At 37.8% G+C, this 57,045-nt stretch carries 63 protein-coding genes, 2 pseudogenes and 1 other annotated feature (2 of these 66 running past the window's edge); of the genes and pseudogenes, 38 read left to right on the top strand and 27 right to left on the bottom strand.

Annotation, left to right across the window (positions count from 1 at the left end):
- The 7 genes and pseudogenes from FAR12_RS00605 to FAR12_RS00575 form a co-directional block, all read left to right on the top strand.
- On the top strand, nt 1-437 hold the 3' portion of the coding sequence (locus FAR12_RS00605; RefSeq protein WP_126405298.1) for a helix-turn-helix domain-containing protein. It extends 436 nt beyond the left edge of the window; 437 of the gene's 873 nt are visible here — the last part of the coding sequence; its start codon lies beyond the left edge, outside the window; its stop codon occupies nt 435-437.
- Between the two features lie 408 nt (nt 438-845).
- Nucleotides 846-1,739: a hypothetical protein gene (locus tag FAR12_RS00600; RefSeq protein WP_126405297.1), complete on the top strand. Its 894-nt coding sequence runs from the start codon at nt 846-848 to the stop codon at nt 1,737-1,739.
- A 272-nt stretch (nt 1,740-2,011) separates the two neighbouring features.
- Nucleotides 2,012-2,524 (top strand): annotated as a pseudogene (locus tag FAR12_RS00595) (DUF72 domain-containing protein); the annotation flags it as partial.
- A gap of 217 nt (nt 2,525-2,741) precedes the next feature.
- A complete protein-coding gene (locus FAR12_RS00590) occupies nt 2,742-4,052 on the top strand; it encodes a hypothetical protein (protein WP_126405296.1) in 1,311 nt (436 codons plus the stop codon).
- Nucleotides 4,052-6,733 (top strand): hypothetical protein, encoded by a 2,682-nt coding sequence (locus FAR12_RS00585; protein WP_126405295.1) that lies wholly within the window; start codon nt 4,052-4,054, stop codon nt 6,731-6,733. Before FAR12_RS00590 ends, FAR12_RS00585 begins: the two co-directional genes overlap by 1 nt.
- A gap of 15 nt (nt 6,734-6,748) precedes the next feature.
- A complete protein-coding gene (locus FAR12_RS00580; protein WP_126405294.1) occupies nt 6,749-8,488 on the top strand; it encodes a tyrosine-type recombinase/integrase in 1,740 nt (579 codons plus the stop codon).
- Between the two features lies 1 nt (nt 8,489).
- Entirely contained in the window at nt 8,490-9,245 is a 756-nt protein-coding gene (locus tag FAR12_RS00575) for a hypothetical protein (protein WP_126405293.1), read from the top strand.
- 71 nt (nt 9,246-9,316) lie between these two features.
- On the opposite strand, the gene metG is transcribed toward FAR12_RS00575, so the two are convergent.
- Nucleotides 9,317-10,951, bottom strand: a complete 1,635-nt coding sequence (metG, locus tag FAR12_RS00570) for a methionine--tRNA ligase (protein ID WP_126405292.1) — start codon at nt 10,949-10,951, stop codon at nt 9,317-9,319.
- Between the two features lie 65 nt (nt 10,952-11,016).
- Nucleotides 11,017-11,292, bottom strand: a binding site (T-box leader).
- A 205-nt stretch (nt 11,293-11,497) separates the two neighbouring features.
- Here metG and FAR12_RS00565 point away from each other — a divergent pair.
- From FAR12_RS00565 to yunB, 3 genes are all read left to right on the top strand, one after another.
- Entirely contained in the window at nt 11,498-11,899 is a 402-nt protein-coding gene (locus tag FAR12_RS00565; protein ID WP_342772268.1) for a DUF72 domain-containing protein, read from the top strand.
- 92 nt (nt 11,900-11,991) lie between these two features.
- The gene (locus tag FAR12_RS00560; protein ID WP_126405291.1) at nt 11,992-12,294 is read left to right on the top strand and encodes a YunC family protein; all 303 of its coding nucleotides are present in this window, start codon (nt 11,992-11,994) and stop codon (nt 12,292-12,294) included.
- A 113-nt stretch (nt 12,295-12,407) separates the two neighbouring features.
- The gene (gene yunB / locus FAR12_RS00555; protein ID WP_126405290.1) at nt 12,408-13,151 is read left to right on the top strand and encodes a sporulation protein YunB; all 744 of its coding nucleotides are present in this window, start codon (nt 12,408-12,410) and stop codon (nt 13,149-13,151) included.
- 30 nt (nt 13,152-13,181) lie between these two features.
- On the opposite strand, the gene FAR12_RS00550 is transcribed toward yunB, so the two are convergent.
- From FAR12_RS00550 to FAR12_RS00525, 6 genes are all read right to left on the bottom strand, one after another.
- Nucleotides 13,182-13,889, bottom strand: a complete 708-nt coding sequence (locus FAR12_RS00550) for an ABC transporter ATP-binding protein (protein WP_126405289.1) — start codon at nt 13,887-13,889, stop codon at nt 13,182-13,184.
- Nucleotides 13,876-14,670, bottom strand: a complete 795-nt coding sequence (locus tag FAR12_RS00545; RefSeq protein WP_126405288.1) for an ABC transporter ATP-binding protein — start codon at nt 14,668-14,670, stop codon at nt 13,876-13,878. Before FAR12_RS00545 ends, FAR12_RS00550 begins: the two co-directional genes overlap by 14 nt.
- The gene (locus FAR12_RS00540; protein ID WP_126405287.1) at nt 14,660-15,610 is read right to left on the bottom strand and encodes a branched-chain amino acid ABC transporter permease; all 951 of its coding nucleotides are present in this window, start codon (nt 15,608-15,610) and stop codon (nt 14,660-14,662) included. Before FAR12_RS00540 ends, FAR12_RS00545 begins: the two co-directional genes overlap by 11 nt.
- A gap of 12 nt (nt 15,611-15,622) precedes the next feature.
- Nucleotides 15,623-16,498 (bottom strand): branched-chain amino acid ABC transporter permease, encoded by an 876-nt coding sequence (locus FAR12_RS00535; protein ID WP_126405286.1) that lies wholly within the window; start codon nt 16,496-16,498, stop codon nt 15,623-15,625.
- A 96-nt stretch (nt 16,499-16,594) separates the two neighbouring features.
- A complete protein-coding gene (locus FAR12_RS00530; protein WP_126405285.1) occupies nt 16,595-17,776 on the bottom strand; it encodes an ABC transporter substrate-binding protein in 1,182 nt (393 codons plus the stop codon).
- Nucleotides 17,777-18,039: 263 nt separating this feature from the next.
- A complete protein-coding gene (locus FAR12_RS00525; protein ID WP_425456125.1) occupies nt 18,040-19,002 on the bottom strand; it encodes a M23 family metallopeptidase in 963 nt (320 codons plus the stop codon).
- Between the two features lie 220 nt (nt 19,003-19,222).
- Here FAR12_RS00525 and lipA point away from each other — a divergent pair, with 220 nt between their 5' ends.
- Both lipA and FAR12_RS00515 read left to right on the top strand, forming a co-directional pair.
- Nucleotides 19,223-20,143 carry a lipoyl synthase gene (gene lipA / locus FAR12_RS00520; protein ID WP_126405284.1) on the top strand — a complete coding sequence of 307 codons (921 nt, stop codon included), beginning with the start codon at nt 19,223-19,225 and terminating at the stop codon, nt 20,141-20,143.
- A 103-nt stretch (nt 20,144-20,246) separates the two neighbouring features.
- Nucleotides 20,247-20,603 (top strand): hypothetical protein, encoded by a 357-nt coding sequence (locus tag FAR12_RS00515; protein WP_126405283.1) that lies wholly within the window; start codon nt 20,247-20,249, stop codon nt 20,601-20,603.
- Nucleotides 20,604-20,629: 26 nt separating this feature from the next.
- Here FAR12_RS00515 and FAR12_RS00510 read toward each other — a convergent pair whose 3' ends face one another.
- Nucleotides 20,630-21,196 (bottom strand): YhcN/YlaJ family sporulation lipoprotein, encoded by a 567-nt coding sequence (locus FAR12_RS00510; protein WP_126405282.1) that lies wholly within the window; start codon nt 21,194-21,196, stop codon nt 20,630-20,632.
- A gap of 126 nt (nt 21,197-21,322) precedes the next feature.
- On the opposite strand from FAR12_RS00510, the gene FAR12_RS00505 reads away from it, so the two are divergent.
- Nucleotides 21,323-21,580, top strand: a complete 258-nt coding sequence (locus FAR12_RS00505) for a YutD family protein (RefSeq protein ID WP_425456119.1) — start codon at nt 21,323-21,325, stop codon at nt 21,578-21,580.
- A gap of 26 nt (nt 21,581-21,606) precedes the next feature.
- On the opposite strand, the gene FAR12_RS00500 is transcribed toward FAR12_RS00505, so the two are convergent.
- The gene (locus tag FAR12_RS00500) at nt 21,607-21,825 is read right to left on the bottom strand and encodes a hypothetical protein (protein WP_246010264.1); all 219 of its coding nucleotides are present in this window, start codon (nt 21,823-21,825) and stop codon (nt 21,607-21,609) included.
- Nucleotides 21,826-21,888: 63 nt separating this feature from the next.
- On the bottom strand, nt 21,889-22,155 hold the full coding sequence (locus tag FAR12_RS00495; RefSeq protein ID WP_126405279.1) for a DUF3055 domain-containing protein: 267 nt from the start codon (nt 22,153-22,155) through the stop codon (nt 21,889-21,891).
- A gap of 156 nt (nt 22,156-22,311) precedes the next feature.
- Between FAR12_RS00495 and FAR12_RS00490 the strand changes: the two genes are divergently transcribed.
- On the top strand, nt 22,312-22,749 hold the full coding sequence (locus tag FAR12_RS00490) for a DUF86 domain-containing protein (RefSeq protein WP_126405278.1): 438 nt from the start codon (nt 22,312-22,314) through the stop codon (nt 22,747-22,749).
- A gap of 52 nt (nt 22,750-22,801) precedes the next feature.
- The gene (locus FAR12_RS00485) at nt 22,802-23,566 is read left to right on the top strand and encodes a TIGR01457 family HAD-type hydrolase (protein ID WP_126405277.1); all 765 of its coding nucleotides are present in this window, start codon (nt 22,802-22,804) and stop codon (nt 23,564-23,566) included.
- A gap of 62 nt (nt 23,567-23,628) precedes the next feature.
- On the opposite strand, the gene FAR12_RS00480 is transcribed toward FAR12_RS00485, so the two are convergent.
- Nucleotides 23,629-24,129 (bottom strand): phosphatidylglycerophosphatase A family protein, encoded by a 501-nt coding sequence (locus tag FAR12_RS00480; RefSeq protein ID WP_126405276.1) that lies wholly within the window; start codon nt 24,127-24,129, stop codon nt 23,629-23,631.
- Nucleotides 24,130-24,263: 134 nt separating this feature from the next.
- Between FAR12_RS00480 and yutH the strand changes: the two genes are divergently transcribed.
- The 5 genes from yutH (at nt 24,264) to thrB (ending at nt 29,859) form a co-directional block, all read left to right on the top strand.
- The gene (yutH, locus tag FAR12_RS00475; protein WP_126405275.1) at nt 24,264-25,271 is read left to right on the top strand and encodes a spore coat putative kinase YutH; all 1,008 of its coding nucleotides are present in this window, start codon (nt 24,264-24,266) and stop codon (nt 25,269-25,271) included.
- A gap of 63 nt (nt 25,272-25,334) precedes the next feature.
- Complete coding sequence (locus tag FAR12_RS00470; protein WP_126405274.1) at nt 25,335-26,300, top strand: 2-hydroxyacid dehydrogenase; 966 nt, start codon at nt 25,335-25,337, stop codon at nt 26,298-26,300.
- 291 nt (nt 26,301-26,591) lie between these two features.
- Nucleotides 26,592-27,890, top strand: coding sequence for a homoserine dehydrogenase (locus FAR12_RS00465; RefSeq protein ID WP_170972032.1), 1,299 nt, complete (start codon nt 26,592-26,594; stop codon nt 27,888-27,890).
- Nucleotides 27,887-28,951, top strand: coding sequence for a threonine synthase (thrC, locus tag FAR12_RS00460; RefSeq protein ID WP_126405272.1), 1,065 nt, complete (start codon nt 27,887-27,889; stop codon nt 28,949-28,951). Before FAR12_RS00465 ends, thrC begins: the two co-directional genes overlap by 4 nt.
- Nucleotides 28,948-29,859, top strand: coding sequence for a homoserine kinase (thrB, locus tag FAR12_RS00455; protein ID WP_126405271.1), 912 nt, complete (start codon nt 28,948-28,950; stop codon nt 29,857-29,859). The genes thrC and thrB overlap by 4 nt, the downstream gene beginning before the upstream one ends.
- Before the next feature lie 98 nt (nt 29,860-29,957).
- On the opposite strand, the gene FAR12_RS00450 is transcribed toward thrB, so the two are convergent.
- Entirely contained in the window at nt 29,958-30,233 is a 276-nt protein-coding gene (locus FAR12_RS00450; protein ID WP_246010263.1) for a NifU family protein, read from the bottom strand.
- Nucleotides 30,234-30,368: 135 nt separating this feature from the next.
- Here FAR12_RS00450 and FAR12_RS00445 point away from each other — a divergent pair, with 135 nt between their 5' ends.
- On the top strand, nt 30,369-30,695 hold the full coding sequence (locus FAR12_RS00445; RefSeq protein ID WP_126405269.1) for a YuzD family protein: 327 nt from the start codon (nt 30,369-30,371) through the stop codon (nt 30,693-30,695).
- 47 nt (nt 30,696-30,742) lie between these two features.
- On the opposite strand, the gene FAR12_RS00440 is transcribed toward FAR12_RS00445, so the two are convergent.
- Complete coding sequence (locus tag FAR12_RS00440) at nt 30,743-31,810, bottom strand: NAD(P)/FAD-dependent oxidoreductase (protein ID WP_126405268.1); 1,068 nt, start codon at nt 31,808-31,810, stop codon at nt 30,743-30,745.
- A gap of 223 nt (nt 31,811-32,033) precedes the next feature.
- Here FAR12_RS00440 and FAR12_RS00435 point away from each other — a divergent pair, with 223 nt between their 5' ends.
- Nucleotides 32,034-32,273, top strand: coding sequence for a YuzB family protein (locus tag FAR12_RS00435; RefSeq protein ID WP_126405267.1), 240 nt, complete (start codon nt 32,034-32,036; stop codon nt 32,271-32,273).
- A 30-nt stretch (nt 32,274-32,303) separates the two neighbouring features.
- On the opposite strand, the gene FAR12_RS00430 is transcribed toward FAR12_RS00435, so the two are convergent.
- On the bottom strand, nt 32,304-32,993 hold the full coding sequence (locus FAR12_RS00430; RefSeq protein WP_126405266.1) for a DUF2225 domain-containing protein: 690 nt from the start codon (nt 32,991-32,993) through the stop codon (nt 32,304-32,306).
- 194 nt (nt 32,994-33,187) lie between these two features.
- Between FAR12_RS00430 and FAR12_RS00425 the strand changes: the two genes are divergently transcribed.
- Nucleotides 33,188-33,547 carry a HesB/IscA family protein gene (locus tag FAR12_RS00425; RefSeq protein WP_126405265.1) on the top strand — a complete coding sequence of 120 codons (360 nt, stop codon included), beginning with the start codon at nt 33,188-33,190 and terminating at the stop codon, nt 33,545-33,547.
- Between the two features lie 232 nt (nt 33,548-33,779).
- On the opposite strand, the gene FAR12_RS00420 is transcribed toward FAR12_RS00425, so the two are convergent.
- Complete coding sequence (locus tag FAR12_RS00420; RefSeq protein ID WP_126405264.1) at nt 33,780-34,775, bottom strand: NAD(P)/FAD-dependent oxidoreductase; 996 nt, start codon at nt 34,773-34,775, stop codon at nt 33,780-33,782.
- Nucleotides 34,776-35,145: 370 nt separating this feature from the next.
- Here FAR12_RS00420 and FAR12_RS00415 point away from each other — a divergent pair, with 370 nt between their 5' ends.
- The 3 genes from FAR12_RS00415 (at nt 35,146) to FAR12_RS00405 (ending at nt 37,674) form a co-directional block, all read left to right on the top strand.
- Complete coding sequence (locus FAR12_RS00415; RefSeq protein ID WP_170972059.1) at nt 35,146-36,369, top strand: NAD(P)/FAD-dependent oxidoreductase; 1,224 nt, start codon at nt 35,146-35,148, stop codon at nt 36,367-36,369.
- 138 nt (nt 36,370-36,507) lie between these two features.
- The gene (locus tag FAR12_RS00410) at nt 36,508-36,831 is read left to right on the top strand and encodes a YuiB family protein (RefSeq protein WP_126405262.1); all 324 of its coding nucleotides are present in this window, start codon (nt 36,508-36,510) and stop codon (nt 36,829-36,831) included.
- A 147-nt stretch (nt 36,832-36,978) separates the two neighbouring features.
- A complete protein-coding gene (locus FAR12_RS00405) occupies nt 36,979-37,674 on the top strand; it encodes a 3D domain-containing protein (protein WP_126405261.1) in 696 nt (231 codons plus the stop codon).
- Between the two features lie 285 nt (nt 37,675-37,959).
- Here the strand turns inward: FAR12_RS00405 and FAR12_RS00400 are convergent, their stop codons facing one another.
- Nucleotides 37,960-38,439, bottom strand: coding sequence for a divergent PAP2 family protein (locus FAR12_RS00400; protein WP_126405260.1), 480 nt, complete (start codon nt 38,437-38,439; stop codon nt 37,960-37,962).
- A gap of 57 nt (nt 38,440-38,496) precedes the next feature.
- Here FAR12_RS00400 and FAR12_RS00395 point away from each other — a divergent pair.
- The 6 genes and pseudogenes from FAR12_RS00395 to FAR12_RS00370 all read left to right on the top strand — a co-directional run bounded on the left by FAR12_RS00395 (nt 38,497) and on the right by FAR12_RS00370 (nt 43,104).
- Nucleotides 38,497-38,876: pseudogene (locus tag FAR12_RS00395) on the top strand (DUF309 domain-containing protein).
- Between the two features lie 60 nt (nt 38,877-38,936).
- Entirely contained in the window at nt 38,937-40,442 is a 1,506-nt protein-coding gene (locus FAR12_RS00390; RefSeq protein ID WP_126405259.1) for a leucyl aminopeptidase, read from the top strand.
- Between the two features lie 120 nt (nt 40,443-40,562).
- Nucleotides 40,563-41,282: a hypothetical protein gene (locus FAR12_RS00385; protein ID WP_126405258.1), complete on the top strand. Its 720-nt coding sequence runs from the start codon at nt 40,563-40,565 to the stop codon at nt 41,280-41,282.
- Between the two features lie 92 nt (nt 41,283-41,374).
- The gene (locus tag FAR12_RS24120) at nt 41,375-41,728 is read left to right on the top strand and encodes a hypothetical protein (protein WP_425456118.1); all 354 of its coding nucleotides are present in this window, start codon (nt 41,375-41,377) and stop codon (nt 41,726-41,728) included.
- Between the two features lie 121 nt (nt 41,729-41,849).
- The gene (locus FAR12_RS00375; RefSeq protein WP_126405257.1) at nt 41,850-42,299 is read left to right on the top strand and encodes an HIT family protein; all 450 of its coding nucleotides are present in this window, start codon (nt 41,850-41,852) and stop codon (nt 42,297-42,299) included.
- Complete coding sequence (locus FAR12_RS00370; protein ID WP_126405256.1) at nt 42,292-43,104, top strand: PP2C family serine/threonine-protein phosphatase; 813 nt, start codon at nt 42,292-42,294, stop codon at nt 43,102-43,104. Before FAR12_RS00375 ends, FAR12_RS00370 begins: the two co-directional genes overlap by 8 nt.
- A gap of 39 nt (nt 43,105-43,143) precedes the next feature.
- On the opposite strand, the gene FAR12_RS00365 is transcribed toward FAR12_RS00370, so the two are convergent.
- The gene (locus FAR12_RS00365; RefSeq protein ID WP_126405255.1) at nt 43,144-43,515 is read right to left on the bottom strand and encodes a YuzC family spore coat inner layer protein; all 372 of its coding nucleotides are present in this window, start codon (nt 43,513-43,515) and stop codon (nt 43,144-43,146) included.
- A 58-nt stretch (nt 43,516-43,573) separates the two neighbouring features.
- Entirely contained in the window at nt 43,574-44,149 is a 576-nt protein-coding gene (locus FAR12_RS00360; RefSeq protein ID WP_126405254.1) for a hypothetical protein, read from the bottom strand.
- 91 nt (nt 44,150-44,240) lie between these two features.
- Here FAR12_RS00360 and FAR12_RS00355 point away from each other — a divergent pair, with 91 nt between their 5' ends.
- Both FAR12_RS00355 and FAR12_RS00350 read left to right on the top strand, forming a co-directional pair.
- Nucleotides 44,241-44,846, top strand: a complete 606-nt coding sequence (locus tag FAR12_RS00355; protein WP_126405253.1) for a DedA family protein — start codon at nt 44,241-44,243, stop codon at nt 44,844-44,846.
- A gap of 34 nt (nt 44,847-44,880) precedes the next feature.
- Nucleotides 44,881-45,264 (top strand): hotdog fold thioesterase, encoded by a 384-nt coding sequence (locus tag FAR12_RS00350; protein WP_126405252.1) that lies wholly within the window; start codon nt 44,881-44,883, stop codon nt 45,262-45,264.
- A 91-nt stretch (nt 45,265-45,355) separates the two neighbouring features.
- On the opposite strand, the gene mnhG is transcribed toward FAR12_RS00350, so the two are convergent.
- The 7 genes from mnhG to FAR12_RS00315 are packed head-to-tail and all read right to left on the bottom strand — an operon-like array spanning nt 45,356 to nt 51,101.
- Nucleotides 45,356-45,709 (bottom strand): monovalent cation/H(+) antiporter subunit G, encoded by a 354-nt coding sequence (gene mnhG / locus FAR12_RS00345; protein ID WP_126405251.1) that lies wholly within the window; start codon nt 45,707-45,709, stop codon nt 45,356-45,358.
- Entirely contained in the window at nt 45,693-45,977 is a 285-nt protein-coding gene (locus FAR12_RS00340; RefSeq protein ID WP_126405250.1) for a Na(+)/H(+) antiporter subunit F1, read from the bottom strand. The genes mnhG and FAR12_RS00340 overlap by 17 nt, the downstream gene beginning before the upstream one ends.
- Nucleotides 45,977-46,453 (bottom strand): Na+/H+ antiporter subunit E, encoded by a 477-nt coding sequence (locus FAR12_RS00335; protein WP_126405249.1) that lies wholly within the window; start codon nt 46,451-46,453, stop codon nt 45,977-45,979. The genes FAR12_RS00340 and FAR12_RS00335 overlap by 1 nt, the downstream gene beginning before the upstream one ends.
- Nucleotides 46,454-46,458: 5 nt before the next feature.
- Nucleotides 46,459-47,940 carry a Na+/H+ antiporter subunit D gene (locus tag FAR12_RS00330; protein WP_126405248.1) on the bottom strand — a complete coding sequence of 494 codons (1,482 nt, stop codon included), beginning with the start codon at nt 47,938-47,940 and terminating at the stop codon, nt 46,459-46,461.
- On the bottom strand, nt 47,933-48,271 hold the full coding sequence (locus FAR12_RS00325; protein WP_126405247.1) for a Na(+)/H(+) antiporter subunit C: 339 nt from the start codon (nt 48,269-48,271) through the stop codon (nt 47,933-47,935). The genes FAR12_RS00330 and FAR12_RS00325 overlap by 8 nt, the downstream gene beginning before the upstream one ends.
- The gene (locus FAR12_RS00320; RefSeq protein WP_126405246.1) at nt 48,271-48,696 is read right to left on the bottom strand and encodes a Na(+)/H(+) antiporter subunit B; all 426 of its coding nucleotides are present in this window, start codon (nt 48,694-48,696) and stop codon (nt 48,271-48,273) included. Before FAR12_RS00320 ends, FAR12_RS00325 begins: the two co-directional genes overlap by 1 nt.
- A complete protein-coding gene (locus FAR12_RS00315) occupies nt 48,693-51,101 on the bottom strand; it encodes a Na+/H+ antiporter subunit A (RefSeq protein WP_126405245.1) in 2,409 nt (802 codons plus the stop codon). The genes FAR12_RS00320 and FAR12_RS00315 overlap by 4 nt, the downstream gene beginning before the upstream one ends.
- 275 nt (nt 51,102-51,376) lie before the next feature.
- Here FAR12_RS00315 and FAR12_RS00310 point away from each other — a divergent pair, with 275 nt between their 5' ends.
- The 3 genes from FAR12_RS00310 (at nt 51,377) to FAR12_RS00300 (ending at nt 53,537) form a co-directional block, all read left to right on the top strand.
- Nucleotides 51,377-51,598, top strand: coding sequence for a hypothetical protein (locus tag FAR12_RS00310; RefSeq protein WP_126405244.1), 222 nt, complete (start codon nt 51,377-51,379; stop codon nt 51,596-51,598).
- Between the two features lie 92 nt (nt 51,599-51,690).
- Nucleotides 51,691-52,248 carry a DUF5366 family protein gene (locus tag FAR12_RS00305; RefSeq protein ID WP_126405243.1) on the top strand — a complete coding sequence of 186 codons (558 nt, stop codon included), beginning with the start codon at nt 51,691-51,693 and terminating at the stop codon, nt 52,246-52,248.
- 131 nt (nt 52,249-52,379) lie between these two features.
- Nucleotides 52,380-53,537, top strand: a complete 1,158-nt coding sequence (locus FAR12_RS00300; protein ID WP_126405242.1) for a TIGR04053 family radical SAM/SPASM domain-containing protein — start codon at nt 52,380-52,382, stop codon at nt 53,535-53,537.
- 429 nt (nt 53,538-53,966) lie between these two features.
- Here the strand turns inward: FAR12_RS00300 and FAR12_RS00295 are convergent, their stop codons facing one another.
- Nucleotides 53,967-55,829, bottom strand: coding sequence for a transglycosylase domain-containing protein (locus FAR12_RS00295; protein ID WP_170972031.1), 1,863 nt, complete (start codon nt 55,827-55,829; stop codon nt 53,967-53,969).
- A 269-nt stretch (nt 55,830-56,098) separates the two neighbouring features.
- Between FAR12_RS00295 and kapD the strand changes: the two genes are divergently transcribed.
- Nucleotides 56,099-56,722 (top strand): 3'-5' exonuclease KapD, encoded by a 624-nt coding sequence (gene kapD / locus FAR12_RS00290; protein ID WP_126405240.1) that lies wholly within the window; start codon nt 56,099-56,101, stop codon nt 56,720-56,722.
- Nucleotides 56,723-56,763: 41 nt separating this feature from the next.
- Here the strand turns inward: kapD and kapB are convergent, their stop codons facing one another.
- Nucleotides 56,764-57,045: the 3' portion of a kinase-associated lipoprotein KapB gene (gene kapB / locus FAR12_RS00285; RefSeq protein WP_126405239.1), read on the bottom strand. It continues 99 nt past the right edge of the window; only the last 282 of its 381 coding nucleotides appear in the window; the start codon falls outside the window, past its right edge — the gene reads right to left on this strand; its stop codon occupies nt 56,764-56,766.

Genomic DNA, 57,045 nt, shown 5'->3' with positions numbered 1-57,045 from the left:
CAGGTCATGAATTAAACAATAATTGGGAATGGCAACGGCAAATTCTGTTTCAACAAGTATTAAATGTTTTATCTGAACATGCTCAGCTGGAAAAAATGATGCCATCACTCGCGGTTGCGGAACAAGCAGCGGCTTACATTCGCAAGAATTACCGAAGCAAAATCACCTATGCCGAGCTTGGCGAGGCTTTAAGTTTTCACCCGAACCATATCGCGAGATGCATGATTTCTTCGTTTGGCTTCACCCCTATTGAGTATTTAAATCGGATTCGGATTGACCAGGCAAAGCTATTATTGGTTTCGAAGGATTGGAGTATTGAGAAGATTTCAGAGAACTGCGGTTTTTCACAATTGGCCTATTTTAGCCGGCTTTTTAAAAAGCAGGAAGGGATTTCTCCGAACGAATTTCGGAAAAAATATTTAGGAACTGCGAATTAGTAGATTGAATCGGAAAGTTTCGGTCTCTCCGAAGGAGAATAACTACTTATTACAGTTCATAAAATACTAGGTGATTATTTTGATTAGACAGTTCGGCAACTGATTAACGATATATTAAAATTTGCCACTTATCTTTATGGTGATATTGAAAGTAAAAACTTTATCCCACTAAATAGAGTGTTCATCCAAGAAGGATTATTGTTGTTTTTGTTGAAGATTCAAGTAAGACAAAATTGTTGGTTTCAATAGTTGGTTAATTAATATAATGGTTGCTTAACTTTCGATATTTTACAGAATCAAAAAAGGCTTGATTATTTAGAAAAAGAAATTAAAAGATTAAATGTCGAGGATAACATTCTTTAACTCGGGTGACTTTGCTCCTTCAAGAGTAAAGGGGGGGATATGTTGATGAATAGAAAGTTATATTTTGGTTTAATCGTTATAATCGGTGCGGTAATCTTAATTTTATTTATCATACATCAACTTGAGGCAAGTGATTTGGAACTGGTTCAAGTAGAACAACATAGTAATGCTCAAGGTTTATTACTTGAAGAACTTACTTTTGATAATATAGTAAATAAGTATTCAACTGATATAGTAGTGGGAACAGTAGAAGAAAAATCACCATTTACCAACACCAACAATCTTTTTAAAGTTATGGTCGAGGATACTTTAACAGGTGATATAGATAATGAGAAAATTGAAGTTTATGTTGCTGATGAGGAACTACTAGAGATAGGAGAAAAATACATCCTATTTTTATCAGAAAATAGTTCAACTTTATATTCTAAAGTTTTCTATGTTCAATTTGGACAATTTATATTAAAAGTTGAAAATAATGATGTATTAAGATTAGTGAACATTGAAAAAAAAGAATATGTAGAACCGTTTGTTGACGATAAATACAATAAAAAGGATTCATTAAGTCAGTATATTAAAGAGAAAACAAAAAATAAAGTTCCAGACGAGGCTTCTAAGGCAGTCGATAGAGCTTCAAGTATTAAAGAATTACATTCATTGTCCGACCATATTATTGAAATAAGAGCAATTCAAGTTGAACCAATAAAAAATAATTTAAGTATGGTAAAATTCGATCTTATTAAGTCGTATAAAGGTGGGGAGCTAAAGAATGTCCACGCTTTATTACTGCCTGATAATGCAGTTGAATCAGGTAAAAACTATTTGATTTTCTTAAGAAATAATGGTGAAAGTGTTACTCTTGCAACAAGAGAGGACAGTATTGTAGAGAAAAATGATTTGGAATTTGGAAAAATAATAGAATCGTTAACGGGTTTAAAATAAAGGTGTAACACCTGTTGGATGCTAAATCTTTAAAATATGTGATTCATTCGTCCAACTTTGATAAACCCTTAGTTATGTTTCTGAAGAAAATTGATGATTTTTCTAGTTGAAAAATTATCCTTAAGACAGGCCATCGTTTAGAATAAAATAAGCGATGGTCTGTTTTAATTTCATTTATTCTATTACCTGAATGTATTTAGCACTGCGCAGAATGCGAAGTAGTAGATTGAATCAAAAAGTTTTTTTATGATAAATAAGTGAGGTGATTAAAGGTGATATACATAGGGATGACTGGATGGGGAGATCATGATAGCTTATATCAAAGCCAAACTTCTCCAAGAGACAAATTAAAGGATTACGCAGGACATTTTCCAATTGTGGAAGTCGATTCCTCATTCTACGCTGTCCAACCACAGAAAAACGCACAAAAATGGGTAGCTGAGACTCCTGAAGGTTTCAAATTTGTTGTCAAAGCCTATCAAGGGATGACTGGTCACTTGAGAGGTGAAATTCCTTTTGATAATAAACAGACCATGTTTGATGCCTTTAAAGAATCCTTAATTCCTTATATAAAAGCCAATAAACTGGCGATGGTCTTATTTCAATTTCCACCTTGGTTCGATTGTAAAAAGGAAAACGTGCAATATTTGAGATGGTGTAAAAAAGAAATGGGAGACATTCCTTGTGCACTTGAATTTCGTCATCAGTCCTGGTTTCGACCACCGTTCTATGAACAGACGCTTCGGTTTATGAGGGATGAAAAATGGATTCATAGCATCTGTGACATGGATTAGTATGTTTGGGTTTATAAATAGGATAACTTGAATAATATAAAATAAACATTGATATATCAAACATTATGAGACGTACTATTTTACACAATAGTCGTTTTTTTTGTGTGGAAATATTTTTATAATTAAGTTATTATTTATATATAGAATGTATGTTCTATTCAATGTAGGGGGATGTAGTCCCGTAGCGGGTAGCGGAAGGAGGATTATAGTGAGCTATGAATTTGTAGTAAAACAAATGAAAATAAAGGAAATTAGGCAAGGTGATTTAGTTGAAGAGGATAAAATATTTCTTTGTATAGAGGATAAAGAAACAGGGATAGTTTTACCTCACCCGTTATCAAATTTCATAAAGAGTACATTTGATAGGAAATCATTAGCATTAAAAACACAGAAGAACTATGCAGAGGAAATAAAAAAGTTCCTGAATTATATCTTAGACTGTATATCCGATGAAGAAGAAATGTTTTTGGAATTGAGAAGTAATGGTATTAGGGGTTTGAAATTGAAACATGGTTCAAGTTATATTACCTCCTTAACGCAAAGAGTACGGGCAAATGAAATCATTGCACAGCAAGTAAGAGATGCTGACCGAATGCTTACAAAATTTTATTTTTGGTTAAGTGAGCAGGGTTTAATAACAGAAAACATTCAATATAGAGAAGATATTAGGAGCATTAAGGGCAAGAAAACAGTTATTATACTTAGCCCTTTTGATAATTTTGAATTAGGAACAGAGTACCCAAATATGAGGGATATGGGAAGAGGATCAGATAATCTCCACGACTTCGGAAATGGTAGATTAGACCTTGTAAATTTATTTATTAGAATTGCTGAATTGGAAGCTCCCGATATAGCATTGGGTATTGCTTTACAATGTTATGGAGGTTTGAGAAAAGGCGAAGTAGTGAACCTTTTGCGTAGTAGTGTAAAAGAGCCGTACAGAAACGGTTCAGGTGAGTTTACTTTAAATATCAAAGATAATTGGGATGTCCTATTCTCTCATAAGAAACTTACAGTAGCAGAACAGGTTAAGAAAACGAGGATACAAGCAGTTTTCAAAGCCCCTATTGTCTTAGAGATGTATGGTAAACATAAGAATTTACTTTCGAGATTAGAAAAGAAAGGTTTAATAAAAAATGAGCAGGCTCTATTCTGTTCAATACATACTGGACAGCCGATTTCAGGTATTTCTTATTGGGAACGTTTTACAAAGGTTAAAAATAAATTTTTAAGTATTCTTCTTGTGAATGATGAAGAGGCTTATCAAAGACTGACATCAAAAAGTTGGTCTACTCACGTTGGAAGAGGTATCTTCACCAATATGCTTGTATTTCTGTTGGGGTGGTCTGCAAGCGAAGTGATGATTGCACGAGGTGACAGTAATATTCAATCTTCAAAGAGCTATATAGAAGAACATAATGTTAAGAAAAAGACCGAAGAAGCAGTTGAAATAATAGCAAAGGCAACTACTCACGCAGACAAGAAATATACAAAAATTGAAGATTTGAGGAACCTATAATGGATGGATACTCACCTTATTCTGAATTGGTAAAAAAATATAATGTTAAACATTATGGTGTGACTTCAACCAGATTAAATAGTTTGATAGAATCTGGTGAAATTAATGTGAAACAAATTAAAGACCGTACTTTTATTAGTGTTCAATCATTCGAGAAATATCTTATGAAAGTAGACAGAATTCGTAGTGAATATATGGTGTTGGAAGAGGCGTTTGTAAGAATTACAGGAAAATCCGTTAGGTCAGATTCTAAAGGTCTTCATAGATTTATCGAGCAAGTAGGTATGGAAACATTGATTCTTGAAATTCCCATAACAAGGAATGAGAAATTTTTTATTAAGAAAAGTAGTTGCGATAAGTTTTTGGAGGATTACATCTCACTATTTGACGCTTACAAAGAATTAAATATTGATGTTGATATTAAGTCATTCAGAGATAGTCTATTAAAACAAGGGATTGATATTGTATCACTTCAAAATTTATATGAATACAAATTCGTCCGAAAAGAAGAAGTATATAAAAAATATCGTGATGTAATAAGTGTTAGAGAATCTGTGGAACAATTATCAATAAGTCCAGAGAATTTTCGTGCAACTCTTAAAATGTATAATATCGAAACTTTTTTCGTGAGTGGGCCTGATCTTTATTTAGGTAAAAGCGATTTCAACTTTATTAAAAATTTGCAGGAAGAATCGCTTAAAGAGTTAAATGAAAATACATATACGTATGAAGAAGTAGAGTTGCTTCACAATACAATAGGAACTTCAAAGGCAGATGATAACGCACTAAAACGATATGAAATTAAAGGTGTAGTTTCCCCTTTTGTCAGAACAGAAAAATATAAATATAAAAAAGTTGTATATGACAAGAAGGGTATTGATGACTATATTGCAAGGTTAAGAACAGAAAGAACTATTTCAGCACTGTGTAATACAATTACTGATTATCCTATTCTCTTAAATGAAATTCTTGAATTTGAGGATGTGCAGTTTTCTGAAAATGCACAAGTAACAAAGGGACTATGGTTCCAATATACTAAGAACAGACTTCGGAATATGTCTGGAAATAGGGAAACTTCTATTGGTAGAGTTATTGCATTTAAGTACACTACAAAGCTGATTTGTGAATTTACAAGAGAAAGGGAGTTGCTTTCATTTTCCGAAAATGAAATTAATTTAGGAATATTTAATAACAATGTTCCGAAGAAATATCAAGGTCACGTATATTCTTTTTTGTGTGAAGTTGTTAATCATATAGAGCAAAAGACAGGGAAAAGGATAATGAACCTGTCAAATTTGAAATTTAAACGTGAGAGTAAAAAGAAAATAAGTAATCAAGATGAAGAAACATATGATCTTGAAGAGTATATCTCTCTATACAATTATGTAAAGGATTACAGACTTCATAAGAAATTAGCTCTGGATAATATAAAATATTTAAAGAGTACGAAGGACTTGAAAAACATCAAAGAGTATAAGAAATATGACTCAATGTGGCTATATGTTTTATTGCATATAAATAATGGTTGGAGAAAAGGAACGGTTGTTGAGTTCCCAAGGTATCCTTCCCATCTTTTTGATAAATTCAATCTAAACTCGTTTGAGGATTTGGAGAAATTGAGTTTAACAAATGAAGAAGCTGAACAGGTGATAAGATTCTATCAAATTCGTTGGTTTGAGCATAACAAGAACAAAGAAAAGGCTACTTTTTATTGTTCAAGTGAACTGAAATTGTCGATGGCTTATGCGATTTTAATATGTGAGTTTAGATGTAGGCATTTTCATATTCACGAAGAATCACATCTTATTCACTTTTTCAACAGAAAAAATGAAGTTACTCAACCTATCCATTCTTCTTTTTTTGGGGGATATAAAGAAGGATTTAAGTTTGAATCAAGAAAAATGAACAGAACAGTTCTAAGTATTACAAGTTCAGTCATTGAATCAACGCTAAATGGCGATCCAATGTTGATCGCACAGCATTTAAGAGGTCACACAAATCTTGAAACGACTAATATTTATATCAAGTTGCCACAAGAACATTTAGACTTCATTACTGAACAGTTATTTGATACTGGTTATTTTGGGTTCATATATCATAAAGTAAACAACCTATTACTTGGGGATAACCTTACAAATAGATTGGAAAAAACACAAAAGTCTATTGAGTTACGTAAGCTCCTTGGTGATGTTGTGAAGTTAGAAGACATGGCATCTTATCTGAACTCACTATCAAATAGAGACGTAACGGTAGGTACTTTCTTAGAAGAATTACCAAAAGAGGAATTAAAAAATAGATTAAATCTTATTAACTTGGGGTTATCTCCTGCCAGAGAGGAAACTTATCAATGTTTCTTTTCAACGTGTATTGCCCCAAAAGCAGATTGTAATAAGTGTCCTTTTTCTATTCCTCATTTCTATTCACTAAGCACTATTACTAAAAGATTGAAAAGGACACTTACGATTTATAAGAGTATAGCGTATAACTCACAGACTCCAATAGGAGAAAAAAATAAATTATACAACCTATTGATATTGGACTATTCTAAGATAATTGAAGCAAAACAGATGTTTGGGGCAGAAATTATCGAGATGTTGTTGGACGATGATTTAAACGTCTTTATAGGCGATTTAGAAGAACTTCCAGATCCACAAGAAGAAGGTTTACAGCCAGTAGATTAAGGTGGAGGCGGTTTTATGATAGAATCAACAGCTTTACAGAGAGCTTTAGAAACGATTGACGAATACAATGAGAGTCACTTTGATATAGAAAATTCTATTAAAGAAGCAAAAATAATCCTTCAATCTGAAATGGATTCAAAACATCTTAGTTCCTGCTATTTTGAGGAGATGAAATGGTATTTGGAAATTCCTTATGAATCCAAAAGAGAATCAATCGACTTCAATCAGATTAAGGATGCTATCCAGTTTAATAAGCATATTCCAAAGGATCAGTTTGTTGATATTGTAAAATGTTGGGTGTCTTCAAATTTAGATGAAGGATATAACCCACAAACAATTATAACGATGGTTAATGAATCATTGTTAGTATTCCTACAAATTACTAAAGGGCTTACTGAAAGAAATCAAGATGAACTTGCCGATGTTTTTCTAAATATGTCGGATAGTATGAGAAGATACGTATGTAGTGGGATGTTAAACTTTTTTGATTACTATAATGAATTTAGTTTTGATGTTGATGAATATATCTCTCTATTATATTCAGTTAAACCTAAATCCGAAAAAAGCGTTGTGAGAATAATCCCTCCGTCTAAAGATATTCTTGTTTTTTCAAAAGTCTTAGAAAATTATTTTTCAAGCAATCTGTCAGAGATAGAATACTTGAAATGGTTTTCGGTTTGGCTTTGGTGGAATCTAACAAATTTGATACCAATGAGACCAAGCGAATATTGCAACATTGAACGTGACTGCCTTATTGAAAATAACGGGAAGTATTACATTAAATTACCAAGACACAAAATAAAAGAAACTAATAAAAGAAGAATACAAATTTTGGATAAAATAAATATTCCTGAATCTCTCTATCAAAAGATAGAGGATTATAAAGAAAAAACTAACGGCTTTGGTAGAACAGATACGCTTATTTCCTACCTTTCAATACCAAATATGTTTGAAGGGAAGTATTGGATGCCTACTGATGGTACGTATTCAAAAAGGCTGAATCCATATAGATTTACAAATAGTATTTTTAGATCAGAGTTAAAAGCATTTTTTAATCTGATAGTGTTTGGTCAATACAATGTCACTTTGAATAGAAATCCGCTTGATTCAGATGTTATCTCCATTACTCAACAACTAAAGCCAGGAGATACCCGTCACCTTGCTTTTATAAATTTGAACAGGCAAGGCTACCATCCTGTTGAAATTGCACGACTTGGTGGACATACTTCAATAGATTCGCAAAATCATTATTTCAATCATGTTCAAAATTATGTGGATCTTGAAATATTAGAACTGATTTCAAATATTGATTTGGGAAGTTATAGTGAGAAGTTGGGAAATTCAGATGAACAACAAGATACTTCAATAGGAACATCTTTTATAGAAAAGTTTGTATTAAGACCTTCAAACTCTGATGTTAAAAATGAATTAGTAGACGGTTATTGCACAGATGAATTTCAGAATTGTATGGTTGAAGACTGTTGGGAATGTGATTCTTGGAGAATATCAAGAGAAGAATTGATGGAGAAGCAAAACCTATTAGCAAAGAAGTTAAATGAAAGTAAAGATGAAATCAATGATGTTGTGGCAAACCTAAGAAGTTTATATAACAACATATACAATTATACGAAAGATGAATTCTACTCTGCTGACAATCCTGAAATTAGAAAAGAATTGATTAATCGGTCAAAACGTATTGATAACGCTATAAAAAGGTATGTCAATTTGACCAAGGTAAAAGAAAGGATTGATTAAAATGGCAACGAGGGGTAGGAAATCCAAGTTATATGACGAAAAAGAAATTAGAAATATCGTTTATAGATACATTCAAGAAGAAAAGGTTACGGGTATGATCACGTATTCTGAAATGTATCGCTTTGCAAAGATACTGTACGAGAAAGGAGAGATTTCATATAAGTTGAGTGACGAGTTTTGGAGAAGACCAAATCGTCAGGGAAGAATGATTGTAGATGAAACAAACGAATCATACAAAGTTACTATCCAAGGAAAAAAGGTTGAACAAACAAAAGTGTTTGTAGATACTGAAGAATGTGTAAATAAGTTCTACTCTGGAAAAGCGAGTGATAAAAAAAGATTAATACAAGCACTAAAACTCAATGAAAAGAAAGCAAAAGAATCAAGTAAGTATCTGGAAAAGATAGATAAAATGAAGCAAGAAATAGTTGAACAAAAAGAAAGAGTCAAGGAATTAGAGATGTTGGTTGAACAGCAACAATCAATTCTGTTTTCTTGGTTCAATGCAAGTCATAAATCTGATGTTCCGTTAATTAACTTGTTGACAACTGGAAAGTCCAGACATCCAATTGTTGATTTGTTTTTTGAAACTGCGTTTTCTAATAAAGAGGAAGCCTATAGGAAGTTTGAGAAGTACAATAAAAACTTTAACAGTAGCAACCCTTTATCCAATCAAGCGGAACAAAATAAGGTAGTAACTCCAATGAGAAAAAGTAGAATAAAAAAGTTATCAGAGCAACACAACGTTAAAGACTAACCAGTCAGAAATAATTTTGAGTTAGGTAGATTTACGGGAAACCCAACTATCAGGGTTTCCCAAATATTCGTTTATATTATTTGTTTGTTTAATTTTTCAAGCTCTTCTTCAATTTTTATAGGATCTATTCGTTCAAATAACGGTTGTACATTTGACAATTGCTTCGACTCAACTAAGAATGCTTCCCACTTAGTCTCATTTATATTTATCATTTCTTTTACTTTGTTACTTGAAAAAGGAAGAAAAGGAGTTAAAATATGTGACAAATTAGCAATAAGATGAACACAATCTGCTAAAGTTTGTTCACAAGCCTCTATATCTTCATTAATTTGTTTCCAAGGTTGACGTTCATCAAAGTATTTATTTGAGAATCTGACAACTTCAAATACCTTTTCGATACCTTGTTTAAAAGAAGTTGTTTCGATACACTTACCTACATCATTGTATAAGTGGTTAATTTTATTTTTTATATTTAAAGAAATATCTTTTTGAGGAATGTTGCCATCAAAAGACTTTTCAATAAATTTTAATGTTCGATTTATGAAGTTTCCGTATGCCCCTAATAACTCACTATTGTGGCTATATATGAATTCTTTCCAAGAGAAATCAGCATCTCTGTTCTCTGGTGCATTAATTGTTAGGAAATAACGTATGGAATCTGGATCGTATCTTTCTAATATATCTGGAACCCATACTGCCCAATTTTTACTTGTAGACAATTTTTTCTTTTCTAAAGTCAAATATTCGTTTGAAACTATATGTGTTGGTAATGCATCTATTCCAAGACCAGATAGAATTCCCGCCCATATAATTGAATGGAATGGGATATTGTCTTTCCCATGAATGTAATAAGATGTCGTAGAAGCATTCCAGAACGGTGTTGCATCATTGTTTGTTTCCTTCTCCCATAGCTTACTTGCTGTATAATAGCCTGAAACTGCCTCAATCCAAACATAAATCTTCTTATCTTCATATCCTGAAACTGGAACACTAACTCCGATAGACAGATCTCTTGAAACGGCTCTATCTTGTAGACCTTCCTTTAAATAACGTTTAGTTAGGGAAATTGCATTTTCCCGCCAAAGACCATTATCCTCGGCTTCCTTTGTATAGGTCTCCAAATTAGATTGAAAAGAACTTAATGAGAAGTAAAAATGCTCAGTGAACCTCGTTGTAGGAGGATTTCCGCATATCTTACATTTTCTATTGAGCAAATCAAGTGGATCTAAAACTAATGAACAGTAATCACATTGATCCCCACGTGCATTAGCACCGCAATTAGGACATATACCTTCAACATAACGATCAGGTAGAAACTGATTGTCGTATTCGCAATATGTTTGTTCAATCTCTTTTTTGTAAATAAGTCCTTTTTCGAGTAGCTTTAAAAATATATCCTGAACGATTTTATGATGAAATTCGGTATCTGTTCTTGTATAGGTATCGTATGAGAAACCCAATTTTGCGTAGGAGTCTACAAATTCTTTATGATAACGGTCAGCAATTTCTTTTGGTGTTACACCCTCTTGTTTGGCTTTAATTGTAATTGGCGTTCCATTACAATCACTTCCTGATACATATAAAACATTCTCTCCCTTCATGCGGTAATACCTTGCAAGAATGTCTCCTGGTAATAAACCTGTAATATGACCTAAATGTAATGAGCCATTCGCATAAGCCCACGCACCGCCAATAAAGATACTCATAATTAGTAAAACCTCCATATAAATATTTTTTTGAAAAACAAAAAAACCTCGCCTTAACTGTAATAGTTAAGGACGAGGTTTGAATTCCACGTGTTACCACCTTATTTCGCAAATGGCTCACACCATTTGCCTCAACAAGTACGGAGTAATAGTAATAATTTACTCTTATACTGTGACTTTGATAACGAGTGTCAAGACTCGTCGAATCCTACTTATACAATAGTATGTTCAGAACGAAGCTCGGAGACCATTGTTCAAATGAGTGTTTTTGCTTCTTTTCAGCTACCGAAGCTCTCTGTGAAAAACGTAATCATTTTACTTTTTCTCTTCATTGCCTTTATTTGTTAATTGTTTTGATAATTACCATTAGCTTATACAATGTTTTTAATAAAGTCAATATTATAATTGTTTGTTTCAAAAGGTGAAAATATTAATTATATGTATGAATATCTATAACTTTAAGTGAATCTATATTTGTTTATTTATCATAATTAAACGATAGATTTTTCATTTTATTGAATTAGACACAATCTGTATTTGGTTGAAATGAATCCAACGCATGATATTATAATAAAAAGGGAATTTCACACAACTGTTAAGCAAATCCTGTTCTCGGAACCTCAATCTGGAGAGGGATCGATTCCTACGGTATTAACTCCGACTACGACTGACAAGGTTCTTGTCCGCTTCCACGGGAGAAATGTTCATGGTTGGCAGAAGAGAACCGATGTAAACTGGCGTGAGGTTCGCTATTTGTATCGATACAATCATGCGGAACTAGAAGAGTGGGCCAATCACTTAGTTCAATTGCAGAAGGAATGTCAGGATGTATTTGTTGTGTTCAACAATAATTCTGGGGGAGATGCAGCAGATAATGGAAAGCAGATGCTGGAAATTATGAAGATTGAATATGATAATTTAGCACCGAGGCAATTGGATTTGTTTTGAGGACTTTCCAAGTAATGGTTGGCATACTTGCCTACACGATTTTCCTGCTTTCTACATAACTTGTTAGAGAGAGGAAAGGAGTGTGTTGAAAAATGATCGATGTATCCCCAATCGATATCAGTGGTCACACCTTTTTGAGCATATCTGTTGTGTTGCCTAAAACCAATTTGCTTGTTGTCACAAGTGATAAAGGATATATTATGTGCGGTGCGTTAGACGTCGCTTTATTAAATGAAAAGCTAAAGGACCGAAAAATCATTGCAGGTAGAGCTGTGGGTGTGAAAACGATCGAGCAATTGCTGGAGGCTCCTCTAGAGTCTGTTACGTACGAGGCCGAGGCTCTCGGGATTCATAAAGGAATGGTCGGAAAAGAAGCAATGCTAAAAATGATCTAAGGTCATAATAAATGGTACCGATATAAAACAGCTTGTACCACAACATTTCGTTATAAAATAGAGATAGTCCCTCCTTTTACAGCATACATATAGCTTGTAAAGGGGGGATTGTTTTGGCTAAATTTCGCGGTCGTATGCCGCGGAGAGGTCCGTTGCCGTTCAGATATGTTTTGTTACTCACCCTTGTTTTTTTCGTGTTCTCCACGACGGCAGGGTTATGGATTATTAATAAAGGGCTAAAAGATACGTTGATGGCCTATGCATCATCACAAACGGTACAAATCGCCTCTCTCATTATCAATAATGCAATTTTAGAAACGAAAACAGAGGATATTAATAATATCATCATTGTTGATCCAGAAACGTCCACGGCAAATTTTGATACGGAAAAAATCTTAACCAAGCTCGGGGAAACAACCCGTTTAATTTTAAATAATATTAAAACGGCAGAAGGCGGGGATTTGGGAGAGATTGAAACACTTTCAGACGTTGAATTCGATCCTGAGAAGACAAAGGATGAAGATGGGATCGTCTATTATGTCCCTTTAGGACAGGCGACCAATAATGCTCTGCTCGGAAATTTAGGTCCGAAAATCCCAATTCGTTTTACCGCAATTGGCCACATGGAATCTGATATTGAAACGGAATTTGAGGAAATTGGAATCAATAATATTTATATTCAGGTTAAAATTAAGTTAAAGGTTAATGTCCAAGTGATTATTCCATTTGCTACTGATGAGGCAGTACTTGAGCAAGAAATTCCGATTGCATTAGGAGTTATCAAAGGTGAGGTTCCGCAGTTTTACAATAATGGTGGGGAAGGGGGAGCACCATCGTTGGAGATTCCTGTGGACTAATAAAAGGGGATGTCTCATAGAGACATCCCTTTATAGTCCACCAAGATAGGCTTCTTTAATTTGTTCACTTGCTTGTAGTTCGGCTGCAGGTCCAGAAGCGACGACGCTTCCTGTTTCAATGACATAAGCTCGGTTTGCTACAGAAAGAGCCATATGGGCATTTTGCTCAACTAAAAGAATTGTTGTGCCTGCACGATTAATTTCCTCAATTATTGAGAAAATGGTTTTTACCATTAAGGGAGCGAGTCCCATCGATGGTTCATCAAGAAGAAGCAACTTAGGTTTCGCCATAATCGCTCTTCCCATTGCCAGCATTTGCTGTTCTCCTCCTGAAAGAGTGCCGGACAACTGCTTTTTTCGTTCTAGAAGTCGAGGGAAAAGCTCATACACTCGCTCGAAATCCTGCTTAACTCCTTGCGAATCCTTTCTTAAGTAAGCACCTAATTGAAGATTTTCTTCCACCGTCATATTGGCAAAGACGCGGCGACCTTCAGGAACATGGGATATGCCCGCTTTAACAATTGATTGAGCTGGCTTTCCTGCAATTGAATTCTCTAAATATTGGATTGTTCCCTTTTTAGGTTTAAGCAAACCAGATAATGTTTTAAGAAGTGTGCTTTTTCCCGCCCCATTGGCACCGATTAATGTTACAATTTCACCTTCATGAACTTCTAATGAAACGCCCTTAAGTGCTTGGATATTTCCATAATATACGTCAATTTGGTCAACTTTCAGCATGGCTTTCTGCTGCCTCCTCTCCTAAATAGGCTTCAATAACTTTAGGATTGTTACGGATTTCATTTGGTGTGCCTTCTGCTATTAGTTGGCCATGGTCTAGTACATAAATTCTTTCACAAATTCCCATCACCAATTTCATATCATGCTCAATTAAGAGGATGGTCAAATTAAATTTTTCACGAACAAAAGCGATTAATTCCATTAATTCATGCGTTTCTTGAGGATTCATCCCGGCAGCAGGTTCATCAAGCAGCAATAGCTTTGGTCCTGCAGCTAAGGCTCTGGCAATTTCTAAGCGACGTTGCATCCCATATGGAAGATTCTTTGCTTTTTCATTTAAATATGGTTCTAGTTGAAAGATTGTTAGAAACTCGATTGCTTTTTCCTCCATCTCTTTTTCCCCAGAAAAGTGAGAAGGTAAGCGGAAAATCGAGCTAACTATTGAATGCTTTGCTAACGAATGATAGGCAACTTTAACATTGTCCAAGACCGAAAGCTCGTTAAAAAGACGAATGTTCTGGAATGTTCGGCTAATGCCCTTACGAGTTACTTGATAAGGAGCTAGGCCATTTAAACGCTGTCCTTCAAGGGAAATATCCCCTTCAGTAGGTACATAAACGCCTGTTAATAAATTGAAACATGTTGTTTTCCCTGCACCGTTCGGACCGATAAGACCAACAAGTTCTCCTTGGTGGATTTCCATATTGAAGTCCCAAACAGCCTTCAATCCGCCGAATTGGATTCCTGCACTTTGAACTTTTAACAAAGGGCTACTTCCCATATGAGTTACCTCCTTTTGCACCTTTCCACTTTCCAAACAGGTCGGTGACTTCTCGAGTACCCATTAATCCCTGTGGGCGATAAAGCATGACGAGAACTAGGACGACGCTGTAAATAATCATACGAGTCTCTGGATAGTCCTGTAGGAAGGTTGAAACAACTGTTAATAAAATCGCGGCGATTACTGAGCCAGATAAACTTCCTAATCCACCTAAAACAACAAAGATCAAAATATCAAAGGATTTTAAGAAGCCAAAGTTACCGGGCTGAATAATATAGAAGTTATGGGCGAATAACCCGCCAGCAATACCGGCAAAGAATGAACCTAAAGCAAAGGCGACAACTTTATAGTAAGTGGTATTAATGCCCATTGCATCAGCTGCAATCTCATTTTCACGAACGGAAATACAGGCACGACCATGTCTAGAATTCGTAAAGTTTGTAATGACTGTAATCGTAATGAATAGGCAAATGAATGTATAAGTCCAAGTTGTTAAATGGGTAACTTGCATTCCTGAAGCCCCGCCAACGTAGTCAATATTCAAAAAGACAATTCGAATGATCTCTCCAAAGCCTAGTGTGGCAATTGCTAAATAATCTCCTTTTAAGCGAAGACTCGGGATTCCAACGAGAAGACCAGCTAAGGCTGCAACAATTCCACCAGCTAATAGTGCCAATGGAAAAGGAAGCTGAAACTTCATTGTAATGATGGCGGAAATATAAGCGCCAACGGCTAAAAAGCCAGCGTGCCCAATTGAAAATTGCCCAGTAATTCCGATAACCAAATGCAAGCTTACCGCCAAAATAATATTAATTCCGATAAAAATAAGGGTATTCGCATAAAAAGGATTTAAAATTCCACCGTTGATGAGAAGCTGTATGACCCCATAAATGACTGCTGATAGGACGACATATATCCAAAATCCTTTTACCTTTTTCATAGACTTCTTCACCTACACTTTCTCTCTTGCATTTTTTCCGAAGATGCCGGAAGGTCTGAATAACAAGATTAAGATTAGGATAATAAACGCCGCTGCATCTCTCCACTGGGAAAAACCTAATGCACTAACGATGGTTTCAACGACACCAAGAACAAGACCACCGACCATTGCTCCCGGAATAATGCCAATCCCACCTAAAACGGCAGCAACGAAAGCTTTCACCCCAGGAATGACACCCATGAGTGGTTCGATTTTCGTATAATACACTCCGAAAAATACACCTGCTGCACCTGCTAATGCAGAACCTATTGCAAAGGTTGCAGAAATTGTTGTATTGACATTAATTCCCATCAGTTGTGCTGCTTCCATATCATGCGAGACGGCACGCATTGCTTTCCCGATTTTCGTTCTATGTACAACAAAATGCAAAATAATCATAAGGACAATCGAAACAACAAGAATTAGAAGTGATTGGCTGCTTACTTGAATGCCGAAAAGGTCATAATTCTTGTTTGCTAAGACGTCTGGATAGGCTGCTGCTTGTGCACCGCGCACGTAGATAAATCCATATTCGATCAAGAGGGATACACCGATTGCTGTGATTAAAGCGGCGATTCGAGTCGCATTTCTAAGTCGCTTATAGGCGATCCGTTCAATTAAGACACCGAAAACAGCACAGACTGCCATTGCGAGTAGCAATGCAGGAAAAAAGCCAAGTCCCCATCCAGCGATCGCATAAAATCCAACAAATGCACCGATCATAAAAACATCGCCATGAGCAAAGTTAATGAGCTTGATAATCCCGTATACCATGGTATAGCCAAGTGCTATGAGTGCATAGATGCTTCCGAGTGAAATCCCATTAATTAATTGCTGAATCCATTCCATCAAATTTTCACTCCTTTTAAAAAGGCTGTATTCTGTTCCTTAGTTGCTCATAAGAAATGGGAGGATAAAATCGTCCCCCCATTTCTCAGTCTCATCTTAAGGATTTACTTTAGATTTGAATACTTGCTCACCGTTTTTGTATTCTAATACAGTCGCTGATTTAGTTGGGTTGTGTAGTTCGTCAATTGTAATTTTTCCTGTAATAAGCGATAGATCCTTAGTTTCTGCTAGAGCATCTTTAATTTTTTCTTTATCTGTCGTCGTACCAGCACGGTCCATTGCATCAACTAGTAGGTATACAGAGTCATATCCTAGTGCGTTGAAAGCATCAGGCTTAGCACCGTCATATTTTTTAGAGAATGCTTCAACAAATTTTTGAATCGTTTCATCTGGGTCACCAGAAGAATAGTGGTTCGTAATATAAGTATTGTTAAGGTTTTCTGCCCCTGCTAATTCAACTAGTGTAGGAGAATCCCATCCATCTGCTCCCATTAACGGAACATCGATACCTAATTCGCGAGCTTGTTTAACAATTAAGCCTACTTCTTCATAATAACCAGGGATAAAGATAAACTCTGGTTCAGCTGATTTTAAATTCGTTAATGTAGAACGGAAGTCTGTATCATCAGCCATATAGGATTCTTCTGCTACAACTTTCCCGCCAGCAGCTTCAAAAGTCTCTTTAAATGATTTAGCAAGTCCTTTTGCATAGTCACTTGCGTTGTCCGCATAAATTGCTGCATTCTTAATGCCTAAATCAGTTGCAAAGTTTGCTGCTACTTTTCCTTGGAATGAATCGATGAATGAAGTACGGAAAACATAGTCAATTACGTTTCCATCTGTACCTAATGTTAAGTCATCGGCCGTACCAGATGGGGTAATCAAAATAGTTTTGCCTTCATCCGCGATTTGCGTTTGTGCTTTGGTGTTACCGCTTGTAGCAGAACCGATAATAGCAGTTACTTTATCTTGGTTGACTAATTTAATTGCTGCATTCGTAGCTTCTGAACCTTCAGACTTATTGTCAACAGGTACTACTTCTAGTTCTTTTCCATCAACGCCACCTGCGGCGTTAATTTCTTCGATAGCTAAATCAATACCTTCCTTAATTCCTTCACCGTAGGAAGCAACTGCACCTGAGAGTTCTAAGTTGGCACCGATTTTGATCGTATCGCCTCCACCGTCACTGCCTCCAGTTGTTTCATTGCCGCTTGCACATCCAGCAAGGACACCGGCAAATAATACAGATGTCATCAGTAGCTTCGAAATCTTTTTCATTATGAAATTTTTCCCCCTTTTTTGTTATTTAACTATTCTGATAAATTAAAACAAACTTTCGGAACAAACTATTCCAGAATAGAAAAATAATTTTAAATATTTGTTCACTACCAGTATTTTAGATCATAGATTTCTATTCGTCTAGATAATTTTTTGTCAATTAATATATTTCTGAATACTAAATATATTGTTTTTTATCAAATAAAAGGGAAGATATTGTGCAAAATGAAAGAGCTACCATTTTTAGGTAGCCCTCAAAAAAATTATTTCTTTCTAGCTTTCTGACGATCCTGTCTCTCCCAAAGTCGAAGATGTGGATAAGGATCATATGACCATTCGGTGAAGCCATTATCTTTGTACATACCATAATGGAGGTGTGGTGGGAATTTTCCGGACGTTCCTGGGGGTCCATAGCCTGAACTTCCAACACCACCGATCAACATTCCAGGTTCAACTACTTGTCCAACTTTTAAGTTTTTCTCAAAGCCACTCAAGTGGGCAAAATAATGATAGTTATTATTGATATCTCTTATTCCCACTCGCCAACCACCATAGCGGTTCCAACCCTTCATTTCCACAATCCCGAAACAAGTTGCGCGTACGGGAACGCCATAATCAGCAAAAATATCGGTTCCTTCATGAATTCTTCTACCTCCCCAGCCGCGCGCGTCACCCCAAGTGTTTTTGTAGCTATGGTTACTTTTATAAGGGACCGGGAAAGCATGTCCTTCCAAATCGATTCTTCCAAAATGCTTATAGATTTTTGATTTATCAATAATTAACCCAACTGCCTTGTCACGCTTATAATAATCCCAAAGACCGATTTTGATATTATCATGATCGACCCCATACTGCAGAAGATACTGGGCAAACGCTTGGATAACATCTTCATCATTATGAAGATCGGCTTTTCCGTCTCCATTTCCGTCATATCCAATCCCATTGAAAAATTTGATCGAGGTAGGATTTTGATCTTCTAGATTGGGATTAAGAATACCGACCCATTCCTCCGGTTTAAAATAAATCCCTGTAATTCCTTCAGCTTTTGGTATATCTTTTCGCGCTGAACGGACATTTCGTTCGTATTGGTCGATAGCAGCTATGTAGTACCAGGGAATATTGGTAACCGCTTCTACTTTTTTGTATAGGGTCATACGTTGCGCATACACTTCGTTTTGATCCTCAGCATGAACGGGAACTGACCCTAGTACTAGGAAAACGATAATAATGGATATATATAATCGACGATATCCCACAAGAATCCTCCTCGTAGACTAGATTCACATTCATTAGTTTGTGACCAATGAATGGAATAAATAAATATCAATAAATGGTAATCCTTGAATTGGTCAGTTTGCTTGTTCTTCATGTTTTGTTGTGATAAAGTTGCATGAGAAGAGATACATAACATCACGAACGGATCATGGTAAGGATGGTGTAGAGAAAATGAGTCAAAACCAAGAGTATTTACGTAAACCTGAGTGGTTAAAAATAAAGCTAAACACGAATGAAAATTACACAGGCTTGAAAAAAATGATGCGTGAGAAGAGCCTTCATACGGTCTGTGAAGAAGCAAAATGCCCGAATATTCATGAGTGCTGGGCTGTACGTCGTACGGCGACTTTCATGATTTTAGGGGATACTTGTACGAGAGCTTGTCGTTTCTGTGCTGTTAAAACTGGACTTCCAACTGAGCTTGATTGGGCAGAACCAGAAAGAGTAGCAGATTCCGTTGTTCAAATGAATTTAAAGCACGTAGTTGTTACTGCTGTTGCTCGTGACGATTTAAAAGATGGTGGTTCAGCGGTGTTTGCTGAGACAGTTCGCGCTATTCGAAGAAAGAGTCCTTTTACAAGTATTGAAGTTCTTCCTTCAGATATGGGTGGCGTTTACGAAAATCTTGAAATGCTAATGAACGCGAAGCCAGATATTTTGAATCATAATATCGAAACAGTTCGTCGATTGACTCCAAGAGTTAGAGCACGCGCGAAATACGACCGTTCTTTAGAATTTTTAAGAAGAGCAAAAGAAATGTACCCGAATATTCCAACGAAGTCTAGTTTAATGATTGGTTTAGGCGAGACAAAAGAGGAAATTATCGAAACAATGGACGATTTAAGAGCCAATAACGTTGACATAATGACGATTGGCCAATATCTACAGCCATCTAAGAAGCATTTACCAGTGCTGAAGTATTATCATCCAGATGAATTCCAAGAGCTTAAAGAAATTGCTCTAAGCAAAGGCTTCAGCCATTGTGAGGCAGGTCCAATGGTTCGCTCTTCTTACCATGCAGATGAGCAAGTAAATGAGGCAACAAAGCATAAACAAATGCTCGCTGAAAAAGCAGCAGCAAAAGAAGCGTAATAAATAGACTGTTTCTGAAAGCTCTTGGATGGGTTATGGAAACAGTCTTTTTTGTTGACTTGTTCTTTTGGATTCGGTCATGACAAGGGAGAAGGAACCATAGTTGACCGACAAAGGCAATTTGTACGCCAAGATGAGAGAGAAAGGGTCAGAGTTGACCGACAAAGGTAATTTGCACGCCAAGATGAGTGAGAAAGTGGCAGAGTTGACCGACAAAAGTGATTTGCACGCCAAGATGAGAGAGAAAGGGTCAGAGTTGACCGACAAAAATAATTTGCACGCCAAGATGAGTGAGAAAGGAGTCAAGTTGACCGACAAAAGAGAAATGCACGCCAAGATAAGGGAAAAAGAGACAAAGCTGACCGACAAAGTAGAGCGAACCCCCATAATACCCCTAGTGCACCCGCCAGCCCCCAAAATAAACGTCTGTCCGAATCGTCCGGACAGACGTCTTACTTGAATCTAAGTATATTTGCGACACAAAAATTATTTCCCTTGTGGAGATTTTTTCATTTCCTTAATAAGCTCGTCAATCGCGTATTCTGTTCGCATGCTATCAGAATCCATCGTCGCAAAGTTTTCAACATTTTTTCGTAAATTGGTGTTATCCGTTACGAAAATTTGATACCAGCGAGGAACGACAGACATCGCTGTCTTTTTTACTTGATCCGCTACAGTTGAGCGATTGTCAGAGTTTGTAGCATACACAACTAATACCTCTTCACTTGTAACCAAAGTCGAAACATCATCCACATTCGGAATGTCGGTACACAGTTTACTAATTGTATCAGCAAGTTTTTCCCTATCTAAAGGGGTATAATGGTCATTAGAAACCTGTTGACCAGTAACGGGACTTCTTTGATGACGGACATAACCGAAATCCTCGGAAACATCTTTACCATTTTTATTATAAATATCCGCTCGCTGATCATTAACATTTATGGTGTTGCCACTTTCCTGATAAAGGCCATCTTTGGCTGCTTGGTTATTGTTATTACAAGCTGCTAAAAGTGAAAGGCTAAGTAAGCAGATTAATGGGATTATTTTGTTCATGATCTACACCTCCATTTGTAGTATGACCAATATTTAATTTTTTCTCTTAGTAATTGATGGTGAATAGTTTATAATGTAAACATAGTGTGCCAAAAAGAGGTGACGGAATTGATTAACATTAACAATATGAGTTACGAGATTATAGAAGAAAGAGGGGAAGGCTTTAACGAAGAGGCTTTCCAAAATAGATACAGCGATATTTTAAGTAAGTACGATTATATCGTCGGAGATTGGGGCTATGGACAGCTTCGATTAAAAGGTTTTTATGATGATAAAAATCAAAAAGCTACATTTGATACGAAAATCAGTATCCTAACAGAATATATTTATGAATTCTGTAATTTCGGCTGCTCGTATTTTGTTATTAAAAAGGTGCAAGGCTAAAGCTATCAGTGGATCCCACTGATAGCTTAGCTCTGATCGTCATCCATTTGTCTAGGCAAATCCTCATGCAATTGTTCGTTCTCGTAACCAAAGCTCCGATAAAATTTTTGCCCTTCTTGTAATTCCTTGTTTTTAGCGATATCATCACGATTGATAGGCGAACCGTAAGGACCCTCAGGAAATTCTTCTGATGTAAGTAGGTTCTTTTGTTTTTCCACGCTTTTAAAATCCTTATATTGCTCCATATTTATCACCTCTCGCTTAGTCTTGCCCATTAGGTCCGAAAAAAAAGAAGGCTCTTAGCCTCCTTAAACGATTTCATATAAAAAATCTCGCAGTTCCGCTGCGTCTTCTTCCGATAAATTAAAAGCATACTCTAGATAACCTTCTTCTTTTAAGTCATCCTCACCAATAATGGCAAAACGACTGCCCTGCAAATCCATGACGATCTGCTTTCCATAATGGCGATCTGACTGAAGAATGGCTAAATCAAAACGTGTATTTTCTCCTGTAAAACTAACAAATCGGGTTCTGGTGTCAACTAAATCATTATATAAATAAAATCTTTCCGACATTGTATTCCTCCTCTAAAAAAACGGTTTCTTCCATCTTATCAAAAATTACCATGAAGGCGAAATTGTTTCTTTCGATTCCAGCGTAAAATATACGAGAAGTCAAAATTGTGCTACAATAACGTTGTCACTATAGCAACACGTGAAAGGTCGGATCATATGTATTTTGTGGATAGAGAAAAGATTGAAACCATTTTAGGTTATATTGAACAACAATTATTTTTGTTTGAAAATACGAATCAATGGGAAACACCTCTTGAAAAAGCCGCTCTTGAACGAATTTGCCATACGATCATTGAAGGGATTCTAGACGTTGGTAATGCTGTTATTGATGGTTTTATTATGCGAGATCCTGGTAGCTATGAAGACATAATCGATATTTTAGATGATGAAAAAGTGGTATCGAAGGATACGATTGAAGGGTTGAAACTGATCATTCAAAACCGTAAACAGTTAGTGCAAGGGTATACAGAGGTTGATCATCAAGCCGTTTTCAACTCGTTTTTGGAGCAGAAGGAAGCGCTTAAACAGTTTGCACCAAGTGTAAGACAGTATTTAATTGAAGAGTTAGGGCCGGTTACGGCATTTAGAAATTAGTGACGCTCTCTTGAAGAGCGTTTTTCCATTTTCCAACTTAGGAGTGATAGAGATGAAAAAATATAAAGGATACTTAATCGACCTGGATGGGACGATGTATCGCGGAACCGAACTCATACAGGAAGCGGCAGATTTTGTGAAAAAGTTGAAAGCGGAGAATATCCCGTATTTGTTTGTGACGAATAATTCATCAAGAACACCTGCTCAGGTGGCAGAAAAGCTCCGGAATTTTTCGATTCCTGCCGAGGAAGAGCAAGTTTTTACAACAAGCCAAGCAACGGCTAATTACATAGAAGGACTTAATAGTGATGCATCCATATATGTGATTGGAGAAGAGGGACTCCATACAGCCATTGCTGAAAAAGGGTTCCAACTTGCTGAGGAGAATGCGGACTATGTAGTCGTTGGGATTGACCGTGAAATCAACTATGAAAAGCTGGCGACTGCTTGCTTGGCGGTTCGTAATGGTGCAACTTTCATTTCGACAAATGGGGATGTTGCCCTACCGACGGAGAGAGGACTTTTGCCTGGGAACGGCTCTATCACTTCTGTGATTACCGTCTCAACAAAGACAAATCCAATCTTTATCGGCAAGCCTGAATCGATTATTATGGAGCAAGCATTAGCCGTAATTGGGACAAAGAAAGAAGAAACATTAATGGTTGGGGACAATTACGATACGGATATTATGGCGGGCATCAATGCTGGGATGGATACATTATTAGTGCATACGGGTGTGACGAAAAAAGAGCATCTCTCCGCGTATGATGTGCAGCCGACCTATGTGGTTGACTCGCTGGATGAGTGGGAAGTATAAGGGTTTTCTTGAAATTAGACAAATACAAAAAGCGGGAGAGCACGTTCTCCCGCTTTTCCTTATCACTCTGTATTTTGAGCGCGATGAGCTAGTCGACTTGAAGCGGCGGCTGCAATGGCGCCGACGATATCATCGAGGAACGTATGGCAATGCCCGCTTGCTTTGTCATTTAGTCGATCTAATATGCCAGGCTTCATTTTGTCGATAAAGCCATAATTGGTAAAACCAATGGAGCCATACACGTTAACAATGGAGAACGCCAATATTTCATCGATCCCATATAGACTTTCGTCTGTAGCTAACATCGTTTGTAGAGGCTCCTCTAACATTTTCTTTTCTGCTAAAATATCGAGCTGGATGCCTGTTAGAATGGCATTTTGAACCTCTCTCTTTGATAAAACTCTTTCCACATTATTAATGCATTCTTCCATTTGTAAATTAGGGTGATATTTTTCTTGAAGATAAAATACGAGGTCTGCGATATCTTGAATCTGCACGCCTCGCTCCTCGAGCCATTTTCTTGCTGTTTTCTCCACAATATCTACATTTCTTTGTTCGGACATAAGCTTCACCTTTTCTTCATGTATTTGCGAAATTCTATTTAGATAGAATATGCAGAACAAAATGGTTTTATCATTTCCCCTTACATCTATTCATATACATTTGGTAAGGACAAAAGAAGCGGTAGGTGGGAAAAATGCTTCAACGATTGATTAATCAATTATACGGAATTCATATACAAGAAGAATTTAAACACGGTCCATATAGTGCTTGTCAGGACCAAAACAATCTGTATCTTCTTATACCCGTTGGTGCAATGGAAGAAGATAGTGTGATCGAATTAGAACGGTTAACTAGTCATCTCAAGCAGTATGGGGATGCGAGTGTTTGCCAATTTTTAAAATCAAAAGATGGGAAAAACATCGTTGAATGGGAGCAAAGTCGCTATTGTGTGCTTGCAAAGGCTTCTTCTGAAACAAGGCCATTAAAAAGGCTAGGTAGGAAACTGGCCAAATTTCACTATAGAGGGAGAGCTGTTCCCTTTGAAATAAGAAACATAAACCGAATTGGGATGTGGAAAACGTTTTGGGAGCAACGGTTAAATCAAATGGAAAACGTATGGAATGGGCAAATTATGCAGTCACCAGAAAATGAATTTGAAAGGTTGTTTATAGAGTCCTTTCCATATTATATGGGACTTACGGAAAACGCCATTCAATACTTAAGTGACACAGAGCTTGATGATCAACCAGCATTCGTGGACAGCGGTACGGTTTGTCACGAACGCTTCTCTGTGCAAACTTGGGGTGATAGTCTTACGATGAAGAATCCATTTGATTGGGTCTTCGATCATTGTGCAAGGGATTTAGCCGAGTGGACCAGGGAACGCTATTTCCACAATATTAAAACGTATGAGCCTGCTGTGAGACAATTTTATCAAGACTATGCCACGATCACAACATTATCATCCTTTTCTTGGCGATTAGTTTATGCTCGCCTGCTTTTTCCACTGCATTATTTTGAATGCATCGAGGATTATTATATTACTGGTTCTGAACAGCAAAGGCATGTTTCGGAAGAACGGTTAAAGAAATACTTGGATCAAACCCGTGAACATGAGGAATTTCTCAGAGACTTTTTTACATTAGCTGAGGTCCCAACAAGAAGATATCAAATTCCAGAGGTCGAATGGCTTAAAAGATGAGTCCCTTTTAAAATGGCTCATCTTTTTTTATAATTGAGAAAAAGGAAATAAAAGGAGAAACAGATGAAGCCGTATATTTACATAACAAGAAGACTGCCAGATGAAGTTATTGCTCAGCTCCTTGAAAAATATGAAGTGAAAATGTGGGAGAAAGAGGATGTGGTTGTGCCACGTTCAGTATTACTAGAGGAAGCAAGCCGTGCTGATGCGTTATTGACAATGCTTTCTGACCAAGTGAATGAAGAACTATTTTCAGTGAGCACGAAGCTCAAGATTGTCGCAAACCTAGCGGTGGGCTTTGATAATATCGACCTCGCAGCAGCATCCGCGCATGGTGTGGCAATATGCAATACACCAGATGTCTTAACGGATGCCACGGCGGACTTAACATTTGGCTTATTAATGGCAACAGCGAGAAGAATTGTCGAGGCCGCTGAGTTTGTCAAAGAGGGAAACTGGAAAAGTTGGAGCCCTCTCTTGCTTGCAGGCTATGATATTCATCATAAGACGATTGGGATCGTCGGAATGGGAAGCATTGGGGCTGCTGTTGCGAAAAGAGCCCTTGGCTTTGATATGAAGGTACTCTATCATAATCGTTCTAGAAAAGTAGAGCTAGAATCACAATTAGGAGCCGCTTATTGCTCTTTTGACGAGTTAGTCGAACAAGCAGATTTTATTGTATGCTTAACTCCGTTGACATCGGAAACAAGAAATCTGTTTACTCGAGCTGTCTTTAAGCGGATGAAAAACAATGCTGTGTTCATTAACGCTTCCCGTGGACCTGTCGTGAATGAAGAGGATCTCTATGATGCTCTAGTAGCGGGCGATATTGCCGCTGCAGGATTAGATGTGTTTGACAAGGAACCGATTGACAAAACCCATCCGTTATTAAGCTTGTCGAACGTCGTTGCCCTGCCACACATCGGAAGTGCTTCTATTGATACACGAATGAATATGATGAGGCTCTGCGTTGAAAACATCGATGCCGTTTTGTCTGGGAAAGAGCCAAAGACACTGGTGAAAAAATAATTTAGATGGGGATAACTTTCCGAAGTTATCCTCATTTTTCTTATTCAGAGTAGTTATCCACAATACGAACTCAAAATAATTTTCCCTAAAATGTATTCTAATAAGTTAGAATATTATTTATAAAAAGAAAATAAAAACATCTATGGAGGTATGAAACATAAGGGATTAAGCGATTACATAATTGGTTTCATATGGAAAATAACTATTGTCAAAAAAGCTTACACCTTTTATAATGTCTACTATGAGAAAACAGTTGTTTTTCTGGAAAGAACACAACAAGGAGGGATCGAGTTGGAAGCTATTTCAATCGGGTTATTAGGGCTCGGGACGGTTGGAACAGGAGTAGTAAAAATTATTGAAGATCACCAAGATAAGCTTATGCACCAAATTGGCTGTCCGATTAAAATAAATAAGGTTCTTGTGAAAGATTTAACGAAAGAAAGAGCTGTAGAGATAGCCCCAGAGTTGCTGACAACGAATGCCAAGGATGTTATCGATAATCCAGAAATTGATGTCATTATCGAAGTAATGGGTGGCGTCGATGAAACAAGAAACTACCTTTTACAAGCTCTCAAAAATAAAAAGCATGTTGTCACGGCAAACAAAGACTTAATGGCTCTGTACGGCTCTGAGCTACTGTCTGTTGCTGTGGAAAATAGCTGCGATCTTTTCTATGAAGCAAGTGTGGCTGGCGGAATTCCCATTTTAAGAAGCTTAGTGGACGGATTATCCTCTGATCATATTACGAAAATGATGGGAATAGTGAACGGAACAACGAACTTCATCCTTACAAAAATGACTAAGCAGGGCAGTGCTTATGAGGAAGTATTAAAGGAAGCTCAGAGATTGGGATATGCTGAAACAGATCCAACTTCTGATGTAGAAGGGCTAGACGCTGCGAGAAAAATGGTGATCTTAGCAACCCTCGGTTTTTCCATGAAAATTGATTTAGATGATGTAAGGGTACAAGGAATCACAAATATTACAGAAGAAGATCTTAAATATGCCAAGCAACTTGGGTATACGATGAAGCTCATCGGAATGGCGCAAATCGAGGATGATAAAGTAGAAGTTAGTGTTCAGCCTACCCTCTTGGGGGAAACGCATCCATTAGCGGCTGTAAATAACGAATATAATGCTGTCTATGTTTACGGAGAGGCTGTTGGAGAAACGATGTTTTATGGTCCAGGAGCTGGTAGTTTGCCAACGGCTACTTCCATTGTTTCCGATTTAGTAGTGGTATTGAAGAACATGGTATTAGGCGTGAATGGAAAAAGTATTATCTCTCCGCAGTTTGAAAAAAGGATGAAAGAGCCAAATGAAATACGTTCGAAGTATTTCTTAAGACTACATGTAATCGATGAGGTAGGCGTGTTCGCGAACATTACCTCCATCTTTACCAATCATGGGGTCAGCTTTGAAAAAATTCTACAGCTTCCTGTGAAGGAAAAAGGTCTCTCGGAACTTGTTGTCGTCACACATAGTACGTCTTTACAAGACTATGAAAAAATCTTAGTAGAACTAGAAGATTTACCATCTGTTCAACATATCAAAAGTTCATATCGAGTAGAAGGGAATGGCCATTCATGAGATGGAACGGGTTACTAGACGCCTATAAAGAATTTTTACCAATCAATGAGCATACACCGAAACTTACATTAAATGAAGGAAATACACCTCTCATCAAATTAGATAGACTCTCTGAGGAGTGGGGCGTTGAGCTTTATGTGAAGACAGAAGGAACAAACCCGACAGGTTCCTTTAAAGATCGCGGTATGGTTATGGCTGTAGCGAAAGCGAAAGAAGAAGGTAGCGATACGGTGATTTGTGCTTCAACGGGTAATACTTCAGCAGCGGCAGCAGCTTATGCCGCAAGAGCTGGAATGAGATGTATTGTCGTCATTCCTGAAGGAAAAATTGCAATGGGGAAGCTTGCTCAAGCCGTTATGTATGGAGCGGAGATTATTTCCATTGAAGGGAATTTTGATGAAGCCCTAAAAATGGTTCGCAATATCAGTGAGAAAGAGCCTGTAAAGCTTGTGAATTCTGTCAATCCGTATCGCCTTGAAGGGCAAAAGACAGGAGCTTTTGAAATTTGTGACCAGCTTGGTGGAGAAGCACCAGATGTTTTAGCGATTCCGGTCGGAAATGCAGGCAATATTAGTGCCTACTGGAAAGGCTTCAAAGAATATCATGAGGCAAAAAACACAAGCTTGCCAAAGATTCACGGGTTTGAAGCAGCAGGAGCGGCTGCAATTGTGCATAACCGTGTGTTTGAAAATCCTGAGACGATTGCGACAGCGATTCGCATTGGAAATCCTGCAAGCTGGCATTTAGCCGTTGCCGCTGCAGAAGAATCTCAAGGAATTATTGATGAGGTCACGGATGATGAAATTATTGCGGCTTATAAAAAAATTGCGAGCTCAGAAGGGATTTTTGCAGAACCAGGTTCTTGTGCTTCCTTAGCCGGTGTCTATAAGCATATTCAAAATGGAAAAATTGCAAAGGGGAGCAAAATCGTTGCGATTTTAACAGGGAATGGCTTGAAGGATCCAAATACTGCAATTGACTACAGTTCGATTAAACCGATTCTCCTTCCGAATGATGAAAAGGCGGTTGCTGAACATATTCGTGGGGTTGTTCACTCATGAAAGAAGGGGACATGCTGACGATTCAAGTCCCTGGAAGCACTGCGAACTTAGGACCTGGCTTTGATTCCATGGGTTTGGCACTAAACCTATATTTACGTTTAGAGGTAGAGAAATCAGACAATTGGAAAATTGTCATGGAATCAGAGGAGCTTGAGATTTTTCCAAAGGATGAGACAAATTACATTGTCCAAGTTGCTCTGCAAACGGCAGCAAAATATCAAAAAACACTGCCTAGCTGTACGATTAAAATGTCAAGTGAAATCCCGTTAGCAAGGGGGCTAGGCTCAAGTGCTGCAGCGATTATTGCCGGTATTGAGTTAGCCGATGCTGTGGGAGAGTTAAATTTAACTTTGGATGAAAAGTTTTTGATTGCGGCTGAGCTAGAAGGGCATCCAGATAATGTTGGTGCATCTCTTTTTGGGGGATTGGTCATCGGCAGTCAACGAGAGGCTGGAGTCGATGCAGTTGTCTGTCGCGACCTTCAGTTTGACTTAGTGGCGGTTGTTCCAAAAGAGGAGCTACTCACAAAGGATTCTCGCAATGTACTGCCGTTGGAATTGCCTTTTGCTGATGCGGTTCGAGCAGGCGCAGTTGGGAATGTACTGGTGGCAGCTTTGCTTAGAGAGGACTATTTTTTAGCAGGGAAGATGATGAGGCAGGACCTCTACCATCAGCCATATCGGAAAAAACTTGTTCCTCACTTACAGGAGATCGAGGATGTGGCCTATGATGCTGGCGCATTTGGGGTCGCCTTAAGTGGAGCAGGTCCAACTGTGCTTTGTTTTTGTGAAAAAGGTCGGGGCGAGGGGTTGAAAGAAAAGCTAGAGGACTACCATCCAGAAATGGCCTTTTATCAACTTAGAATTGATCAGGCCGGAAGCTCCGTGCAAATTCAAAAATATGTATGAACGTAGTCTACAATGTAAAAAACAAAGATCCATTAAGAAATGAATCCAAATAAAAAAAGCGATTTCGCTCGGGCGAGATCGCTTTTTAAAATTTCATTTTAGAATACTTGTTCAACTTCTACTACGCCAGGAACTTCTTCTAGAAGGGCACGTTCAATACCAGCTTTTAGGGTAATAGTTGAACTTGGGCATGAACCGCAAGCACCTAATAAACGTAATTTCACAATACCGTCTTCTACATCAACTAATTCACAGTCTCCTCCGTCACGAAGAAGGAATGGACGTAATTTATCTAATACATCTTGAACTTGTTCTAACATTTGCTCTGCCATCTTAATCGCTCCTTTCTTAATACTTATTATAATGTCTTCCATTTGAAAAATCTATTGAAATGCGTGAAATCCAATATTCTACATTTTAGGGGGATTCTCTTTTAGTTTGCCGTTTTCTCATTTCTAAATACTGGCTCCTTCGTGTACAATGAAAATAAGAAGCAGGGGGGAAGAATCATGACAAAAAAAGAAGTTGAAATTTTCGTTTATGGTGCAGAACAGCTTTGTCCTAGTTGTATCAATCTACCGTCTTCTAAGGAAACCTATGAGTGGTTGGAAGCCGCGGTAAGTAGAAAATTTCCGAATCAGTCCTTCAAAATTTCCTATGTGGATATCCACAATCCACCGAATGAGGATAGACAGAAAGACTTTGCTCAAAGAGTCATTGAAGAGGATATGTTTTATCCTGTTGTTTTAGTAGAAGATGAAGTGGTTGGAGAAGGAAACCCTCGATTAAAAACGATTTTTGCGGAGTTAGAGAAATTCGGTTATGAAGCTGAATGAAAATAAAAAGCGTTGTTCCCATTTTAGATGGAAACAGCGCTTCATTTTTACCCGTTATGGTATTTGTACATCCACAGGATACCGGATTTCAGTAATCGAGCAACACGGCCAGTAATTGGTCGTTCCGCGACTAAACCAAAGCCATGTTTTTTACCTAAGGAACCAAGAATTCCTTTTAGTTTAATCGTTGGCAAAGATTCAGGAAGTTCTTCATTCTTCCATCTTTTCAACAGGATATCCACAATTTGCTCGGCCTGTCCTTCTGCAAGTTGGGCGCTAGGAGCATGTGGTAGGCTTGCACAATCACCAACAACATAAACGTGTTCATCGCCAGGAATGTTATGGTGAATTGTTAAAACAATGCGGTCTTGTTTATCCTTTTCCACATCCATGTTACGTACTACTTCAATTGGTTGAATCCCAGCTGTCCAGACAATAATATCGCTATAGATGGACTCATTATGGTTATAAAGAGTATTTTCTTCTACTCGAGTAATATTCGAATTGTTGATAATCTCGACATTGTGATTATCAAACCAATTCTCAACATAAGTGCTAAGACGCACGGGGAATGCTGAAAGAATGTAGTTTCCTCGATCAAAAAGCTTGATCTTAAGGTCTGGGCGACTTTCATTCAATTCACTCGCTAATTCAACTCCGCTCAATCCTGCTCCAACAATGCTCACGACAGATTCAGGCGGTAGATTATTTAATGCTTGATAGGTTTTTCTAGACTTCTCTATCGATTGAATGCTATATGTGTGCTCCTTTGCGCCAGGAACGTTGTGGTATTTATCTTCACAGCCTAATCCAATAATTAAATCATCATAAGTAATTGAATCGGCGTCTTTTAGGACAATTTTTTTCTCTTTAATATTGATTTCAGTTACTTCCCCATATTGAATCGTTAATCTTGGATGCTCAGGGAAAGGAACGCGAACATGTTGATCGGAAATAGTCCCTGCGGCTAATGCGTAGTATTCAGTCTTTAGACAGTGGTAAGGAGTTCGGTCTACTAAAGTGATGGATACGTCTTCTGGGAGTTCATTCGGTAAGAGACGAGAAAGGACTCTCATTCCTCCATACCCTCCACCTAAAATAACTAGATTTTTCATTTTGGATATCCCCTTTGTGCAACTCTATTAGATGAAAAAATCTTCTCTCTATTTATAAGGAAAACGCTTTAAAGTCATTCAAAGTATATCGAAATTGTGACAAAATCACAACATATTCTTGACAAAATTTCGACTATTTGGCGATTTTTGCTCTTGCCAATATTTTTAATATTGATATATGATGAACTTCATAATGTGTTAATCGGGTAAGAGGTGAAAGGTAATGCTTAGGCCAGTAATTGAATTTTGCATTAGCAATCTAGCTAGTGGTTCTCATAAGGCAATGGAAAAACTCGAGAGGGATCCAAACCTCGATATTATTGAATACGGCTGCTTAAGCTATTGTGGAAAATGTTCTGCGACATTATATGCCCTAGTTGAAGGGGAAGTGGTGACGGGCGAAACGCCTGATGATTTAGTAGAGAAAATTTATGAGTATATAGATAACAACCACGTTTTTTAAAATGAAAAAGAAATTGGCAAAGGCCAATTTCTAATTCGTTTTCTGCATTTCTTTTATTTCATGCCAGCGATCCTTTGCCATTTCGATAGTGGCAGTTTCCGTCGTACTCTTTTGCTTTTCGATTACTTTTGAAAAATATTTGATTGCTTGAGCAATATTATCAGTTCTTCTCGATAATTCACCGATTAAATAGAGAAGACGAACTTCTGATACTTGCGTCCCTTTATAGTCATCTGTCATGTAGGAATCTATGTACTCCTGCAAAGCTAAATTTGTAAATCTCCGTTCTTGCTCCTGATTTTCTAACCCTCGATAAAGCCATGCGAGACGCATATATAAACCAGATAAGTTAATATGTTTTTCCTTTTTTAAAGTCCCACAGTAGGCGGCAAGCTTATAGGTTTGAATAGCTGTTTGGATCGTCCGCTCTTGACCAAAATCCTGAGGCACCCACTGATCGCAAACTTTTTTTGTAATCTCATTTTTACTGTTTGGTGAAAAAATGGGCAGAAAATCTTCAGAAAATGAAAATCCACAATGTGGACAAACTTTTACATAGTATAAAAGAGGATTTGCTTCTTCAGAAGCATAGCTTGGACAAAAGTCCGTATCATATTCGGTTACTTTTACAAACCGAGAACGCACCTTTTTAGAGGTAAATGTCTTTTTACACATCAGGCATTCGAACTTCTTATCGTAAAGAGGAAGTAATTCTGTCACTTTCTCCACCTACTTTCGTATTGATTATAAAGTTCTAGTTATATTTCATTATACAGTAATTACTGTGAACAAAGTATTAATTGAGACTGTTTGTCTAAAGAAAATACAATTAATAAAGCAGTCTAGTTGAGGAAAGGTCGATTGCTGTATATACTATAAGTAAGATCAAATCCTAAAAATTAGGAGGGAATACAATGGATATTGTGACTATTACAGAAGCTGCGGCATTGCAGATAAAAGATATGATGAAAGAAAATGAAGAAGAGAGTGCATTCTTACGAGTAGCGATCCAAGGTGGCGGCTGTAGTGGACTATCTTATGGAATGGGCTTTGCTCATGAAGTAGAAGAAGGTGATACTCAATTTGAACAGCATGGAATCAATGTTCTTGTTGATAAAGATAGTGCAGCAGCCCTAAAAGGTACAAAAATCGATTACAAGCAATCACTCATGGGCGGCGGATTCACGATCGACAACCCAAACGCAATTGCATCTTGCGGATGTGGTTCATCGTTTAGAACGGCTAAAGATGCGGGTACTCCGGAAACTTGTTAAATATAAGGCTCTTTTCGCGAAAATTGTTGCTGTTAGATAATATTTGATTAGATGAATAGCAATATGATCTTTTAATAATAAAGGGTAGCGAAAAGTGCCGTGCACAAATAGTTTGTAGCACTAAACCAAGTTAGAGAGGTAAATGTCGGCTTTAAGACATTTACGAAAAAACAAGAACACAAACAAAACAGAATTAGAAAAAGCAAAGCCCCACGGCTTTGCTTTTCTTATATTATTTAAACATGGATGAACTATGAAGTGGTTGTGCTTTTGCTTTTGGATCAATGTATGTTTTTGCATTGTTGATAGCGGTTGGTGCTTCGCCAAATCCACTCGCGATTAGCTTCACTTTGCCATCGTATGTGCAAATATCTCCAGCTGCATAAATACCAGGGATGTTTGTTTCCATTTTAGAATTTACAACAATGGAGTTCTTTTCAATTTCAAGGCCCCATTCCTTGATAGGTCCTAGTGATGAAACAAAGCCATAGTTACAAATAACAGCGTCTACATCAATCGAAGTTTTTTCTTCGCCATTTGCATCCTGAAGGACGACCTGTTTAATACCCGTTACGTCTCCCACTAATTCTACTGGGACGTATGGTGTTTTGATGTCGACCTTAGAATTGTTTAGGTTTTCAACGCTATGTTCATGAGCACGGAATTTATCACGACGATGTACAATCGTTACTTTTTCTGCGATTGGCTCAAGCATTAAAGCCCAGTCAACTGCGGAATCTCCGCCACCAAAAACAACGACTCTTTTATCAGCAAATTGGTTTAAATCATCAATGAAGTAATGTAGGTTCTTTCCTTCGTACTCAGTAGCATTTTCAAGCTCTAAGCGACGCGGTTGGAAAGCACCGTTCCCAGCTGTAATAATAACTGTTTTTGTATAGTGAATTTCTTTGTTTGTTGTTAATTTAAATATATTGTCTTCTTGCTTTTCAATCTTTTCAACGGATTGCTCTAGGATGATGGATTGCTCAAATTTGGACATTTGCTCTTTTAAGTTATTAACTAACTCTTGAGCACGAACCTTTGGAAAACCAGCTACATCATATATGTATTTTTCAGGATATAACGCAGATAATTGTCCCCCAAGCTGAGGCAAGCTTTCAATGATTTTAACTGATGCCTGTCTCATCCCACCGTAAAAGGCTGTGAATAGACCAACCGGTCCACCGCCAATGATGGTTATATCAAATACTTTTTGATCTTCTTTCATTCCAAATCCCCCCAGATAGAAATAGTGCAATTGCCACCTTATATATTACCATAAATAATTTCAAACTACATCAGGGTAAAAGGGAAGGAGGACACTCCACTCATTTAATTGTTGAGAATTTTTAAATGAATTACCAACATAAACAAGTTATTTTTTATGTATATTTAGCTTGAAAAAGCGAGAGAAAAGGAATATCATGTACTTTAGGTAATATGTTAAATTTGTGTGACAAATTTTCGACATTTTTTTGCTCGAGTTAGTGAAAAGTATCACAAACTTTTTTTCTTACTTTGACTACTATAAATGAATAATGTGGTGAAGATAAGAAAAGGTAAGCAGAAAAGAGAAAAAATAAAGAAAAAAGGTGGAAGTGATCACTTTGAGAAAGCCAAAAATCGTGATTCTAGGTGCCGGTTACGGTGGCCTAATGACTGCAACAAGATTACAAAAAGCAGTAGGAATGAATGAAGTTGAAATCCAGCTTGTGAATAAAAATGACTATCATTATGAAACAACTTGGTTACATGAAGCATCTGCTGGTACATTACATCATGATCGTGTACGTTACGACATTTCTAGTGTAATTGACCGTAACAAGGTTGAATTTATACAAGGTACAGTTGTTGAAGTAAATAGAGAAGAGAAAAAAGTTATCCTTGAAGAAGGCGAACTTCCATACGACTATCTTGTAGTCGCTGTAGGTGGAGAATCAGAAACTTTCGGGATTAAAGGGCTTAAGGAATATGCTTTTTCCATTGTAAACGTGAACTCTGCACGTCAGATTCGTGACCATATCGAATATCAATTTGCGACTTATCAAGCAGAAGAAGATAAAAAAGAAGAGCGTCTAACAATTGTTGTTGGTGGAGCAGGATTCACTGGTATCGAGTTCCTTGGTGAATTAGGAAATCGTGTACCAGAATTATGCAAAGAGTACGATATTGATCCTCATAAAGTTAAAATCATCTGTGTTGAAGCAGCTCCAACTGTTTTACCAGGATTTGACCCTGAGTTAGTAAACTATGCAGTGGCTCAATTAGAGAAAAAAGGCGTTACTTTCATGATTGGAACAGCTGTTAAAGAAGCAACTGAAACAGGAATCATCGTTGGTAAAGGTGAAGACGAAGTAGAAGAAATCAAAACTGGAACGGTTGTTTGGGCTGCTGGTGTAAGAGGAAACGCAATCGTTGAAAAGTCTGGTTTTGAAGCAATGCGCGGACGTGTAAAGGTTCAACCAGATTTAAGAGCACCAGGTCATGATGATGTATTCATTATCGGAGATTCTTCTCTAGTGATTAATGAAGAAATTAATCGTCCATACCCACCAACTGCTCAAATTGCGATGCAACAAGGTGTAACTGTTGCACACAACATCCTTGCACTAATTCGTGGAAAAGAGTTAGAAACATTCGTACCAGATATTAAAGGTACTGTATGTTCTCTAGGTCATGACGATGCAATTGGGGTTGCATTCGGTAAGAAAATGACTGGTTCTACAGCTTCATTCATGAAGAAAGTGATCGACAACCGTTCACTATTCATGGTTGGTGGACCATCTCTCGTACTGAAAAAGGGTAAATTCAATATCTTTTAAGTAAATCTCTAAATGGAAAAATACTCTGAAGCTGAGCTTCGGAGTATTTTTTTCGACCTATTATGAGTGTACTTTCTTGTTGACTCCCTAGATTCCATTAAGTACACTTAATGGTGATATAAGGGAGGCTTGTGCGCAATGCAGATGACGATATTTACCCTACCGATTTCGATGCTACTATTTTTCGTACTGTTTTTTGGAATCGGTTTTATTCTAAATATGCTATTAAGAATGACTTGGATTATGGCTGTTGTCTATCCAATCATCACCATTTTCATTGTTGATAAAGTGCGATTTATTGAATATTTCACTAATAGTAAAATAGCGTTTAGTGAACTTGGAACAAGACTTTCTCATTTAGCTCTTGCGGATATTTTAATCCTTAGCAGCGGACTTGCCGGAGCAATTGGAGCAGGAATCACAATGAGAATTCTTCGTAAAAAAGGATATCGGATGTTTTAAAAAACCTTCACATTTTTCGTGAAGGTTTTTTATATGCGTAGATAATTAATTTGAATTTTCTTTATATTTTAATAAAAATCGCTCAATCTCATGAATAATTCATCGCAAGATCGGAAATGAATAGTCATGGGAGGAGCGATTTTTTAGATGAGAAACTTTAAAAATTGGACAAGACGTTTGTTGATGACAGTTTTATTTTGTGCAGCTTTGATGACAACATATCAGGGAATTTCTGGTGTCGAGGCAATGTCACTTACCACATATCTTGGTCACGAAGAGGAAAATAGCTCCACTACGGATCATAAATTTAAACCGATGGAGGTTGCTTTTAAATTTTTGCAAAAAGTAACGAACACAGATCTGAAAATATCCTCGAGTGAAAAAGTATCTGGAACACCGCCTTCATTAGATGAAATGGATTGGTCCAAATATCCAAGTACAGAAGTGACTGCGACTGGCTATACAGCTGGAGTGGAATCAACTGGAAAAGGACCTGATCATCCACAATACGGGATTACGTATTCTGGGGTGAAGGTAACACGTGACCTGTATTCAACGGTTGCAGCAGACTTAAATGTGTTCCCAATTGGAACGATTCTCTTTATTCCTGGCTACGGTTATGGTGTTGTAGCTGATAAGGGAGGAGCCATTAATGGGAACGAGGTCGACCTTTATTACGATACTGTTGAAGAAGTATATGAAAAATGGGGTAAAAAGAAGGTCGAGGTTTACGTAATCGAAAAAGGTGACGGGAAGCTGACAGAAGAAGAGTTAAAAGCGTTAAATGAAAATGAATCGATGCAGGTGTTTCGCCAGCAAATCATTCAATCAAAAAGTGAATAATCAAGAAAGGCTCTTTTCGTAAACTTAGTTGCTATTGACTCATAGTTTGGTAAACAAAATAACTATTTTACCTCAAAAAACATATGTTAGCAGCGAAAAGTGCCGCGCAAAAAAAATGTGTGCCTAAAGACCCGGTAGTAAGTGTAAATGTCGGCTTCAAATTTTTTTTTGAAGAAAAAAATATGGACATTTACGAAAGAAACCACAACCATTGCGAAAACAGCGTAATGAAAAAGACTGACCTCTACAATTTGAGTAGAGGTCAGTCTTTTGTGTATACATTTTTCATAAGTACACGAAATAATGTAGAATAAGAGTTAACAGAATTCCTGTTAATCCTCCAAAGAAAACCTCAAGCGGCTTATGCCCTAATAGTTCCTTTAATTCTTTTTGTTTCGTTTGTTCCGCTTTTTTCGGCCAATCCCTTACATCATCGACGAATTTATTGAAATCCGTGACCAAACGATTTAATACGATCGCTTGCTCGCCGGCTTGACGACGAACTCCAGTAGCATCAAACATCGTAATAATTGCGAAGATCGCTGAAACGGCAAAGACAGTTGAATCAAAGCCTGATTCCATGCCAATTCCAGTCGACAATGCTGTTACTGCTGCTGAATGAGAGCTAGGCATTCCACCGGTACTCGTTAACAACGACCAGTTTATTTTTTTAGTGACGGCAAAATGAATTGGGACTTTTACAAATTGAGCAAAAAATATGGCGAAAATTGCAGCCCATAATGAGAAATTCATTAATAAATCCAATGTTGTAACCACCTTTGTGTTGGAAAATAAGAAGATATTTTTAAAGGGTGAGGCAAAATGACTGATTATCCACTTGAGTATTATCAATTCTTTGTTCATTTTAATGAAGGAGATTACTATACCTGTCATGACTTGCTGGAAGAAATGTGGATGACAGATAAATCGAATCTCTTTTTTAAAGGGCTCTTACAAATGAGTGTAGCCATATATCATTATGAATATGGAAATGTAAAAGGTGCTCGAGCGATGATGAGAACAGCCCATGAATATTTACAGGATTATCGTCCAAAACATTGGTGCTTGATCTTGAAAAGGTATATCCGTTTATCGAATCTAGTTTAACCATTATACCACAACACTTGGATCGCGTTTCCTTCGAAGAAGTGGATTCACTGCCAAGTTTGCCGCAGCTATTTTTATATTTGGAAGATAGTTAGATAGTCGAAACTTTTCTTTCTTTCATATATAATGAAATCATATTTCTTGGGGGTGACGTAATGTTTAATGTGAACAATGTAGTAAATTTTCAAGATACATATGAATGCTTAGTGGTCGGTCTTTATGACAAACCAGATAAGTTTTCTGGTAGTTTATCAAATCTAGATGAGTTATTTCAAGGTCAATTAACGGAACTTGTTAAAAGTGGTGACATTTCTGCTAAAAAGAAATCTGTCTCAAAAATACATACTTTTGAAAAAATAGGGACCAAAAGATTATTTTTCGTAGGCTTAGGAAAAGAAAAGGAAGCATCCTTTGAAATTCTTCGCGAAGCATTTGGAAAAGTATTTAAGGAGATTCAAAGTGCAAAGCTAGAAGAAGTAGCTGTGTACTTAGATTCATTTACTTCAGAAACGATTGAAGCTCTTGATGCTACCCATGCTTTGGGCGAGGCATTGCCACTTGCTACATATGAGTTTGAAGGCTACAAGCAAAAATCAAATGAGCCGAAAAAAGAAATTGAAAAAGTTATCGTTTTAACAGAGCAAGATGAGGAAGAAATCCAGGCTGCATTAACAGTGGGTTATGTGTATGGAAAAGGAACGAATTCCGCGCGTACACTTGTGAATACGCCTGGCAATTTATTAACTGCAACGGATATGGCAAATTACGCTCAAGAGCTTGGAGACAAGTACGGATTTGAAGTAGAAATTTTAGAAAAAGAAGATATGTTGAAGCTTGGGATGGGCGCATTGCTTGCCGTGAACCAAGGCTCAGCAGAACCTCCAAAAATGATCGTTCTGAAATATCAAGGTAAGGAAGAGTGGAAGGACGTTATCGGCTTAGTTGGAAAAGGAATCACCTTTGATACTGGTGGATATTCAATCAAGCCAAAGGATGGCATTGTCGGCATGAAATCCGATATGGGTGGAGCAGCTGCTGTTTTAGGAGCGATGGAAATTATCGGGGAATTGCAGCCTGAACAAAATGTCGTAGCCGTTATTCCTTCAACGGACAATATGGTTAGCGGAACTGCCTTTAAGCCAGATGATGTCATCACGTCGATGAGCGGAAAAACAATTGAAGTGTTGAACACAGATGCAGAAGGTCGCCTTGTTTTAGCCGATGCTGTTACATATGCGAAACATCATGGAGCGAATTATTTAGTGGATATCGCAACATTAACAGGTGGTGTTATCGTTGCACTTGGAACGGAAACAACAGGTGCTTTAACGAATGATGAAGCATGGTTCGAACAAGTATTAGAAGCTTCCTATGAAGCGGGCGAGCCAATTTGGCGCTTACCATTATTCGAAAATGACATTGAAAGAGTTCGCAGTAGTAAAATTGCTGATTTAAATAATTCTCCTGGTCGAGAAGGACACGCAATTATGGGTGGAGCTTTCGTTGGAGAATTTGCAGAAGGTACGCCGTGGGTACATCTAGATATTGCTGGTACGGCGACAACGAATAAAACAACGGATATGGGACCCGCAGGCGCAACTGGTGTTATGACACGTACGTTGGCCTTGTTGGTTGAACGATTCGAAGGAATGGAATCTTAATATTCATTTTTAAACAGCTTCTCTTTTGGGAGGCTGTTTTTTTGTGCCTTATTTTTAATGGACTTGCAACGAAAATTAAGAGAATTCGTCTACTGAATTAAGAATGTCATAACTTATGAGGTGAGTAAGATTAAACGATTATATGCGTTCTTAATACTGTTGTTTCTGGTTGGTTGCAATGCAACTTCCGTTTCCGATGATGGATCCTCAAAGAGTACTAGTAATGAAGATGGTACATCAGATAGACCAGGTACTGACGATAAAGAGGAAGATCCTGAAGTTGAAGAAAAACCATCAGAAGAAGAGTTGGCTGCTATTCATATTGCAGAATATTTCCCTCCTGAAAACGTCATAAAACATTTTAAAGGAGAAGGAAATGAGTATGCATCTGAAGTTGAAACTATTTTTCAAAGAGAAGGAGAATTCTTGTCATCTGTAGTGAACAATGGAGGAACACAAGTGTTAAGGGTCTACCAACTAACTCAGGACGGAATCCATCTTGTCTACGAACAACCTGAATACTATGAGGAATCACCGCCTTCAGTGACCTCACTTCAGGCTCAATTCCAAATACAGGATGTTATAACTGCGCCAGTGGAAAAGGGACGAATGATAAATGGGTGGGAAATTGTTGATGTTCATCATGAGCTTACATTGCCAATTGGCAAGATAAACGATGTCATTGTTTTGAAGAGAACTGCTGGAAATGAAAGCCTGAATGTGCATTACTGGGCAAAACAATATGGCCTTGTGAAAAAAGAGTTTTATTATAAAAACGAGGAAGCATTTGAGTTGATGGTCACGACTGAATTAGAAAGAGTAGAAGAAATGCCCCAATGATAAGTGTGAATCGCCTTTATCAGCCCACTCTAAATAGGTGCTTGTTGCATATGCAATAGGGAAGGGGAGTGTAATATTAAGGAGGTATGAACATGCGCTATTATAGAGGGCCAATTGTGCCTGATCAAAGGTTCTTTTTTGCCTTTGGAGCTCCATTTTGGGGAGGCTTGATAGGTGGGTTAGCTGGTGGCTTAATCGGTGGAGCCTTTGCTCGTCCAAGACCGTTTCCGTATCCAGTACCTTATGGCCCATTTGGTCCGTATGGCTATGGTGGACCCGGAGGTTTTGGGAATAATGGAAATTTTGGCGGTGGATTCGGGAATTTTCCCAACAATGGAAATTTCGGAGGTCCCGGGAATTATGGAAATAACGGAGTTTTAGGCGCTTATGCATCGAATGGAAACAAAGGGAATCTTGGGAACTACGGTGGGCCTCCGTTTTATTAATAGGCGAAAAAAGAGAAATGCAAATCATTGCGATTTGCATTTCTCTTTTTTGAAAATTATACCAATTACTCTGGGATTATATTATAATCGTGGAAATAACAAAAAGTGGGAGTGCGTTCTTGTGGAAGACTGTTTCATTTGCAATAAGCATGCAGGGAAGATCAAGACTGCTGGATTGACCATTTATGAAGACGAATTTGTCTATGTTGGTCACATTGATCGAAACGGCGAGCCAAACTATTTGGGCCATATAATGATTGATTTAAAAAGACATGTTCCCACGCTTGGGGATATGAATCAGGAAGAAGCAAGGTCATTTGGGTTGATGATGGCGAGAGTAAGCAAGGCATTAATGGAAAGTGAACATGCGGAACATATTTATTCTTATGTACTAGGTGATGCGGTTCCTCATCTACATATGCACCTAGTTCCTCGTTACCCGAATACACCAAAAGAATATTGGGGTCCAAACGCTGTATATGATTGGCCACAGGCTCCGATGGGAACAGATTCAGAGGTAGTCGACCTTTGTACTCGTATGAAAAAGTATTTGGAGAATGCGTATGAGTAACCCTATCAATGATTTTAATTGGGTCGGTAGTCAAGAGAATTTCGTTGATAGGCCACATATTGAGAAACTTGCACATGTATTTGTTGGATTGTATGGGGGAAATTCAAATGCAGGACAATACAAAAATGAAGATGGCTGTTTGGTATGGCTGAATGAAAAGGAAGATTGGGAGCTTGCTATTATTCTTGACGCACATAAAACAGCAGAGAGTGCTGAGGTTGTTTTAGAACTATTCAAAAATGAGGAACCTCAAATCAAACAAAACCTTTCGTTACCAGCCACTCAGCGAATGTTTAAAAGACTAGAAGAATCTATCTTAGATATGTTCCAATCAGAAGCGTTTTTGGCTAAGTGCCGAAATGTAACTGGAGAAACAGCTTGTCTAATAGTATTGAGAAAAGATAAGTATGTATGGTGGTTCTCGGTTGGAGATTGTGTCCTGTATTTATTCCACAAGGAATTAGCAGTACTTGGGCAGTATCAGGTAAACCAAAGACAATTTTATGAATGGGTTGGACAAGTCAATACTTTTGAGCAGGAAGTTCCTTGTTATAGCAGTGGAATTAAGGAATTGAGAAAAGGAGAGAATCGCCTTTTCCTAACGACGGATGGTTTAATAGAATGTCCGGGAGAGCCCTATTCAAATCCTATAGCCATTTACAATTCTTTTCTAAACACGTCAGATGATGAGTGTATTCGAGAGATGTTAAAGAGAATTCAGGCTCATAATGTCAGAGACAGTACAACCATCGTTACTTGGAAAGTAAATATCTCAAAGGACGCTACAATACCAAGTGATCAATGATAAAAGAAATAGGTGCACTACGATATGCACCTATTTTTTCTATTTCCGCCATCTTAATGACAAGGTAAGGTGACAACAATCCAGATCTTCTGCAACAGAACTAAAATTGAGAATTAGCCCATCTGGGTTAAAGGAAATCTTTGGTGTCGTTTGAATGCCAGTATTTTTTAACATTTGATTGACCTTTGCTTGTTCCGAATTTTGTGCGGCTGTCATTAGATCAAAGGCAAACTGTCTTGAACTAGCCATTCTATTCAGTAGGATACTGGCATCCTTCATAATAATTTGCATATGTTTGGCAGAGGTTATGAATAATGTTGGATCTACCTGTGGCATTTGTCGTTGGTAGTAATAAGGTACATAGTTATTAGGAGGAGGGAAATAGTAAGCTCTACGATGATGCGGATGCACTCATTCATCCTCCTTTCTTCTTGATCATCTCCACTATGTATATGCAAGAAAGGCTTAGCTAATGTTTTTTCATTTTACTGTTCCCGTACAATAAAAGCATACCCAAAATTAACACGAGAACGATGAATACGGTAAAAGGTGAAAAGGTACTCGACCAGGCTTGATGCCAAAAAGATGTAATCTTGTGGGTGAACGGTTCAGGGATATGCTCTACTCTAGGACCACTATTTTTAAGTATCTCGACTCCATAACCACCGATGATAGGAATATTGATTTGCCCCTCTTTTTCAAGCCAAAGCTCGACAATGTCTCCATTCTTCACATGAACACTTTTTCCAGTGTAGTCAATCCAGTCAGGTACATAGTGATACTGCACTTCAATCTGATCATGAACAGACATAGGAGGTTTGACAGTTTGTTGGAAAATTTCCTCAATCTCAATAACCATCTTTCGAGTCTGTGTGTGGTCTTCTTTAAATTCCTCCACTAGAGAATCTTCAATAATCTTCCCACTAATATGAAGAGGTGCTTCTTGCTTACGCTCTTGCACTTCGGCTGGATCAGGAGCAGCTAGAACCCAAAATGGTAAAACAAATAAACAGACTAAGAGTAACAGGATTTGGTATAATTTCATTATTAATTTCCACCTTGATTTCTTTATATAAATGGACGATTTTTTCAAAGGGAAAGTTTCTCGATCCCGAGAAGGGGAGGGAGTAGCTAAAATGGAACTCGAATTTATACTAGATATTATAGAAAAAAGCGGTTATCTGGGCCTTTTTCTATGGCTTTGGTTAGGTGTGTTTGGCGCTCCACTTCCGAATGAAGTCATTGTCATGACGGTTGGACTTGCAGCATCGGAGGAAGTCCTGAATACGATCGGCACCTATATTGTTACATATGGAGGCATTTTAGCAGGGCTAACAACTGCTTATTTGCTTGGGAGGATCGTTGGCGGTCCGCTGCTTCCTTTTTTACAAAAACGGAAGCATTTTGCAAACGTGATTGAACGTTCGATGAAGGTGATGAATAAGTATCATTCTTATTCTTTATCGTTTAGCTACTTTCTGCCAGGCTTAAGAAATTTTGTCCCATTTCTATATGGGGTTAGCAAATTACCGATAAAAACGTTTATGCTCTTCGCATACACTGGTGCTTTCGTATGGGTCACAATTGTTTTTAGTTTAGGTTACTGGTTTGGGGATCATAAAGAAAAAATCTTTGAATTTGAGAAAGAACTTATGATCATCGGAGTTGTTCTTGTACTTGTATATCTGTTATTTGCATTTTTTCGAAGAAAAAAGAAGGAAAAACTCAAATCAATGTCATAATCATTAGTAGAAACGAATTTGGAGGGGATAGGGAATGGATTTTTCAAAAACGCTTATGAATACATTAGGAATAGAAATTACGACATTAGAAAAAGGGCATGTGGTTGCAACAATGCCTGTAGATGATAGAACGCGTCAGCCATTCGGTTTGTTGCATGGTGGAGCATCAGTCGCCTTAGCGGAAACCGTTGCCTCTGTAGGTGCGTTTGAGCTGATTGACCAGACAACAGAAGCAGCGGTGGGGCTAGAAATCAACGCGAACCATGTAAGAGGGAAGAAGGACGGCATTGTTACTGCAACGGGAACAGTCCTTCATCAAGGGAAAACAACAATGGTATGGGATATTAAGATTACCGATGAAGAGAATAAGCTGATCTGTGTATCGAGATGTACAATGGCCGTTGTAAAAAGGAAGTAGTCATTTGATGTTTTAGAGCGATGAGGGCGGATATCGACCACACAAACAAAAAAAGAACCAAAACTACCCACAGTTTTGGTTCTTTTCGTTTCTATATGTCTTTACTTTTCACCTTTGTCTTTAAATCATCATGAACACTTTTATCCCATAGCTTCACGCCTGTGTTGTAGGCAGCTCTGCTGATTAAGTGACCTGCGACAGGTGAGGTCATAAAGATAAAGACGATTCCTAAGAGTAGTCGCGAATTAAAATGACCTTCCACTAAATAAAAATATAAGAAGGCTCCGAACAAAACGGACATTACGCCTAATGTAGCAGCCTTAGAAGCGGCGTGGTTTCTTGTATAGACATCAGGTAGCCGAATCACACCAAACGCTGCGACAAGGCTTAGAAAAGCTCCGACGAAGATGAAAATAGCAATAATGATATTAATGATCTCGTTCACGTTCGAATAGGACCTCCTTTTCTAAATACTTGGCGAAGGCAACTGTACCGATGAAAGCAAGTATCCCAATAAGAAGGATAATTTCAAGAAAAGCATTCGTACGTAGTTCAATGGAAATGAGCGCAATAATGGCAACAAGATTAATCCCGATCGCATCTAATGCGATGATTCGGTCGGGCATCGACGGACCTTTAATAACACGATAAATGAGTGCTACCATGGCAAGAGCCAAACAGAATAGGGCAATTCGAATGACGATATCTAACATTATTTGCTCACCTCCAAGATTGCTTTTTCAAACGATTCCTTGATGCTCGTAATCGCCTCATCGACATCGGCAATATCCATCGCGTGAATGTACAATGTTTTATTATCATCGGAAACATCCACCACAAGCGTTCCAGGGGTCAAGGTAATGAGATTTGATAGGACTGTAATTTCCCAGTCCTTTGTCAGCACCGTCTCATAGGCAAAGATTCCAGGACGCATATCAAGCTTTGGTTTAAGAACAACTTTCAAAACTGAGATATTTGATAAGACAAGCTCTTTTAAAAAGATGAACAGAAGTTTAATAACGGCTAGGACTCTTCCGACATAGAAACGAGAGTTGAAAAATCTTCTGAACACAAATAGGATAATCAGACCGAAAATATAGCCTTTAATAAAGCTGGAAAAATCGTACGATACTTTAATAAACATCCATAAGAATGCTAGAAAAACATTGAGTAAGATTTGAAATGCCATTCCCATCACTCCTTTAAGACAGCATCAATATAAATACTTGGATTTGCTAAGGTTTCTGCTGCCTGAGAAATATACGGTAAGATTGCCTCTGTGCCAATACCGTACAATGCTGATAAAATAACCAAAATCACAGGAGAAATAAGAAGCCATTTTACTGGAGCTTTGTCCTCATTTTCATATGCCCGATGAACGCCCCAAAATCCATTGATGAAGATTTTCATAACAGAGAAGAGGACGAGTAAACTCGACATAAGTACGACGCCTGCTCCGACATAGCTGCTTCCCTCAAATCCTCCTTGAACAATCAGCAATTTCCCAATAAAGCCGCTTAAAGGAGGAATTCCGGCCAGTGCTAAGGCTGAGATAAAGAAGGTCCAACCGAGCCCAGGATAGCGTTTGATTAAGCCACTCACTTTTTTCAGGTTACTTGTTCCCGTAATCGCAATGATAGTTCCAACGAGTAGGAACAACGCTGCTTTAATAATCATGTCATGAATGAGATAAAAGATTGAGCCGGTTAGTGCATCAATATTCATCACTGAAACGCCGTATAAGATTACACCAACTGCTACGATGATGTTATAAATAATAATTTTCTTCATATCCCAGTAGGCGATGGCACCAATGACACCGGCAATAATGGAAACGATAGCTAAAAGCTGCAAGAGCTCATGTGTGAAGCCTTGGTCATGGTAAAAGAACAATGTATACGTTCTTGTGATGGAGTAAACTCCAACCTTCGTTAATAAAGCACCGAATAGAGCTAAGACTGGTGCAGGCGGTGCATAATAGGAGCCTGGCATCCAGAAATATAGAGGGAAAATAGCTCCCTTTAATCCAAATACAATCAAGAATAACACGGCAATAACCGATAAAATTCCTGGTTGGCCAATTTCAGCGATACGCTGAGAAATATGAGCCATATTCAGTGTTCCAACTACAGAATAGAGATAGGCCACTGTAATAACAAAAAGTGCCGAAGAAATGACGTTCACGAGCAAGTACTTAATCGACTCTCTTAGTTGGATTTTCGTACCGCCTAAAACTAACAATACATAGGAGGACATCAACATTACTTCGAAAAAGACGAAGAGATTGAAAATATCCCCTGTCGTGAAAGCGCCGTTGACCCCAACAATTAAGAAATTGAATACGGGATAATAATAAAATTTTTCGCGTTCTGCTCCGATAGACTTAAACGAATAAATCAGACAGACAAATGCTACAACGCTCGTAGTTAATACGAGTAGGGCTGACAGCATATCTGAAACGAGTGTAATCCCAAATGGAGCGTCCCAGCTACTAATATTTAGTGATTGAATCCCATCTGTATGGACCTTTTGAACAAGGACCAAAGCAACAAAGATGGTGGCGATCGATGAAAGGGCAGAGAGCCATCTTTGAATCCGAATTTTTTTATGAAAAAAGATAAGGATTGCTGCAGTAACAAAAGGGATTAATATTGGTAAAATGATTAAATTATTCATTGCCTCTATTTCCTCTCATCTTTTCAATGTTATCCGTGCCTAGTTCTTTATATGCCCGATATGCCAATACTAAGAAAAAGGCAGTAACCCCGAAGCTAATAACAATAGCTGTTAAGATAAGTGCTTGAGGCAATGGGTCTGTATAGGGTCCTTGTTCTCCTAAAAGTGGAGCAGCACCTCTTTTTAACCCACCCATTGTTAAAATCAATAAATGAGCTCCGTGACTGAGTAATCCGGTCCCGACGATGATGCGTAATAAGCTCTTTGAGAGCATTAAATACGTAGCGGTCATAAACAAAATTCCAATAACAATTGCCATTACTATTTCCACTATTCATCCTCTCCTATCGTTTGAATAATGGTCATTGTGACTCCGACAACAACTAAATACACACCTAAATCAAATAAGGTTGCTGTATGAAGGGAGATATCACCGAGAATCGGCACCTCGATATGCCCGAATGCATGAGTCAGAAAAGGGACGTTAAATAGAAGCGAACCTGCACTTGTTCCGATTGCAAACAAAAGTCCAATTCCGGTCATTGTCCGATAATTTACCGGTAAAATCGTTGCAACGGTCTTGATGTCGTATGCGATTAAAAGGAGGACTATCGCTCCTGATGTCATTAACCCTCCGATAAATCCTCCACCTGGGTAGTAGTGTCCAGCAAAGAATATATAGACAGAGAAAAGGACGATGATAAAGAGAACAACTTTCATCGTTGTTTCTAGAATGATATTATTGTTCGATCTCATTCTTCATCCCTCCTTGTTAAACGTAAACGGATCATTCCGTAAATTCCTAATGAAGCGATCGCCAATACGGTGATTTCAAAAAGGGTATCGAAGCCACGGAAGTCAACAAGGATAACGTTCACCATATTCTTTCCAGCCGCTTCTGTATACGTATTTTCAATGTAATACTGTGAAATAGACTTAAAGAATTTATTGCTATGAGCAGATAAAGCAATCAATGTTACCATTACCCCTACTCCGACAGAAATCAGTGCATTTGTTAATTTAAAGCGTACACGCGAATCTTCCTTACGCAGCTTCGGCAAATGATAGAAACAGACTAAGAATAAAGCAACGGAAACTGTTTCAATCACGAGCTGTGTTAAAGCGAGATCGGGTGCTCTAAACAAAACATAGAACAGCGATACCGTATAGCCAACTGCCCCTAGTAAAAGAATGGAGGCCAATCTCGTTTTTGCAAAAACAGTACTAATTGCGCCAATGACAACGAAAAGGGCAAGCAATAATTCATAGATTCCAATGGAAGACACGTGAACTGTATCTAGTTTAAAAGCATCTTTTACAACGAGTGAAGTTGCCAAAATAATAATAAAGAATGTAAAAATATACACTAAATAGCTACGAATAGAACCCGTCATATAGGAAGTCGTTAAACGATAAGAACCGCTTTGAGAACGATCTATTATCCCATCGTATAGACGGTTTAGCGCAAGCTTATCTGGGAATAGCTTGTAGACTTTGCGCCATTTTGGAAACGTGAGATAGAGCAAGATTCCTAGAGCGATGACACCTAATGTCATGAACAGTTCAGGTGTTGGGCCATGCCATATCCCAATATGGGTGACGAACTCAGTTCCCGTATTCAATAGACTTGGGAAGATGGCCGCTAGTGCTGGTGAAATAATATTCTCTGATAGAAGAGAATTTGGGAAAAAGAAAATAATAATCACTAGTGAAGCTAATATCGTAGGAGAAATTAGCATTCCGATTGGTGCCTCATGAGGCTTCTTGTCCAATTTTTCTGGTTGATGTTTCCCGGTAAAAGTTTTAAAAACAAGCATCATACTATAGATAAACGTAAAGACACTTGCGATCCATGCAATAATTGGAAACAGAATCGCAACGGATTGGATATTAAATAGATCTAGTTCAAGAACATGAAGCATTCCGGTAAAGAACATTTCCTTACTTAAAAATCCGTTAAATGGCGGTAGTCCAGCCATGGAAAATGTTCCAATAATCGCGATCGTAAACGTAATTGGCATAAAATGCATTAATCCGCCAAGCTTTCTTATATCCCTTGTCCCCGTTTCATGATCGACAATACCTGCCACCATGAACAAGCTTCCTTTGAAGGTAGCGTGATTAATTAAATGGAATACGGCTGCCGTTGTGGCAACAATATATAGATTGTCTTTTACACCTGGAAAATGAAGGGCTGCTGCACCAACTCCAAGTAAAGACATAATTAATCCGAGCTGACTGACCGTTGAAAATGCCAGAATGCTTTTTAAATCGGTTTGTTTTACAGCCGAGAAAGAACCCCAGAATAGGGTCACGATTCCAAATCCAGCGACTAACCAAACCCATAATCCATCTACAGCAAATACAGGTGTAAGTCGTGCGACTAAATAAATGCCTGCTTTGACCATCGTAGCAGAGTGAAGGTATGCACTAACTGGTGTAGGAGCCTCCATAGCATCTGGAAGCCAGATGTGAAAGGGGAATTGAGCGGACTTTGTAAATGCCCCTAATAACACGCAAAGTAATGCGGGAATAAATAAGGAATGACTTACAATATCCTGTGACTGAGAAATGATTTCCGTAATGCTGAAGCTTCCGGTCATCAAGTGTAAAAGGACAATCCCTCCGAGCATGGCAAGGCCACCAAATACCGTGATGATCATCGATTTTTGAGCACCATATCGAGATTTTTCTCGATGATACCAATAACCAATCAGTAAAAATGAGGAGAAACTTGTTAATTCCCAAAAAGCATACATGACGATAAGGTTATCGGATAGAACAACTCCAAGCATAGCTCCCATAAAAAGGAGCAAATAAGTATAAAAGGTATTTAGTTTTTCTTTGGTTTTTGATAAATAGTAAATGGAATACAGGATAACTAATGCCCCAATACCGGTAATTAACAGGGCAAAAAGAAGTCCGAGTCCATCCACTTTTGCCGTGAAATTAATCCCCATAGATGGGATCCAGTTAAGCGTTTCCATAACGATAGCTTGATGCCTCGTTGTGGAGATAAAGGAAAAGAAGTAAATAAAAAGAATAATCGGTAGTGGTAATACAAACCATCCAGTATGTATTTGACGAAAGCTTTTATAAAAAAGTGGGACTAAAATAGCCCATAGCAATGGTGCAATAATAGCTAAATGCAACAATGACAAAACAACCCCCCCTTAAAAAATCCAACAAAAAATATATCATTCCTGTATCTGTTTTTCCCTAAGATTCGACGATTATGAATTTCGTATACATAAAATTATACATGAAAAAGTATCTAGTTGCATGGATCAATGGCTTATTCCTTAAGGTTCTAGCCTTTTATAATAAATAGGTAGAAACGCGTAAAAATACGACGAAAAATTTCTAAAAAAATATGAATTTGAGTATAAAATTAAGCCGGTTTTGACACACTAACCTAAAGACGGAGGTGTGTGAAATGAGAAGAAAAATACTAACAGTCACGACCATTTTTCTCCTCCTATTTTCTCTAGCATGGTTTTGGGAAAGTCAGCATAAAAGGGAATTCTATGATCCGATGATTGGGTTGGAGGATGAAAACATCGTAGAGATCATGCCAATCTCTAATCCCGTGCAGAATTTACCTAGAAGATATAAAGTTTTTAAAGCAAGAGAATATGTGCGAATAGAAGAACTATAAAATGGAAAAAACTTGTCAGTAAATGATAATTCTTTCATAATAGAGTAGATTTCATCATGGTGAAATCTACTTTTTGATGTTGGAGAATTAGGATGAAAAATACATACTTAACAAGCTACTTTCCACTTCTTGCGATACTTTTGTTCAGCCTTTCTCTATCCATTCCAGTTGAGATGGAGCTCCTTGAGATTTTAAAAAATGCTGGTATTTATGAGGGAATGAAGGAATTCTTTACTGATGGTGGCATTAAATTAGCCCTACTCAGCTTACTTCTAATTCTCTTTTTTATGGTGTTTGCTGCATTGAAGCTAATCGCTAATACAGTGAATGAGATTTCTCTCCTTTTCTTTTCTAAGGATTCAGAAGGAGATAGTTTGAAGCATATTCGTGCTGGTTCACTCATTTATTTTATTGGCGGAGCTTTATCGCTCTTTAGTCTCTTTAGCATGATCGGCATTGTGGCGATTTTTGTGTTGACGACAGTCGTATATTTTATTTATTTTGTCTTTAAAATTAGTTCTTCTATGACCTTTGCCGGGACAATCGGTGTAATCTTTTTTCAAGTTGTGATTTGGTCTGGGTTGTTAACTGGTGTGTTATATTTGGCGGTAAAAGTATACAACAGTATTATGGCAAGCTTGCCAATTTAGTAGGAGAGGAAGTCCCGCTGCAATGGGATTTCCTCTTTTTTCTATTGGTGAAAGTGACAAATGTAACTGCTCATCTTATTTATAATTTTTATAATTAAATAAAAAATATAATGTGAAACTAGGTGAGCAATATGCATGTTAAAGCACATCCACATGGAATGGGAAAAACAATTGATTATAATGAAAATCCTTTTATAGCTATATGGGAAGTAACGAGAGCCTGTCAGCTAAAATGCGTGCATTGTCGAGCAGACGCGCAAACAACACCTGATCCGAGAGAGCTCACACACGAGGAAGGAATTCAGCTCATTGATCAAATATACGAAATGAATAATCCGATGCTCGTCTTCACTGGTGGTGACTGTATGATGCGAGAGGACTTATTCGATTTAGCAGAATATGCGGTTAAAAAAGGCATGCGCGTGTCGATGACGCCAAGTGCTACCGCAAACGTAACGAAGGAAAAAATGGAAAGAGCGAAGAATGTTGGACTTTCAAGATGGGGATTCAGTCTTGATGGACCTACCCCAGAAATACATGACCATTTTAGAGGAACACCAGGTTCTTTTGATCTAACATTAGAAAAAATTAAGTACTTGAATGAATTAAATATGCCACTCCAAATCAATACGGTTATTTCTCGTTATAATTACGACCATCTTGAGCAAATGGCTGAGCTTGTGAAGGACCTAAAGGCAATTATGTGGTATATTTTTCTCCTTGTTCCGACTGGTCGAGGACAGGAAGATGCTTGTATTACCCCTGCTGAACATGAGAAGGTCTTTCGCTGGTTGTATGATTTAAGTAAAACAGCGCCATTTGATATTAAGACAACGGCTGCTCAGCATTATCGTCGAGTCGTTTTACAGCAAAAAGCAAGAGAGCACCGTATTGATGGTGATGAGATTCGCTATGAGGATACGATCACGACTGATCATGCTTCCATGATTGACGGACTTAAGCGAGCTCCAAAAGGAGTAAATGACGGAAATGGCTTCATTTTTATCTCCCATGTTGGCGACGTTCTCCCAAGTGGACTTCTTCCAATTAAGGTTGGAAACGTTAGAGAGAAGCCACTAAAAGAAATTTACCGTGAATCTCCAGTTTTGAAGGAGCTACGTAATCCAGATCTATACAAAGGGAAATGTGGAGTCTGTGAATATCGCTTTGTCTGTGGGGGATCACGTTCCCGGACCTATGCTGTAACAGGAGACTATTTAGAAAGTGAACCATATTGTGTTTATACCCCAATGGCGCTACGTGGGAAAAAGAACGCTGTGCAAGGATAATAAAAAAGCTTTCCCTTAGGATGATGTCCTTTAGGGGAAAGCTTTTGTTGATTTTATTGCTTGAGCTAAACGCAAACTTTGTGATTTGAATGACAAAATTTGGTTGAATCTGGCCGAAGTTGTCATTCAAATAGAGAATGAATGACAGAATCTAGTTAAATATCAATCAAGTTGTCAATGAAACACAAAATGAATGACAGAATCTAGTAGAATGATGCCCAATCTGTCAAACAACCAAAGAATGAATGACAGAATCTAGTTAAATATCAATCAAGTTGTCACTCAAATAGAGAATGAATGACAGAATCTAGTAAAATGATGCCTAATCTGTCAAATAACCAGAGAATGAATGACAAAATCTAGCCGAAAATCAATCAAGTTGTCAATCAAGCTTAATTCATTCACTAGCCAAGCTCATTTATACTACATTTATTTAATCCCCGAAACAATTTCCTTCCAAATAAGCTGGTGAGGAGCGGTTGATTCTACATATTTAATATTTGCGGGATTGTCTTTGCCGACCCATACGCCAGCTGTTACTTTATCGGTTAACCCAATAAACCAAAAATCATGGTAATCATTCGTAGTTCCTGTTTTTCCACCGATATAAGGACTTGGGAAATAAGCTTTTCTTCCTGTTCCGGAGGTTGTCACTTTATTTAATAGAGTCCTCATTTTATCAACGGTTGTACTGTTCCATACAACGGTCAGAGAGTCGTCCCACTTATAAAGTACCTTTCCACTTAAGTCGGTCACTTGCCGAATTGTTCGAGCAGGTTGGTAGTTGCCCCCATTCGCAAAAACGGTAAAGGCATTGGTCATTTCAAGAGAAGTCATACCGTAAGAAAATCCACCAATTGCTGCAGGTAATCGTTGATCTTCAGCAGTGACCTTTTTGAATTGGAATTTAGCCAAGTCATTAAAGGCGTTCTCGATTCCAGTTTTATTCAGAATCCGTACTGCAGGGGTGTTGTAGGACTTTATTAACGCTTGCTCAAGCGTAACCATTCCGTAAGTGCCTTCGCCATAATTTTTCGGGCAATATTCATTAAAGCATATATTATCAGCACTTATTTTTTCAGATAGAGTGGCGTTTGTCTGATTGATATAAGGTGCATAGACGAGCAATGGCTTAATCGCCGAGCCAGGCTGACGGTACCCTTGATAGGCGCGGTTAAAATCATATTTCTGATAATTTTTTCCACCAACAAGGGCGATGATTTCATGTGCTCCATGATCAATCACGGTTGCTGAACCCTCGATGTCTTCATATGGAAGATATCGCTTCACGGCTTGAACTGCTCTTTCCTGAACCGTCGGATTCAAAGCAGTTTCAATGACAATACCTGAAGCAATAATTTCGTTTACTCGAGTGTCCAAATTCTTTTCCAGTAACTCTTTTTGAGAAGCATCGGCTTCGGCCATTTGTGCAGTGAAGCCTTCTGATTGAGCAATTAAATCCTTTAATTCACTTTCAACATACGTAATATAATCTGGATATAGATCGATCCTCTTCTTCGGATTAAGTTGAATGCTTTCTCCTTTTAGAGCAATTGCTTCTTCGTTATTTAGGAAACCTTCCTTGGTGATTAAATCGATTAGTCGTTCCTGACGGGCTTTTGTTTGATCAAAATGCGTAATCGGATTGTAAAGGGTTGGATTATTCGGAATCGCTGCTAAAAAAGCTAGCTCTGCTTTCGTTAGTTGTTCAGTACTTTTTTGAAAATAAGTGTTGGCAGCTGCCTCAATCCCGTAAGCACCGCTATTAAAATAAATCGTATTTAAATAGAGTTCCAATATCTCTTCCTTGGAGTACATACGCTCCAGCTGATAAGCATAAAGGACCTCACTTAGTTTACGATTATAGGTCTGCTCATAAGATAAATAAAGATTACGTGCGAGCTGTTGGGTAATCGTACTCGCACCTTCTTCAATCCCGTTTGCTTGAATATTTACCGCTAGGGCTCGACCCATTGCGGCTATGTCAAAACCAGCATGCTCATAAAAATGCTTGTCTTCTGAAAGAATAAAAATCTCTTTTATGAATTCAGGTATTTTTTCAGAACTCACATAGATTCGGTTCATAGGTTTGTGAATTTCTGAAACAATTTTCCCGTTTTGATCCTTTATAAAGCTGGATTGGGAGAGGTTTGTTTCTTCAACCTGAATATTTTTATCGAGTACCTTATGAAAGCTTTGTACTCTACTAGTCTCTTCGGAAAGCTGAATGAGAAGTATAATAAATACAGGTAATAATAGTATGATAAAAAAGTAGCCAGTAAACACCCGCATTATTAGTCGTTCCTTCCTAGTATAATCTGTAAATTATTTGAACTTACCTCATTATAGAACAACTTGTGTCGAAAAAAGAGACTTGTATGAAAAATAATTTAACAATATTTTCAATTTCACGTGGTAATTTTAGAAAGAAGTTTTCACAGAAAAGTTAAAAAACAATTCTAAAAAATGATATAATGAATAAATCTAATAACCATTCAATATTTTCGGAATGGTTGATTGCCTATAGGAATAAATAATAAGTTAAGGAGGGAGGGGAATAAATGGTGGAGCACCAATATTTATTCATAGATTTTGAATTTACGATGCCTGAAAAAAGTGCCAAGTATCGTGGCTTTTTTCCTGAGATTATTGAAGTCGGGATTGTGGCAGTGCGCAATAATCAAATTTATGATACATTTTCTTCTTATGTCACGCCGGTATGTTATCCAATCCTGTCCGAACGCTGCAAATCCTTTTTGAATATTTCACAGGAACAAGTGGATACAGGGATGTCTTTTGCGGAGCTAGTGCAAAAGTTTGAGGATATTACCTCTGATTCGAAAAAGAATACAGTCGTAACTTGGGGGAACATGGATATGAAGGTTCTCCGCAACAATTGCCAAAAAGGTGGTTTTTCGTTTCCGATAAAGGGTCAAGAAATTGATTTGTCGATGGAGTACAAGCGTTTTTTTGGAGACCAAAATCAAACGGGCCTATGGAAGGCTGTCGAGGAATATGGAAAAGAAGGCGTTGGAAAGCATCATCGAGCATTAGACGACGCGCTCACGACCTATCATATTTTCAATCTAGTTGAAAAGGATAAAAAATACTTAAAGCAACACGAACCCACAACGATTGGGGATCGGGTCGATTTTTCCAAGTTGTTTAATAAAAATTTTGCCTAATAAGCCAAATCTATATCCTACGATTTGGCTTATTATTATACTTATTTGAAATAATCTTGCTCGAGGGTTTCGATATGTTTTAAGCTTTGCTGTGCCCAAGGGGAAGCATCCTCTTTTAATTCCTCTTTTAATTTCTCCACAGCCATTTTTAAGGATTCCTTATACTCGGGAACTTCACCTTCATAAGGTTTAACCATTTTTTTCGGCATATTTGCCTGTTCACGATGGGCTAGTGCCCTTCTTTCATGGAAAAAAGGAACGTCTACTTCCTTCCCACTATGTATGTCTCCTTGCATCGGATGTTTAGCCACGGCTAATACCCT

Origin of the sequence: Bacillus yapensis, from assembly GCF_005280205.1 — a bacterium.
Classification (GTDB): domain Bacteria; phylum Bacillota; class Bacilli; order Bacillales; family Cytobacillaceae; genus Robertmurraya; species Robertmurraya yapensis.
This window is presented reverse-complemented; position numbering and strand designations above follow the sequence as displayed.

Excerpts from the sequence above, each read along its gene's own strand:
- FAR12_RS00600 (WP_126405297.1), top strand. The coding sequence starts at position 846 with ATGAATAGAAAGTTATATTTTGGTTTAATCGTTATAATCGGTGCGGTA.
- FAR12_RS00585 (WP_126405295.1), top strand. The coding sequence starts at position 4,052 with ATGGATGGATACTCACCTTATTCTGAATTGGTAAAAAAATATAATGTT.
- FAR12_RS00580 (WP_126405294.1), top strand. The coding sequence starts at position 6,749 with ATGATAGAATCAACAGCTTTACAGAGAGCTTTAGAAACGATTGACGAA.
- FAR12_RS00575 (WP_126405293.1), top strand. The coding sequence starts at position 8,490 with ATGGCAACGAGGGGTAGGAAATCCAAGTTATATGACGAAAAAGAAATT.
- metG (WP_126405292.1), bottom strand. The coding sequence starts at position 10,951 with ATGAGTATCTTTATTGGCGGTGCGTGGGCTTATGCGAATGGCTCATTA.
- FAR12_RS00565 (WP_342772268.1), top strand. The coding sequence starts at position 11,498 with ATGAATCCAACGCATGATATTATAATAAAAAGGGAATTTCACACAACT.
- FAR12_RS00560 (WP_126405291.1), top strand. The coding sequence starts at position 11,992 with ATGATCGATGTATCCCCAATCGATATCAGTGGTCACACCTTTTTGAGC.
- FAR12_RS00550 (WP_126405289.1), bottom strand. The coding sequence starts at position 13,889 with ATGCTGAAAGTTGACCAAATTGACGTATATTATGGAAATATCCAAGCA.
- FAR12_RS00545 (WP_126405288.1), bottom strand. The coding sequence starts at position 14,670 with ATGGGAAGTAGCCCTTTGTTAAAAGTTCAAAGTGCAGGAATCCAATTC.
- FAR12_RS00540 (WP_126405287.1), bottom strand. The coding sequence starts at position 15,610 with ATGAAAAAGGTAAAAGGATTTTGGATATATGTCGTCCTATCAGCAGTC.
- FAR12_RS00535 (WP_126405286.1), bottom strand. The coding sequence starts at position 16,498 with ATGGAATGGATTCAGCAATTAATTAATGGGATTTCACTCGGAAGCATC.
- FAR12_RS00530 (WP_126405285.1), bottom strand. The coding sequence starts at position 17,776 with ATGAAAAAGATTTCGAAGCTACTGATGACATCTGTATTATTTGCCGGT.
- lipA (WP_126405284.1), top strand. The coding sequence starts at position 19,223 with ATGAGTCAAAACCAAGAGTATTTACGTAAACCTGAGTGGTTAAAAATA.
- FAR12_RS00510 (WP_126405282.1), bottom strand. The coding sequence starts at position 21,196 with ATGAACAAAATAATCCCATTAATCTGCTTACTTAGCCTTTCACTTTTA.
- FAR12_RS00505 (WP_425456119.1), top strand. The coding sequence starts at position 21,323 with ATGAGTTACGAGATTATAGAAGAAAGAGGGGAAGGCTTTAACGAAGAG.
- FAR12_RS00500 (WP_246010264.1), bottom strand. The coding sequence starts at position 21,825 with ATGGAGCAATATAAGGATTTTAAAAGCGTGGAAAAACAAAAGAACCTA.
- FAR12_RS00495 (WP_126405279.1), bottom strand. The coding sequence starts at position 22,155 with ATGTCGGAAAGATTTTATTTATATAATGATTTAGTTGACACCAGAACC.
- FAR12_RS00490 (WP_126405278.1), top strand. The coding sequence starts at position 22,312 with ATGTATTTTGTGGATAGAGAAAAGATTGAAACCATTTTAGGTTATATT.
- FAR12_RS00485 (WP_126405277.1), top strand. The coding sequence starts at position 22,802 with ATGAAAAAATATAAAGGATACTTAATCGACCTGGATGGGACGATGTAT.
- FAR12_RS00480 (WP_126405276.1), bottom strand. The coding sequence starts at position 24,129 with ATGTCCGAACAAAGAAATGTAGATATTGTGGAGAAAACAGCAAGAAAA.
- yutH (WP_126405275.1), top strand. The coding sequence starts at position 24,264 with ATGCTTCAACGATTGATTAATCAATTATACGGAATTCATATACAAGAA.
- FAR12_RS00470 (WP_126405274.1), top strand. The coding sequence starts at position 25,335 with ATGAAGCCGTATATTTACATAACAAGAAGACTGCCAGATGAAGTTATT.
- thrC (WP_126405272.1), top strand. The coding sequence starts at position 27,887 with ATGAGATGGAACGGGTTACTAGACGCCTATAAAGAATTTTTACCAATC.
- thrB (WP_126405271.1), top strand. The coding sequence starts at position 28,948 with ATGAAAGAAGGGGACATGCTGACGATTCAAGTCCCTGGAAGCACTGCG.
- FAR12_RS00450 (WP_246010263.1), bottom strand. The coding sequence starts at position 30,233 with ATGGAAGACATTATAATAAGTATTAAGAAAGGAGCGATTAAGATGGCA.
- FAR12_RS00445 (WP_126405269.1), top strand. The coding sequence starts at position 30,369 with ATGACAAAAAAAGAAGTTGAAATTTTCGTTTATGGTGCAGAACAGCTT.
- FAR12_RS00440 (WP_126405268.1), bottom strand. The coding sequence starts at position 31,810 with ATGAAAAATCTAGTTATTTTAGGTGGAGGGTATGGAGGAATGAGAGTC.
- FAR12_RS00435 (WP_126405267.1), top strand. The coding sequence starts at position 32,034 with ATGCTTAGGCCAGTAATTGAATTTTGCATTAGCAATCTAGCTAGTGGT.
- FAR12_RS00425 (WP_126405265.1), top strand. The coding sequence starts at position 33,188 with ATGGATATTGTGACTATTACAGAAGCTGCGGCATTGCAGATAAAAGAT.
- FAR12_RS00420 (WP_126405264.1), bottom strand. The coding sequence starts at position 34,775 with ATGAAAGAAGATCAAAAAGTATTTGATATAACCATCATTGGCGGTGGA.
- FAR12_RS00410 (WP_126405262.1), top strand. The coding sequence starts at position 36,508 with ATGCAGATGACGATATTTACCCTACCGATTTCGATGCTACTATTTTTC.
- FAR12_RS00405 (WP_126405261.1), top strand. The coding sequence starts at position 36,979 with ATGAGAAACTTTAAAAATTGGACAAGACGTTTGTTGATGACAGTTTTA.
- FAR12_RS00390 (WP_126405259.1), top strand. The coding sequence starts at position 38,937 with ATGTTTAATGTGAACAATGTAGTAAATTTTCAAGATACATATGAATGC.
- FAR12_RS24120 (WP_425456118.1), top strand. The coding sequence starts at position 41,375 with ATGCGCTATTATAGAGGGCCAATTGTGCCTGATCAAAGGTTCTTTTTT.
- FAR12_RS00370 (WP_126405256.1), top strand. The coding sequence starts at position 42,292 with ATGAGTAACCCTATCAATGATTTTAATTGGGTCGGTAGTCAAGAGAAT.
- FAR12_RS00360 (WP_126405254.1), bottom strand. The coding sequence starts at position 44,149 with ATGAAATTATACCAAATCCTGTTACTCTTAGTCTGTTTATTTGTTTTA.
- FAR12_RS00355 (WP_126405253.1), top strand. The coding sequence starts at position 44,241 with ATGGAACTCGAATTTATACTAGATATTATAGAAAAAAGCGGTTATCTG.
- FAR12_RS00350 (WP_126405252.1), top strand. The coding sequence starts at position 44,881 with ATGGATTTTTCAAAAACGCTTATGAATACATTAGGAATAGAAATTACG.
- FAR12_RS00340 (WP_126405250.1), bottom strand. The coding sequence starts at position 45,977 with ATGTTAGATATCGTCATTCGAATTGCCCTATTCTGTTTGGCTCTTGCC.
- FAR12_RS00335 (WP_126405249.1), bottom strand. The coding sequence starts at position 46,453 with ATGGCATTTCAAATCTTACTCAATGTTTTTCTAGCATTCTTATGGATG.
- FAR12_RS00330 (WP_126405248.1), bottom strand. The coding sequence starts at position 47,940 with ATGAATAATTTAATCATTTTACCAATATTAATCCCTTTTGTTACTGCA.
- FAR12_RS00320 (WP_126405246.1), bottom strand. The coding sequence starts at position 48,696 with ATGAGATCGAACAATAATATCATTCTAGAAACAACGATGAAAGTTGTT.
- FAR12_RS00310 (WP_126405244.1), top strand. The coding sequence starts at position 51,377 with ATGAGAAGAAAAATACTAACAGTCACGACCATTTTTCTCCTCCTATTT.
- FAR12_RS00305 (WP_126405243.1), top strand. The coding sequence starts at position 51,691 with ATGAAAAATACATACTTAACAAGCTACTTTCCACTTCTTGCGATACTT.
- FAR12_RS00300 (WP_126405242.1), top strand. The coding sequence starts at position 52,380 with ATGCATGTTAAAGCACATCCACATGGAATGGGAAAAACAATTGATTAT.
- FAR12_RS00295 (WP_170972031.1), bottom strand. The coding sequence starts at position 55,829 with ATGCGGGTGTTTACTGGCTACTTTTTTATCATACTATTATTACCTGTA.
- kapD (WP_126405240.1), top strand. The coding sequence starts at position 56,099 with ATGGTGGAGCACCAATATTTATTCATAGATTTTGAATTTACGATGCCT.